Origin of the sequence: Enterobacter sp. EC_50, from assembly GCF_019584525.1 — a bacterium.
Classification (GTDB): Bacteria; Pseudomonadota; Gammaproteobacteria; order Enterobacterales; family Enterobacteriaceae; genus Enterobacter; species Enterobacter roggenkampii.
Genome location: NZ_VDAF01000009.1, coordinates 1 through 57,350 on the forward strand (window position 1 = coordinate 1; position 57,350 = coordinate 57,350).

Genomic DNA, 57,350 nt, shown 5'->3' on the forward strand with positions numbered 1-57,350 from the left:
GTACCTGCATGGCAGGCACGGATAAAATCAAGGCGTTGCATAGGTCGGGTCTCAGTCCAGGGCATAGCGAGTCTCCTCTTCTATGCCAGTTATAACTGTTACCCATGTATCCGGTCTAAAGTGTTACCCATGTTTCCGGTTCATACCCTGCGCTTACCCGGCCTACACTCCCTTTTACCCCCAAAAAAACTCCTCCCCCGTCCTCCTCCCCCAATAAATCCCATCATGGTGAGCTATCCTTAACCACCCTGTGGCAAGGTGACGTCAATTTCATCAGAGGGGATTCGTGATGTTAAACGCCTGGCACCTTCCGGTTGCCCCATTTGTTAAGCAAAACAAAGACAACCTTGTGATTACGCTCTGGCTGGCGGGGGAAAACCAGCCCGATCGCGTGACGCTCCGCGCCGAAATCGATAACGAAGAGACCGGGTTGAAAATGCACAAGCTGCGCAGCCAGCCGCAGCCGGGGATCACCGCCTGGCGGGCGAATATCGACCTGAACAGCGGACAGCCGCGCCGCCGCTACAGCTTTAAGCTTTTGTGGAACAACCGTCAGCTGTGGTTTACCCCGCAGGGGTTTAGCCGTTTCCCGCCTGCACGGCTGGAGCAGTTTGCGGTCGATTATCCGGATAACGGCCCGCAGTGGGTTAACGATCAGGTCTTTTACCAGATTTTCCCGGACCGTTTTGCGCGCAGCGAAAAGCGCACTGCCGACCAGGATAAGATCTATTACCACCATGCCGCGGGCCACGACATTATCCTGAAAGCGTGGGATGAGCCGTTAACCGCGCAGGCGGGCGGCTCGACCTTCTACGGCGGCGATCTCGACGGTATCAGCGAAAAGCTGCCGTACCTGAAAAAACTGGGCGTGACGGCGCTGTACCTCAACCCGGTGTTTAAAGCCCCGAGCGTACACAAATACGATACCGAAGATTATCGCCACGTTGATGAGCAGTTTGGCGGCGACGAGGCGCTGCTGCGCTTGCGTAAGAATACTCAAAAAGAGGGGATGCGCCTGATCCTGGACGGCGTGTTCAACCACAGCGGCGATTCGCATGCGTGGTTTGATCGGCATAACCAGTCGATGGGCGGGGCATGTCATAACCCGGATTCGCCGCAGCGCGACTGGTACAGCTTTAACGAGGAGGGCCGCGCGCTGGACTGGCTGGGCTACCCGAGCCTGCCGAAGCTGGATTTCCAGTCGCCAACGCTCGTTAATGAAATCTACGGCGGCGAAGACAGCATCGTCCGACATTGGCTGAAGGCGCCGTGGAATATGGACGGCTGGCGTCTGGACGTGGTGCATATGCTCGGCGAAGCGGGCGGGGCGCGGAACAATCTTCAGCACGTCGCCGGCATAACGCGCTCGGCAAAAGCCGCACAGCCGGAAGCGTTCGTTTTTGGCGAGCACTTTGGTGACGCGCGCCAGTGGCTGCAGAATGATGCGGAAGATGCGGCGATGAACTATCGCGGCTTTACCTTCCCGCTGTGGGGATTCCTCGCCAACACCGATATCTCCTACGATCCAAATCATATCGACGCGGAAACCTGCATGGCGTGGATGGAGAACTACCGCGCCGGGCTGTCGCATCAGCAGCAGCTGCGGATGTTTAACCAGCTCGATAGCCACGATACCGCGCGTTTTAAATCCCTGCTGGGCAAGGATGTCGCGCGTCTGCCGCTGGCGGTCACCTGGCTCTTCACCTGGCCGGGCGTGCCGTGCATCTACTACGGAGACGAGGTGGGGCTGGACGGCAACAACGATCCGTTCTGCCGCAAAACCTTCCCGTGGGCACCAGAGAAACAGGACAAAGTGCTGTTCAGCCTGTATCAGCGGCTGGCGAAGCTGCGTAAGCAGAGTCTTGCCCTGCGCTACGGCGGCTGCCAGGCGGTATACGCTCATGATAACGTCGTGGTCTTTGCCCGCGTTTATAACCAGCAGCGCGTGCTGGTGGCGATTAACCGGGGCGAGGCCTGCGAAGTGGTGTTGGATGATTCACCGCTGCTGAATGTCGCTGCGTGGAAGAGTAAAGAGGGCAAGGCGACAATACAGGACGGCGTGCTGGCGCTGCCTGCAATATCCGCGACGATCTGGTTCGGCAGCTAATACGCTATTGTTTCCACCTTTTAAGATGGCGCAAATGCAACGATTTGTGTCAATCTTAACGGATCGTTTACGGTGAAGGTGGAAACATGGACGAGCTTTACATCCTTGGCTGTTTATTCCTGGTTTTTGCGCTGCTGGTTGCGCCCGTGCTTGCGGTTATCGGGTTTAATCGCAGTACGGCGGCGCAGCAGGAGATCGCCCGGCTACGCCATCGCATAGAGGCGCTTGAGCAGCGCGGCGTGCCTGAGAACGCGTCGGAACCGGTGCAGACCGCCGCGCCGGAGGCAATTACCGCGCCAGTGGTGGAGGACGCTCCCGCGCCTGTCGACCCCTGGCGACCCGATATTCCCGCAGCGGTGGCAGAACCCGCTTCTTCCCAGGCCCCGACCCCTGCGGCAAAACAGCCTTCAGCCTTTGGCGGCATCCTGACGTCGCTGGCGCGCTGGTTCATGCAGGGCAATCCGCTGGCGAAGCTGGGCATTCTGCTGCTCTTCCTCGGCCTCTCTTTCCTGCTGCGCTATACCGTCGAACATTCCCTGTTCCCGCTTGAGCTGCGCCTCGTGGCAGCGGCGCTGTTTGCCGTTGTTCTGCTGGCGATTGGGTGGCGGCTGCGGCACAGGCAGCGGGTCTATGCGCTGATCCTCCAGGGCGGGGCGACCGGCGTGCTCTACCTGACGGTGTTTGGCGCCTTCCGGCTCTGGCAAATGCTGCCGATGACGCTGGCTTTTGCGCTGCTGGTGGTGATCTGCGCGGCGAGCGTCGGGCTGGCGGTGCTGCAGAAGGCCCTGAGCCTGGCCATGCTGGCGAGCCTCGGCGGGTATCTTGCGCCACTGCTGTTGTCTACCGGGGGCGGCAGCTTTGTCGCGCTGTTCTCTTTCTATCTCCTGTTGTCTATCGGCATTCTTGCTATCAGCATCTGGCAGCACTGGCGCGAGCTGAACCTGCTCGGGCTGCTGTTCACGTTCGGCGTGGGCGGCCTGTGGGGGCTGAGTGATTACCAGCCTGAAGACTATTGGATCTGCCAGCTGTTCCTGATTGCCAATACGCTGATCTTCGGCGTGCTGAGTGTGGCGCTGTCGCTGCGGGCGCAGGAAAAAGGGAAGCAGATCGTTGACGGCGTGCTGCTGTTTGCCCCGCCGCTGATCGGCTTCGGGATGCAGTATGGCATGACCCGACACTGGGAATATGGCCCGGCGCTGAGCGCGCTGGGATACGGCGCATTTTATCTCACCCTCGCGTACCTCGCGCTGCGGCGCTATCCCTCCCTCGGACGGCCGCTGGTCATGGCAGCGCTGGCGATCGGCGGCGGGTTCGCCACGCTCGCCATTCCGCTGGCGCTGTCGGCGCGCTGGACGGCAATGGCCTGGGCGCTGGAGGGACTGGGTATTCTCTGGCTGGGCGTGCAGCAGCACCAGCGGCGCATGAGCTATAGCGGGACGGCGCTGCTGGTGCTGGCCCTCGGCAGCGCGCTGTGGGCGCAAACGGACGGCGTTACGTCGCTGAGCCTGCTCCTTATCTTCGCCATCCTCAGCCTTTGCTGGCTGGCTGCGGCCTGGCTGTGGCGGACTCTTTTTCTGCCGGTCAGCTGGGCGCTGCTGGCAGGCGGGCTGCTGTTCTGGCTGGTAGCGCAGCTGGGTGCGTCGCAGCTTGTACTCACGAAAGAATTACCGGTTCTGGCGGGCGTGCTGGCGCTGACGGCGGCGTCGGCCTGGGGCTGGCGGCAGGTGGCCGCTCAACTGGCGTGGCGAGAGCTGGACGCCAGCAAATGGCTGCTGTGGCCGGTTATGCTGCTGATGGTGGGGTATCAGATCTGGCATCAGCAGATCGTTGCCGCCGGCTGGTCAAACCTGGCCTGGTGCGTTGCGCTTCCTGCCGCGCTGATGCTGTTGCGGCGCGATGGTGAAAGGGTTCTGCCGCGTATCGCGATGGGGCTACACCTGTCGCTGTGCTGGATAATTTTACTGGCGCTGGCCGCCGAGCTTTACTGGTTTGCCCGGTCTCTGCCGTGGGGCATGGCGGCCTGGGGCAGCGGATTAGCGATGGCCGCAGGCGGCGGGGTGATTATGGCGCTCTCTGCTGCGGTACGGCGTCGCGCGTGGCCGTTCCGGGAATGGCCTGCGCTCTATGCGTGTCTGGCTCCGATCCCTGCCGTCGTGGCGCTGCTGGTATTGCTGGTGGTGACCAATTTCCAGGACGGCGTGGTCTATCGCCAGACCTGGCTCCCGCTGGTAAACCCGCTTGAGGAAGGCGCAGCGTTCGCGTTGCTGGGGCTGGTGGTCTTTTATCGGGCGGTGGACCGCTACTACCCGGCATTGCTTGCGCAAGCGCGTCCGTGGCCGACCGTCGCGCTCATGGCGTTTGGCTTCTGGTGGCTGAACGGTGCGCTGATGCGCGCCCTGGCCTGGTACGGCGACGTGGCCTGGAATATGGCATCGCTGTGGGATTCGCGGCTTATCCAGACCAGCTTTGCCCTGTTCTGGATGCTGAGTGCGCTGGTGGTCATGATCCATGCCACCCGTCGGGCTTCCCGGCAGGAGTGGCTCTGCGGGGCCGCGCTGCTGGGTGTGGTGATGGTTAAGCTGATGCTGGTGGACAGCGCGGGCGGAGGCGGTCTGGCGCGCGCGGTGGCGTTTATCGGCGTGGCGATACTGGTGCTGATCGTGGGCTATTTCTCACCGCTACCGCCAAAAACAGGAGATGAAAAATGAAATGGATGAAAGCGGTAGCGAGTACCGCGCTGCTGGCGCTTTCCGGGCCGGCGTTCTGTAACGAAGTACCAACGGAATCGCCACGGGACTACGCCTTTGGTCGTTCACTCGACACGTCCGTTCCTTCCCGGTGGTATCGAGTGATGCTGCCGCTTGCCGTCTATGAGCAGAGCACATCCGCGGATCTGCATGATGTTCGCGTCTTTAACCAGTCGGGTGAGCCGGTTCCCTTTAGCCTGATCGCCGCGACGCGCCCGCAGGCCACAGCGCAATCCACGGCGCTGCGCCTCTTTCCGCTGGATGCCTCGCCGCTCGCGGCTGCCTCAGACGCCGGTGACAGCGATAAGATCCTGCTCCGTTCCCGAAACGGCGTTGAGATTGTGCTGGAGGGGCAAAAAGCCGCCGCAGCCGGGCAACATTACCTGCTGAGCTTGCCGGAGCAGACGACGGGTGAGCTGGCCATATCCCAGCTGCAGCTGCTCTGGAATACCCCGCAGACGCCGTGGCAGGGAACGGCGTCGGTCTATTACAGCGAGGATCTTAAGCGCTGGTATACCCTTCGCGAAGATATGCCGCTGCTGGACGTCGCCAGCGGCCAGGATCGCCTTAAGCTCGATCGGATCGATATCGACACGGTTTTATCTCCCGAGGCGAATCGCTATCTCATGGTGGTGCTGAATACGCAGAGCCAGGGGGTAACGTTGACCGGCGTAAGCGCAATCAGCGCACCTGCGCAGGCGGCCCCGGAAGAGATCAATCTTGAGGGGGAAGGGGAGCAGCTATCGACAACCGAAGCGCAGTGGCGCTGGACGCGTCCGCAGCCGCTGAGCGCTGTCAGCATCTCGCTGAACGGCGATGGCGTCCTTCCCGTGGAGATCGCCTGGCGGCGTACGGAAAAAGACACATGGCATCCCCTGAAAAAAGAGGTGATTTACCGCCTGGAGGGGAAAACATCCGGACCGGTTTCGCTAAACGGGGACCTGGTGCAGGCAGTGAAAATCACGACGCTGAATGCGCGTCTGCCAGAATACCTGCCGAGCGTCACGGGGCATCGCGACCGCTATGACCTGGTGTTCAACGCGCAGGGTAAAGCGCCGTACGTGCTCGCCTGGGGCAACGGCGCCGCAAAGCCTGCACAGGTGGAACCTGACATGCTGATCCCAGCCGATCTGCGCAAGACCTATGATATGGCGAACCTGCCGCAGGCCGATATTCTGGATGATGTCGCGTTGGGCGGTGAGGGGCGGCTAAACGCCACCTCTGCAGGCGAGCGGGCGAGCTGGATGAACGCCCTGCTGGTGTGGGGCGTGCTGATCGCGGGCGTGCTCCTGCTGGCGGGCATGGCCTGGCGCATCTGGCGGGAAACGCAGCGCAAGGCATAAAAAAAGGCCCGCATAAGCGGGCCTTTCTCGTAAACCGTGCCGATTACAGGCTGGATACGTTCTCAGACAGGTATTTAGCTACGCCGTCTGGGGAAGCAGCCATACCTTCTTTACCTTTTTCCCACTGAGCCGGGCACACTTCGCCGTGCTCTTCGTGGAACTGCAGCGCGTCAACCATGCGCAGCATTTCGTCGATGTTACGACCCAGCGGCAGATCGTTCACAACCTGGTGACGAACGATGCCGTTCGCGTCGATCAGGAAGGAACCGCGCAGCGCAACGCCAGCGTCCGGATGTTCGATACCGTAAGCCTGCTGGATTTCGCGTTTGATGTCCGCAACCATTGCGTATTTCACCGCACCGATGCCGCCTTTGTCGACAGGGGTGTTACGCCATGCGTTGTGTACAAACTCAGAGTCGAAGGAGACGCCAACCACTTCTACGCCACGCTTCTGGAATTCTTCATAACGTTTGTCGAACGCGATCAGCTCAGACGGGCAAACGAAAGTGAAGTCCATTGGCCAGAAGAACAGAACGGTCGCTTTACCGTTGGTGTGCTGTTTGAAGTTGAAGTTTTCAACGATTTCACCGTTGCCCAGAACTGCTGCAGCTGTAAAATCCGGAGCCGGACGAGTTACCAGAACCATATGATTCTCCTGTAGATACTAAGGTTATTTGGAACGCAACGCGAGCCAGTATAGAGAGTGTTCATGGATAAGACAAAGAGGTGGTGACAATCGTTCCGCCAGCTTTTACCTATCAATACGAATTCTGTCAGAGCTGTTTGTTTTTCGCCTGCGCCATCATGCGCGGGTAAAACTGCCAGAAGCGGGTCTCCAGCGCATCGTAATGTTCATCCAGGTCATACCAGGAATCCCGCAGCGCATCCAGGCGCGGGCGACGGCTCGCCATCCCATTCAACACGTTCTGAATGAAATCCATCTCGCGATAGCGCTCCAGCCAGCGCTCTGACCACAGGTAGTTATTCAGATTTACAAAGCGCGGCGGCGAGTCGGGCAGAATGATCGACACCTGCTGATGGGCATAACGCACAAATTCCGGCAGGGGAAGCTCCGGCGAGAGCTGTGCCCAGTGGCGCGACAGGAAATGGTCCCACATCACATCAAGCGTGATCGGTGCGACGCGGCGCGTTTCCGGCCGAAACCACGCTTTGGCTTCCGTCACTTCCGGCAGCTTATCCGTTAGCACGTCGATGCGGCGGTGCATAAAAATCCCGTCGACAACCTCAGGGGCGTACGCTTCCGCGGGGTTGCCGCGTACGAAATCGGCCAGCAAATTGCCCGAGAGGGAGCTGTCAGCGAGGTGCGCGAGATGCAGGTGAGCGAGAAAATTCATGCGTTTTATTTGTCCGGGGGCGGCTAGTTGTTGCAGCAAAAGGGTGTGAGCACTAGACTATGCCGCCTGTTTTTAAGTCACGAGTATACGTCATGCGCGTCGCCGATTTCTCCTTTGAACTACCTGAATCCCTGATTGCTCACTATCCCATGCCTGAGCGCAGCAGCTGTCGCTTACTGTCACTGGATGGGCCAACGGGCGAGCTGACGCACGGTACTTTCACCGATTTGCTCGACAAGCTCAACCCTGGCGATCTGCTGGTCTTTAACAATACCCGCGTGATCCCGGCGCGCCTGTTCGGCCGTAAGGCCAGCGGCGGCAAGATTGAAGTGCTGGTCGAACGTATGCTCGATGATAAACGTATTCTGGCACATATTCGCGCATCCAAAGCGCCAAAGCCGGGCGCGGAGCTGCTGCTGGGCGATGACGAGAGCATCAAGGCGACCATGACCGCGCGCCACGACGCGCTGTTCGAGGTGGAGTTCAACGACGAGCGCACGGTGCTCGATATTCTGAACGCCATCGGCCACATGCCGCTGCCGCCGTACATTGAGCGTCCTGACGAAGAGGCTGACCGCGAGCTGTACCAGACCGTCTACAGCCAGAAGCCTGGCGCGGTCGCGGCCCCGACGGCAGGCCTGCACTTTGATGAACCGCTGCTGGAAAAACTGCGCGCGAAAGGCATTGAGATGGCGTTTGTAACGCTGCACGTCGGGGCGGGAACCTTCCAGCCGGTGCGCGTGGACAGCATTGAAGACCACATCATGCACTCTGAGTATGCTGAAGTGCCGCAGGATGTCGTGGACGCGGTGCTGGCGGCGAAAGCGCGCGGCAGCCGCGTCGTGGCGGTCGGTACGACGTCTGTGCGCTCGCTGGAGAGCGCCGCGCAGGCCGCGAAAAGCGAGTTGATTGAGCCGTTCTTTGGCGATACGCAGATCTTTATCTACCCGGGTTACCAGTACAAAGTGATTGACGCGCTGGTGACCAACTTCCATCTGCCTGAGTCGACGCTGATTATGCTGGTCTCCGCGTTCGCGGGGTATCAGCATACGATGAATGCCTACAAGTCTGCGGTAGAACAAAAATATCGCTTTTTTAGCTACGGGGACGCGATGTTTATCACGTACAATCCGCAGGCTTTGAATGAGCGTGTCGGGGAATAAGTCCGCGGCACCGTTTTACAACGTTGGACTGTTTTTCTGACGTCGGAGAAAAAATGAAATTTGAACTCGATACCACCGACGGTCGCGCGCGCCGCGGTCGCCTGGTGTTTGATCGCGGCGTGGTGGAAACCCCCGCGTTTATGCCTGTGGGCACGTACGGCACCGTAAAAGGGATGACGCCGGAAGAAGTTGAAGCCACTGGCGCGCAGATTATCCTCGGCAATACCTTCCACCTGTGGCTGCGTCCGGGTCAGGAGATCATGAAGCTCCACGGCGACCTGCACGACTTCATGCAGTGGAAAGGCCCTATCCTGACCGACTCCGGCGGTTTCCAGGTCTTCAGCCTGGGCGATATCCGCAAGATCACCGAGCAGGGCGTTCACTTCCGTAACCCGATCAACGGCGATCCGATTTTCCTCGATCCCGAAAAATCAATGGAGATTCAGTACGATCTCGGCTCTGACATCGTGATGATCTTCGACGAATGCACGCCGTATCCGGCCGACTGGGACTACGCCAAGCGTTCCATGGAGATGTCTCTGCGCTGGGCGAAGCGTAGCCGTGACCGTTTTGACTCCCTGCAGAACAAAAATGCGCTGTTCGGCATTATCCAGGGCAGCGTTTACGAAGATTTACGCGATATCTCTGTTAAAGGTCTGGTAGAGATAGGTTTTGATGGCTACGCTGTCGGCGGTTTGGCTGTGGGTGAGCCGAAGGAAGACATGCACCGCATTCTGGAGCACGTCTGCCCGCAAATCCCGGCGGATAAACCACGATACCTGATGGGCGTGGGCAAACCGGAAGATCTGGTTGAAGGCGTACGCCGCGGCATTGATATGTTCGACTGCGTCATGCCAACCCGCAACGCGCGTAACGGCCATCTGTTCGTTACCGATGGCGTGGTGAAAATCCGTAACGCGAAGCATAAGAGTGACACCAGCCCGCTCGATTCCGAGTGCGATTGCTATACCTGTCGCAATTATTCTCGCGCGTACCTGCATCATCTCGATCGTTGCAACGAGATTTTGGGCGCGCGTCTCAATACCATTCATAATCTTCGTTATTATCAGCGCTTAATGGCTGGTTTACGTAAGGCTATCGAAGAGGGTAAATTAGAGAGCTTCGTGACCGATTTCTACCAACGTCAGGGGCGGGATGTTCCACCGTTGAACGTTGATTAATTTTAATAATGAGGGAATTTGAATGAGCTTTTTTATTTCTGATGCGGTAGCAGCAACAGGCGCTCCAGCGCAGGGCAGCCCAATGTCTCTGATTCTGATGCTGGTTGTGTTCGGTCTGATCTTCTATTTCATGATCCTGCGCCCACAGCAGAAGCGCACCAAAGAGCACAAAAAGCTGATGGACTCCATCGCGAAAGGCGATGAAGTGCTGACCAACGGTGGTCTGGTCGGTCGCGTAACCAAAGTGGCTGAAAGTGGCTACATTGCAATCGCCCTGAACGACACCACTGAAGTGGTCATCAAACGTGACTTCGTAGCTGCCGTTCTGCCGAAAGGCACCATGAAGGCGCTGTAATCCCAACTTTTCCCAAAGGGAACTGCCGTGTTAAACCGTTATCCTTTGTGGAAGTACATCATGCTGGTCGTCGTGATTCTCGTCGGCCTGCTGTACGCGCTTCCCAACCTGTATGGTGAGGATCCGGCTGTTCAAATCACTGGCGCGCGCGGTGTCGCCGCCAGTGAGCAAACGCTGATCCAGGTCCAGAAAACGTTACAAGAAGAAAAAATTACCGCTAAGTCTGTGGCACTGGAAGAGGGCGCAATTCTTGCTCGCTTCGACACCACCGACACGCAGCTCCGCGCACGTGAAGCGCTGATGGGCGTGCTGGGTGATAAATACGTCGTGGCGCTTAACCTTGCCCCTGCAACCCCGCGTTGGCTGGCTGCGATGAATGCAGAGCCAATGAAACTCGGTCTTGACCTGCGTGGTGGCGTTCACTTCCTGATGGAAGTGGATATGGATACCGCGCTCGGCAAGCTGCAGGAACAGAATATCGACAGCCTGCGCAGCGATCTGCGTGATAAAGGCATCGCTTACACCACCGTGCGTAAAGAAGATAACTACGGCATGAGCATCACGTTCCGCGACAGCGCGGCGCGCGATCAGGCTGTAGATTACCTGACCCAACGTCACCGTGACCTGGTGATCTCCTCGCAGGGCAGCAACCAGCTGCGCGCGGTGATGACCGATGCGCGCCTGAAAGAAGCGCGTGAATATGCCGTTCAGCAGAACATCAACATTCTGCGTAACCGTGTAAACCAACTGGGCGTGGCCGAGCCGCTGGTACAGCGTCAGGGGGCTGACCGTATCGTGGTTGAACTGCCGGGTATCCAGGACACCGCGCGTGCGAAAGAGATTCTCGGTGCGACCGCAACGCTGGAATTCCGTCTGGTGAATACCAACGTTGACCAGTCTGCTGCCGCTTCTGGCCGTATTCCGGGTGACTCCGAAGTGAAACAGACCCGCGAAGGTCAGCCGGTTGTGCTGTACAAACGCGTGATTCTGACCGGTGACCACATCACCGACTCCACGTCGAGCCAGGATGAATACAACCAGCCGCAGGTTAACATCTCGCTGGATAGCGCGGGTGGTAACATCATGTCTAACTTCACCAAGGACAACATCGGTAAACCGATGGCGACCCTGTTCGTGGAGTACAAAGACAGCGGTAAGAAAGATGCAAACGGCCGTGCTGTGCTGGTGAAAGAGGAAGAGGTGATTAACATCGCCAATATCCAGTCTCGTCTGGGTAACAGCTTCCGTATTACCGGTATTAACAACCCGAACGAAGCGCGTCAGCTCTCCCTGCTGCTGCGTGCCGGTGCGCTGATAGCGCCAATTCAGATTGTTGAAGAACGTACCATTGGTCCAACTCTGGGTATGCAAAACATCCAGCAGGGCCTGGAAGCGTGTCTGGCCGGTCTGGTGGTCTCTATCCTCTTCATGATCTTCTTCTATAAGAAGTTTGGTCTGATTGCGACCTCCGCGCTGATCGCGAACCTGGTGCTGATTATCGGCATCATGTCCCTGCTGCCGGGAGCGACGCTGACCATGCCGGGGATTGCGGGTATCGTTCTGACCCTTGCGGTGGCGGTCGACGCCAACGTACTGATTAACGAACGTATCAAAGAAGAGTTGAGCAACGGTCGCTCTGTTCAGCAGGCGATTGATGAAGGTTATAAAGGCGCGTTCAGCTCTATCTTCGATGCGAACGTAACAACACTGATTAAGGTTCTTATCCTGTATGCAGTGGGTACTGGCGCGATCAAAGGCTTTGCGATTACAACCGGTATCGGTGTCGCAACGTCAATGTTTACCGCTATTGTCGGCACCCGTGCCATCGTGAACCTGCTGTACGGCGGCAAGCGCGTCAAAAAGCTGTCTATCTGAGGAGTGCGTTGTGGCACAGGAATATACTGTTGAACAATTGAACCACGGCCGTAAAGTCTGGGACTTTATGCGCTGGGACTACTGGGCCTTCGGCATTTCAGGTTTCCTGCTGATTCTGTCCATCGTCATTATGGGCGTGAAAGGCTTTAACTGGGGTCTCGATTTTACCGGTGGTACGGTAATTGAAATCTCCCTGGAAAAACCGGTTGATATGGACCAGATGCGCGAATCGCTGCAGAAAGCGGGCTTTGAAGAGCCGCTGCTGCAGAACTTCGGCAGCAGCCGCGACATCATGGTGCGTATGCCGCCGGTGCACGATGCCAACGGCAGCCAGGAGCTGGGCAGTAAGGTTGTTAGCGTGATTAACGAAACAACCAGCCAGAACGCGGCGGTTAAGCGTATTGAGTTCGTCGGCCCAAGCGTGGGTGCTGACCTGGCGCAGACCGGTGCGATGGCGCTGCTGGTGGCGCTGATCTCCATCCTGGTGTACGTCGGTTTCCGCTTTGAGTGGCGACTGGCGGCCGGTGTGGTTATCGCTCTGGCGCACGACGTGGTGATCACCATGGGCATACTGTCGCTGTTCCACATTGAGATTGACCTGACGATTGTGGCATCCCTGATGTCCGTCATCGGTTACTCACTGAACGACAGTATCGTGGTATCTGACCGTATCCGTGAAAACTTCCGTAAGATCCGTCGCGGTACGCCGTACGAAATCTTTAACGTGTCGTTGACCCAGACGCTGCACCGTACCTTGATCACCTCCGGTACCACCCTGATGGTGATCCTGATGCTGTTCCTGTTCGGTGGTCCGGTTCTGGAAGGCTTCTCGCTGACCATGTTGATTGGTGTCACCATCGGTACGGCGTCGTCTATCTACGTTGCCTCCGCCCTGGCACTGAAACTCGGCATGAAGCGCGAGCACCTGCTCCAGCAGAAAGTCGAAAAAGAAGGGGCGGATCAGCCGTCCATTCTGCCGTAAGGCGACGTTTACTGCGTATCAAAATCCCGGTCGGTTGACCGGGATTTTTTTTATCTTCTCCTGACAAACACTCCTGACAGTATGCTGTCAGGAGCCCTGTCGTAGACTCCTTCTGAACCCAAACAACAGGCAGGAGGATGTATGAAAAGCGTCATTAACTGGTTTGAAATTCCGGTCTCGGATATGGATCGCGCCATCAAATTTTATGAGCCGGTGATGCAGCTTGCGCTGCGTCGCGAGAAAATGGACTGTGCGGAGCTGGCGGTTTTCCCGCATGAGGATCCCGCCACCGGAGGCGCACTGGCAAAATTTGACGGCGTTACACCGGCTTTGCAGGGCGCTATTATTTACCTGCATACGGACAATCTGGCGGCAACGCTCGATCGCATCGCCTCTGCGGGCGGCGAGTGCGTGTTTGGCCCGCTGGAACTGCCGCATGGCATTGGCACTATCGCCTTGTTTACCGACAGCGAGGGTAACCGCGTCGGCCTCCATCAACCTGCGTGAGAGCGAACTAAGAAATGACCCGACGCGCTGACCGTTTGTTTCAGATTGTGCAGATCCTGCGGGGCAGGCGTCTGACAACGGCAGCGCATCTGGCGGACCGGCTTGGCGTGTCCGAGCGCACGGTCTACCGCGATATCCGCGACCTGTCGCTTTCCGGCGTGCCGGTGGAAGGTGAGGCGGGGAGCGGATATCGGCTCATGTCGGGCTTTGACCTGCCGCCGCTGATGCTGACAAATAAGGAGTCCGAGGCGCTGATCGTCGCGATTCGCCTGCTCAAAACCTGGGGAGGGGAATCGCTGTCGCGCGAGCTGGAGTCGGCTCAGGAAAAGGTGCTGGCGATTCTGCCTGAGGAGAGCCGTCGAAAGGCGGAGCAGACGCGGATCTACGCCCCGGATTTTTGCATGCAAAGCCACTCCCGCAGCGATTTTGACAGGATCCATCAGGCAATTTCCGCCCAGCAGGTGCTGGCGCTGCATTACCGTGATGAAGCAGGACAGCTGTCTAAACGTGAGGTTCAGCCGCTGGGGCTGTTCTTCTGGGGAGAGCGCTGGCTGCTGGCGGCGTGGTGTGAACGGCGCGATGACTATCGCTGTTTCCGGCTCGACAGATGCCTCAATATTGTGGCTACGGAAAGGCGGTTTAGCGAAAGTGCGGACAGGTCTTTGGCGGATTTTTTGCGCAAGGTGAGGCAGTAAAAAGCCGGGTGGCGGCTACGCCTTACCCGGCCTACATTTGGGTCTTAGGCCCGGTAAGCGTAGCGCCACCGGGCGAAACCCGCACTGATTAGAAGTTGTAACCTACAACCAGGTAACCACCCCAACCGGTAGATCGGACGCTGAAGTCGCCGTTGCCGAAGTTCAGGCTGGCGTCGTCGTTCCACTGACCACCGTTGTGCCAGTAACGTGCCACAACAGAGTAGTGCCAGTGATCGTAGTTCAGCGCCAGAATGTGGCTGGAGGCGATGGAGTTATTGGTACGCGCTTTCTTACCGTTCAGGTCACGGAAATCGTTGTCACCCAGGTCTGAGCCCCAGTCAAAGTTGGTGAAGCCGATATAGCTCAGGTTACCGCCCCACAGCTGGGTAATTGGCACAAAGTATTTCACTTTGAAACGGTAGCCATCCCACTCGTTTTCGTTCGCGGCACCGTAGTTCTGCCACTGATACTTAGCGTACACGTTCAGAGACAGGCTCATTGGCAGACCGGTGTCGATGTCCGTACCCAGACCCATGTACCAGGTGCTTTGTTCCTGAGAATCGTTGCGGCCCATGTCGTAAATGTAGTTATTCGCGAAGTACCACTCTTTGAACGGCCCGAAGCTTAGGTCGGTGCCGGTCAGCTTATCGATAGAGAAGCGTGGTTCGATTTCCATAAACAGCGGAGAGCCGTTGTTCCAGATACCTTTCGCATCGGTGTTACCACCAAAGAATACTGGCAGATCGACGTAGCCGTAGAAATCAAACCAGTCTTTCTTGGCGAACGCTTCATATTCCAGGTAGGTATCGTTACGAATCTGAGGTCCGAAACGCGTGTGGTAGCTGCCGACCACGTTAACGCTCTGGTGCCACCAGTCGGAGAGGTATTGTGGTTTGTCGTTTTCCGCTGCGTTAACAGTGAAAGAAGAGGACAGTGCCAGCACGGCGCCAGCTGCGAGTAATGTTTTTTTCATAATCATGCCACTGATTGAAATTCCCTTCCGGGAGTGAAAAATGCGCGAATTGCGTTTCTAAATATTTCGTGTTTCTGCGGTGCCTATTATAGGAATCCCTGCTCACAAAAATATGTGTTGTTTCACATATCTCTCATACGCGTAATCGATTGCGTTCACGTTTGCGTACTTTAAACGGCCGGGATTGTAGCGGCAATCATTTATGTTGCCAATCCATACGAAATGTAAATGTTAGCGGAGTGACATTTCACTCCGCTAAAAAAAGAGGATTACTGCGCGGCGGGTTGAATGTCGTGAATGCGGATAAAGCCTAACTGTTCCGGCGTAAGGCCGCTTAACTGAAGCGGAATATCCACATCACTGGGTGCTAAAACACTGGCCGGGGCGGTGAAGAGCTGATTCTTCACGTTCACCTCCTGGTAGTTCTCCGTGGTGCCCTGGATCTGGCCCCACTCGACGGTGCCGCTGAAGGCCGGAAGCGGATCGTTGGACTCTCCCTTGATGCGTAATGTTGCGCGAGTACCATCGGCATTCGCCGCCACATTCACCAGAGACATTTTTAGCGTGCCAATCTGGCTGTTCAGCAGGGCAGGCGTATTCGCCCCCGGCAGCAGGTATACCCCGCTGGTAGATTTCGCGTTCAGCGCGTTTTGCTGGGTGATCTTCACCGTTTCTTTGTTTAGCTTGTCCATCGCCGTATTGAGCGTATTGACGCTCTGTTTCATCTGACGGACTTCGGTTTGCTGTGCACAGGCGCTAAGGGTGAAGAGGCTCCCCACCAGCAATATTTTCAGGTAACGTCTTGTCATTGCGTTTATTTCCTTGAAATAACGGATCGTCCTAATGGTAGCCAGCATCATTGTGTCAGACATAGATCCTTTTTCTCAAAAAGCTCTTCCTTTGTTGTCAGGCCAGTTCAGGGTAAAATGAAAATCAGTTAACCAGATAACAGGGATACCGTATGCATTGCCCATTCTGCTCCGCTGTGGATACCAAAGTCATCGACTCTCGCCTTGTGGGCGAAGGGTCTTCAGTGCGCCGTCGTCGGCAGTGTCTGGTGTGTAACGAGCGTTTCACGACCTTTGAGGTGGCAGAGCTGGTCATGCCGCGCGTGGTTAAAAGTAACGACGTGCGTGAGCCGTTTAACGAAGAGAAACTGCGCAGCGGAATGCTGAAGGCCCTTGAAAAGCGTCCCGTCAGCGCGGACGACGTGGAGATGGCGTTAAACCACATAAAATCTTACCTTCGTGGTTTGGGTGAGCGTGAAGTGCCCAGCAAGATGATTGGCAACCTGGTGATGGAGCAGCTGAAAAAGCTCGATAAGGTCGCCTATATCCGCTTCGCCTCGGTCTACCGCAGCTTCGAAGATATCAAAGAGTTTGGCGAAGAGATCGCCCGCTTACAGGATTAAGCTCATGCACGATGAGATGTACATGGCGCGAGCCATGAAGCAGGCGCAGCGCGGTCGTTTTACGACCCATCCCAACCCGAACGTCGGGTGCGTTATCGTGAAAGATGGCGAGATCGTGGGGGAGGGCTTTCACTATCGTGCAGGCGAGCCGCATGCTGAGGTTCATGCTCTGCGCATGGCCGGCGAGAAGGCGCGCGGTGCGACGGCCTACGTTACGCTGGAGCCCTGCAGCCATCACGGGCGTACGCCACCGTGCTGCGACGCGCTGATTGCCGCGGGGGTGTCGCGCGTGGTTGCATCGATGCAGGACCCGAATCCGCAGGTGGCGGGACGAGGTCTGTATCGTCTGCAGCAGGAAGGCATTGACGTCAGCCATGGCCTGATGATGCAGGACGCGGAAGCGCTCAACAAAGGTTTCCTGAAGCGCATGCGTACCGGGTTCCCGTATATCCAGCTTAAGCTGGGTGCCTCGCTGGACGGTCGTACGGCGATGGCAAACGGCGAGAGCCAGTGGATCACGTCGCCGCAGGCAAGGCGCGATGTGCAACGTCTGCGTGCGCAAAGCCATGCTATTCTCACCAGCAGTGAAACCGTTCTGGCTGACGATCCGGCCATGACCGTGCGCTGGGACGAGCTGAATGCCGATACCCAGGCTCTGTATCCGCAGGAGAACCTGCGTCAGCCGCTGCGTATTGTCATTGATAGCCAGAACCGCGTGACGCCGGAGCACCGCATCGTCCAGCAGCCAGGGGAAACCTGGATTGCGCGCACCAAAGAAGATACGCGCGCATGGCCGGAAGGCGTACGCAGCATTACGGTGCCGGAACATAACGGGCATCTGGATCTGGTGGTGCTGATGATGCTGCTCGGCAAGCAGCAGGTGAACAGCATCTGGGTGGAAGCGGGCCCGACGCTTGCCGGCGCGCTGCTTCAGGCGGGGCTGGTGGATGAGCTGCTTGTTTACGTTGCGCCTAAACTGTTGGGCAGTGACGCGCGCGGCCTGTTTGTGCTGCCCGGCCTTGAAAAACTGGCCGATGCACCACAACTCAAATTTAGCGAGATTCGTCCGGTGGGTCCGGATGTCTGCCTCCACTTAACGACAGCGTAATTGCTCCCGAAATAGGGAAGCAGTGCGCAAAGTATTATGATAAAATCCGCCCCCCTGCGGGGCCAAATGAACCCGTAAAGGAAGAGTATGAACATTATTGAAGCTGCTGTAGCTACCCCGGACGCTCGCGTCGCCATCACCATTGCGCGTTTCAACAACTTCATCAACGATAGCCTGCTGGAAGGTGCGGTTGACGCCCTGAAACGTATCGGCCAGGTTAAAGATGACAACATTACCGTTGTTTGGGTTCCAGGCGCTTACGAACTGCCACTGGCGGCGGGCGCGCTGGCGAAAACCGGTAAATATGACGCGGTGATTGCGCTGGGTACCGTTATTCGTGGCGGCACTGCGCACTTCGAATACGTTGCGGGCGGTGCAAGCAACGGTCTGGCACACGTTGCGCAGGATGCTGAAATTCCTGTCGCGTTCGGCGTGCTGACCACCGAAAGTATTGAACAAGCCATCGAGCGTGCTGGCACCAAAGCCGGTAACAAAGGTGCAGAAGCTGCACTGACCGCGCTTGAAATGATCAATGTATTGAAAGCCATCAAGGCCTGATTTTTTGTAAGGGGAATTCCGTGAAACCTGCTGCTCGTCGCCGCGCCCGTGAATGTGCCGTCCAGGCACTTTACTCCTGGCAGTTGTCCCAGAACGACATCGCTGATGTTGAATACCAGTTCCTGTCAGAACAGGACGTGAAAGACGTTGACGTTCTGTACTTCCGTGAACTGCTGTCGGGAGTGGCGACTAATAGCGCGTATCTCGATGGTCTGATGAAACCTTACCTGTCCCGTCTGCTCGAAGAGCTGGGTCAGGTAGAAAAAGCAGTGTTGCGCATTGCGCTGTTTGAGCTGTCTAAACGTGATGATGTGCCGTACAAAGTGGCCATCAACGAAGCGATCGAACTGGCGAAAACCTTCGGCGCTGAAGACAGCCACAAGTTTGTAAACGGCGTACTTGATAAAGCAGCACCTGCGATCCGTCCCCACAAAAAGTGATCCGCAAACCGGAGTTCTGCATTGCCTGACGGGCAGTGCGGCTCCGGTTTTTTCTTTTATTTGCTGAGGCATAACGTATGGCATGCGGCGAATTTTCCCTGATTGCCCGTTATTTCGACCGTGTCAGAACCTCTCGTCTTGATGTTGAAACCGGCATCGGCGATGACTGTGCACTTCTCAATATTCCCGAAAAACAGACGCTGGCAATCAGCACCGACACCTTAGTGTGCGGACGTCATTTTTTACCGGATATCGATCCTGCCGATCTGGCGTATAAGGCGCTGGCGGTTAACGTCAGCGATCTGGCGGCGATGGGGGCCGATCCCGCGTGGTTAACCCTGGCGCTGACGCTGCCTGAGGTAGACGAAGCCTGGCTTGAAGCATTCAGCGATGCGCTGTTTGAGCAGCTTAACTACTACGATATGCAGCTGATTGGCGGTGATACCACTGCCGGGCCGCTGTCGATGACGCTGGCGATCCACGGCTATGTACCGCTTGGTCGCGCGCTGAAGCGTTCGGGTGCAAAACCCGGTGACTGGATCTACGTGACCGGTACACCGGGCGACAGCGCCGCGGGCCTGGCGATTCTTCAGGATCGCTTAACCGTGAAGAACGCTGACGATGCGGCGTATCTGGTGAAACGCCATCTGCGCCCGACGCCGCGTATTCTGCACGGTCAGGCGCTGCGCGAGCGCGCAAGCTCGGCTATCGATCTCTCTGACGGGCTGATCTCAGATCTTGGCCATATTCTGAAGGCCAGCGGTGTCGGCGCGCGCGTTGACCTGGATCTGTTCCCGCTGTCAGAGGAACTGCTTCGTCATGTTGAACCTGAGCAGGCGCTGCGCTGGGCGCTGTCCGGTGGTGAAGATTATGAACTGTGCTTTACCGTTCCGGAGCTGAACCGTGGAACGCTCGACGTGGCGTTAGCGCATCTTGGCGCGAAATTCACCTGTATCGGGCAGATCATGCCGGAGAGTGAAGGGCTGAAGTTTGTGAAAGACGGTGCGCCGGTTACGCTGGACTGGAAAGGGTACGATCACTTCGCGTGAGTTTGTACGCTCTGTATTGCCGGGTGGCGGCTCCGCCTTACCCGGCCTACAAAAGATGGGGCTTATTTAAACCCCACCACCGGATGCTGCTGATACGGCGTCTCCAGCTCGGCAACCTGTTCGGGCGTCAGCGTGATATCCACCGCGTTTAACAGTTCGTCCAACTGCTCTTCCCGGGACGTGCCGATAATGGGAGCCGCGACGCCGCGTTTACCCAGCAGCCATGCCAGCGCTACCTGGGCGCGGGTTGCGCCGGTATCGTCGGCAATGCCGGCCAGGCGTTCGGCAATCAGTGCATCGCTGGCCTCTGTTCCTTCATAAAGATTTTTTCCCACTTCATCCGAGACCAGACGGGCCGTAGTTTCGCCCCACGGACGGGTCAGGCGACCGCGCGCGAGCGGGCTCCACGGGATGACCGCCACGCCCTCCTGATGGCACAGCGGCAACATCTCACGCTCTTCTTCACGATAGATCAGATTGTAGTGATCCTGCATGGTGACAAAGCGCGCCCAGCCGTGCTGCGCCTGCAGATCCAGCGCCTGAGCGAACTGCGACGCGTGCATCGACGATGCGCCGATGTAGCGTGCTTTACCGGCTTTGACGACGTCGTTGAGCGCCTCAAGCGTCTCCTCGATCGGCGTGTTGTAATCCCAGCGGTGAATTTGCAGCAGGTCGACGTAATCCATGTTCAGGCGCCTGAGGCTGTCGTCAATGGAACGCAGGATCTGCGCGCGAGAAAGGCCCTGCGGCAGGTCGCCCACCGGGTAGTACACCTTGGTGGCAACGACGATGTCATCCCGACGGGCAAAATCGCGCAGGGCGCGGCCGACAATCTCCTCGCTGCTGCCGTCGGAGTAGCTGTTGGCGGTGTCAAAGAAGTTAATGCCGCCCTCGATGGCGCGTTTGATGATCGGACGGCTGCTCTCTTCCGGCAGCGTCCAGGCGTGGTTCCCCCGATCGGGCTCGCCAAAGGTCATGCATCCCAGACAAAGTCGGGAAACCTTAAGGTCCGTTTTTCCTAATGTTGTGTATTGCACGGTTCCGCTCCTGCTGTTTAAACAATACGTTTAAGCATAGCAGGAGCGGAAAAGGGGGGAGGGATCAGTCCAGCCAGGCGCGGATTTTAGCTTCGATACCGGCAGCGTCCAGGCCAATCGCCGCGCGGGCTTCGTCCTGGGTACCTTGCGGGATGAAGTAGTCCGGCAGGCCGAGGTTCAGTACCGGAACGGCTTTACGGTTTGCCATCAGCACCTCGTTCACGCCGCTGCCCGCACCGCCCATAATCGCGTTCTCTTCCAGCGTGACCAGCACGTCGTGCGCCTCAGCCATACTCAGGATCAGGGATTCGTCGAGCGGCTTCACAAAGCGCATATCCACGAGGGTAGCATTCAGCGTTTCAGCTACTTTCGCCGCCTCTGGCATCAGCGTGCCGAAGTTCAGGATCGCCACTTTCTCACCGCGACGTTTAACCAGACCTTTACCGATCGCCAGCTTCTCCAGCGGCTGCAGCTCAACGCCCACCGCATTGCCGCGCGGATAGCGAACGGCGCTTGGTCCATCCTGATAATGGTAGCCGGTAAACAGCATCTGCCGACATTCGTTCTCGTCGCTTGGCGTCATGATCACCATATCCGGAACGCAGCGCAGGAACGACAGGTCAAACGCGCCCTGGTGCGTCTGGCCGTCGGCACCGACGATGCCCGCACGATCGATAGCAAACAGCACCGGCAGCTTCTGGATCGCCACGTCGTGGATCACCTGATCGTAGGCGCGCTGCAGGAAAGTGGAATAGATAGCGACAACCGGTTTGTAGCCGCCGATCGCCAGACCCGCTGCAAATGTCACCGCGTGCTGCTCGGCAATGGCCACGTCGAAATACTGGTCAGGGTATTTTTTAGAGAACTCTACCATGCCGGAGCCTTCGCGCATGGCCGGGGTGATCGCCATCAGCTTGTTGTCTTTTGCGGCGGTTTCGCACAGCCAGTCGCCGAAGATTTTTGAATAGCTCGGCATGCCGCCGCTGCTTTTCGGCAGACAGCCGCTGGACGGGTCAAATTTCGGTACCGCGTGGAAGGTAATCGGATCTTTTTCCGCTGGTTCGTAGCCACGCCCTTTTTTGGTCATGATGTGCAGGAACTGCGGGCCTTTCAGGTCGCGCATGTTCTTGAGCGTGGTGACCAGCCCCAGTACGTCGTGGCCGTCAACCGGGCCAATATAGTTAAAGCCCAGCTCCTCAAACAGGGTACCCGGCACGACCATGCCTTTGATGTGCTCTTCGGTACGCTTAAGCAGCTCTTTGATCGGCGGTACGCCGGAGAAGACTTTTTTACCGCCTTCACGCAGCGAGGAGTAAAGCTTGCCGGAAAGCAGCTGCGCCAGATGGTTGTTCAGCGCGCCAACGTTCTCGGAAATCGACATTTCGTTATCGTTGAGGATAACCAGCATGTCCGGCTTGATGTCGCCCGCATGGTTCATGGCTTCGAAGGCCATACCCGCGGTGAGGGCACCGTCGCCAATCACGCAGACGGTGCGGCGCTGCTTGTTCTCTTTCTCGGCGGCGACGGCAATACCGATGCCCGCAGAAATGGAAGTGGAGGAATGGCCGACGCTCAGCACGTCATACTCGCTCTCACCGCGCCACGGGAACGGATGCAGGCCACCTTTCTGACGAATAGTGCCAATTTTATCGCGACGTCCGGTCAGAATTTTGTGCGGATAGGCCTGGTGGCCCACGTCCCAGATGAGCTGATCGAACGGCGTGTTATAGACGTAGTGCAGCGCCACGGTCAGCTCTACCGTGCCAAGCCCGGAGGCGAAATGGCCGCTGGAGCGGCTTACGCTGTCGAGCAGGTAGCGACGCAGCTCGTCGCACAGCTTCGGCAGGCTCTCTTTCGGCAACAGACGTAACTCCTGGGTGGAGTCAACTAACGCCAGTGTCGGGTATTTGGCAATATCAAAACTCATCAAAGGCTCATCGAGATATATAGTTTATTTATCACGCTGGATTATATAGTCCGCTAGCGCTTCCAGTGCCGAGGTATCCAGCGATTGCGCAGCCAGTTCATTCAGCGACTGGCGGGCATCGTCAATCAGATCCCGGGCTTTACGTTGGGCTTGCTCAAGACCCAGCAGGGCGGGGTAGGTACTTTTGCCAAGCTGCTGGTCCGCACCCTGACGTTTACCCAATGTTGCAGTATCGCCCACCACATCCAGAATGTCATCCTGAACCTGGAATGCCAGACCGATACTTTCTGCGTATCTGTCCAGAATCGGCAGGGCTTTGCGCCCTTGCTCACCCGCGCTCAGCGCGCCCAGGCGAACGGCGGAACGAATCAATGCCCCGGTTTTATGGCGATGAATACGCTCCAGCTGTTCCAGATTAACCTGACGTCCTTCCGCTTCAAGATCCAGCGCCTGACCGCCGCACATGCCGGCCACGCCGCTGGCCATGGCCAGTTCGGAAATCATAGCCAGACGGTCACGGTCAGCCACTTCGGCCATTGGCGCGTCGCTCAGAATCGAGAACGCCAGCGTCTGCAGGGCATCACCCGCCAGAATGGCATTCGCCTCGCCAAACTTGATGTGGCAGGTGGGTTGACCCCGACGCAAATCGTCGTCGTCCATCGCCGGGAGATCGTCGTGGATCAGCGAGTAGGCATGGATGCACTCAACGGCGGCTGCCGGGGCGTCCAGCGTGTTATCGCTGATGCCAAACATGTTGCCGGTGGCGTACACCAGGAACGGGCGCAGGCGCTTTCCACCCAAGAGTGCGCCATAGTGCATGGCTTCAACCAGAGGAGTGTTCTGAAAAGGCTGTGGCGCAATAAATCGGCGCAGGGCGTCGTTGGCACGCACGACGCGCGCCTGAAGCTCGTTGGCAAAATCCATTTACTCGGCGTCCGGTGTGAAAGGCGTAGTTTTCGCGTCTTCGCTGTCGGAAAGCAGGATCTGCACGCGCTGCTCGGCCTGCTGCAGTTTGACCTGCCCCTGGCGCGCCAGCTGCACGCCGCGCTCGAATTCGTTGAGCGCCTCTTCCAGCGGGAGATCGCCGCTCTCAAGACGGGTAACGATTTGCTCCAGTTCACTCAGCGCAGTTTCGAAACTGGCCGGTGCGTCGTTCTTCTTCGGCATAGTGAATTGACTCTTATATTCTCAGCCCCGACATGGTAACGGACTCAGGGCAATTATCAAATAACGCGCAATGTGCACAGGAGCGGCGCGATGGTGGTATACTTGCGCGCCTGGATGCAGCCACGGGTGTGGGCTGCTGTACTCTTTTCCATTACAAGCCTTAATACGCTTGCCTAAGAAACATTGCCGCCATGAAGTTTATCATTAAATTGTTCCCTGAAATCACCATCAAAAGCCAATCTGTGCGTTTGCGCTTTATTAAAATTCTCACCGGGAACATTCGTAACGTTTTAAAGCACTACGACGAAACCCTCGCCGTGGTGCGCCACTGGGACCACGTTGAGGTCCGTGCAAAAGACGAAAACAAACGTCAGGATATTCGCGACGCGCTGACCCGTATTCCAGGTATCCACCATATCCTGGAAGTGGAAGATGTCCCGTTCAGCGATATGCACGACATCTTCGAGAAAGCGCTGGTCCAGTACCGCGACCAGATCGAAGGCAAAACCTTCTGCGTGCGCGTGAAGCGTCGCGGTAAGCACGAATTCAGCTCCATTGAAGTGGAACGTTACGTTGGCGGCGGTTTGAACCAGCACGTTGAGACGGCGCGCGTGCGTCTGACCAACCCGGACGTGACCGTTAATCTGGAGATCGAAAACGATCGCCTGCTGTTGGTGAAAGGCCGCTATGAAGGTATTGGCGGCTTCCCAATCGGGACTCAGGAAGATGTTCTGTCCCTGATCTCCGGCGGCTTCGACTCCGGCGTCTCCAGCTATATGCTGATGCGCCGCGGCTGCCGCGTACACTACTGCTTCTTCAACCTGGGCGGCGCGGCGCACGAAATCGGCGTTCGTCAGGTGGCGCATTACCTGTGGAACCGCTTCGGCAGCTCCCACCGCGTGCGTTTCGTGGCAATCAATTTCGAACCGGTGGTCGGCGAGATTCTGGAGAAAGTGGACGACGGCCAGATGGGCGTCATCCTGAAGCGCATGATGGTGCGTGCGGCATCCAAAGTGGCTGAACGCTACGGCGTGCAGGCGCTGGTCACCGGTGAAGCGCTGGGGCAGGTCTCCAGCCAGACGCTGACCAACCTGCGCCTGATCGACAACGTGTCTGATACCCTGATCCTGCGTCCGCTGATCTCCCATGATAAAGAGCACATCATCGATCTGGCGCGCGAAATCGGTACCGAAGATTTTGCCCGTACCATGCCGGAATACTGTGGCGTGATCTCAAAAAGCCCGACCGTCAAAGCGGTGAAGGCGAAGATCGAAGCGGAAGAAGAGAACTTCGATTTCAGCATTCTGGATAAAGTGGTGGAAGAAGCGTCCAACATTGATATCCGCGAGATCGCCCAGCAGACCGAGCAGGAAGTGGTAGAAGTGGAGACCGTGAGCGGTTTCGGCGCGAACGACGCGATTCTGGATATCCGCTCCATTGACGAGCAGGATGACAAGCCGCTGCAGGTGGATGGCGTCGAAGTGGTTTCTCTGCCGTTCTATAAGCTGAGCACGAAGTTTGGCGACCTCGACCAGAGCAAAACGTACCTGCTGTGGTGTGAGCGCGGGGTGATGAGCCGCCTGCAGGCGCTGTATCTGCGCGAGCAGGGCTTTGCCAATGTGAAGGTGTATCGTCCGTAGTTTCTCGCCCGGTGGCGCTTCGCTTACCGGGCCTACGGTACCGTGCATTTGTAGGCCGGGTAAGGCGTAGCCGCCACCCGGCTTTTTTTATGCACTACTCTTCATAGTAATTATAAATCCCCGCCGGCATCACCAGTGACGATGCCACTTCGTACGCCTTCTCGCGCCCGACCAGCAGGTCGATAATCTTTAAGCCAAAATCAATCGCGGTGCCTGGGCCCTGGCTGGTCAGCAGGTTGACGCGGGGATCCCAGACGACGCGCTTGTCCACCCATTGATCTTCCGGAATGGTGTCTTTCAGCCCCGGGAAGCCGGTCATATTGCCGATGAGGAAGATGTCATGGGGAACCAGAACCGTTCCGGCGGCGGCACAAATGGCGGCGACGATGCGGCCGGATAAATGGAACTGACGCACGGTCTCAACCAGCAGCGGGCTGTCACGAAAACATTCCGTGCCCTTCAGCCCACCGGGCAGCACGATGATGTCGTAATCTCCGTCAGCCACCTGTACCAACGGTGCATCTGCAAGGATTTTCACCCCGCGTGAACAGGTGATTGCCAGATTACCGTCGCTGGCGACGCTGGCGGTGGTGACCTTAATGCCGCCGCGCACCATCAGATCAATGGTGGTGACCGCTTCCATCTCTTCGCTACCAGGGGCGAGGCAGATCAGTGCCGACGCGCTCATATTCACTCTCCTTACGTTTAACCAGGTCATACAGACGGGCGTTTTCCGGCACCGCGATGCCGTGCGCGCGGGCGCGTTTTAGCAGATAGCCCGTAATGTAGTCGATCTCCGTGTGGCGTAATGCCCGAACATCCTGCAGCATCGAGGAGATGTTCTCAGCTGTACTCTCAATAACCTGCTCGACATAACAGCGTAAATCGTCTGCCGAGGTATGCAGCCCTTCCCGCTCAACGACCGCCGCGACTTCTGCACAGAGGGACGCCACCTCCTGCGGATGGTTTTTCAGTTCACCGTTCGGGCAGTTCCACAGCGCCGTCAGCGGGTTGATCACACAGTTAACGGCCAGCTTGCGCCAGAGTTGAGGGCGAATGTGGTTATGCCAGGCCACGTCCGGGAGCACCTTCTGCAGCACATCGGCAAGATAGCTGTAGTCCCCATCCTGCGTTCTGGCAGGCCCGATGTGCGTCACGCCGCTGGCGACATGCACGATGATGTTGCCGTCGCGGCGCGCAGCGTGGGTGGTCGTTGCCATCAGCAGGGGCTGCGGAACGCTTTTCAGCTCATCCAGGGTTCCCATGCCGTTATGCAGCAGCAGTATGGGCGAAGTGGGGGGGAGCTGCGCGGCCAGCGTTTTTACCGCGTCTGAGACCTGCCAGGCTTTAAGCGTCACCAGTAAAAGGTCGCTTTGCGCCAGGAAATCAGGATCGTTCGCGGTGAGGGATTCGTTAAAGATGCTTCCGTCTTCACCAATCAGGTTTACACTGCAATAAGGCTGGGGCACGCGCAGCCAGCCCTGAACCTCATGTCCGTGCTTGCACAGTGCGGTCAGCCACAGCTGACCAAGCGCTCCGCATCCGAGCACCGTAATTTTCATTGTTCCTCCTCACCTGCAACTGCGCCAGGTGTTACAGCTTAATTATACAGCTAAGCTTCTGTTGAGTTATGCCTCGTAGCGGGTATTATGCAACGCAACAAAAGTGAAGGGAGAAGAAAAGATGCCATCTTTCGATATTGTTTCCGAAGTTGATATCCAGGAAGTTCGCAACGGCGTTGAGAACGCAACCCGCGAAGTTGAGTCACGTTTCGATTTTCGTGGCGTTGAGGCGTCGTTTGAGCTGAACGACGCAAATAAGACCATTAAGGTGCTGAGCGAGTCTGATTTCCAGGTGAATCAGCTGCTCGACATTCTGCGCGCCAAGCTGTTGAAGCGCGGCATCGAAGGGACCTCCCTGGACGTGCCGGAAGAGTTCGTCCACAGCGGCAAAACGTGGTTTGTTGAAGCGAAGCTGAAGCAGGGCATCGAGAGCGCGGTGCAGAAGAAGATCGTGAAGCTCATCAAAGACAGCAAGCTGAAGGTGCAGGCGCAGATCCAGGGCGAGGAAATTCGCGTGACCGGTAAGTCCCGCGACGATCTGCAGTCCGTGATGGCGCTGGTGCGCGGCGGCGATCTGGGACAACCGTTCCAGTTTAAAAACTTCCGCGACTAATATAAAAAGCCCGGTTTACCCGGGCTTTTTTTCACGCTTTCAGCGCCTGCTCGACCTCAAAGCGGTTGGTCACCTTGCTGTCAATTTTGACGTAAGCGCTGCGCTCTTCGGGAACAATCAGCACCTCCGTGACCCCTTCTTTTGCTTCCAGACGCTGTTTCAGCGCGTCGCTAATCTCCACATCATCCGGGATTTCTACGCGCAGGCTGCTCACGTAGCGCGGCTCTTTCATGGTGCCGGCAACCAGCAGCCAGACTGTCGCCAGCAGCGCGCCCGCGAGAAACACGGTTTGTGAATCAAACAGGCCGTCGACCCAGCCGCCAAGCGAGCCGCCGATCGCCACGCCGAGGAACTGGCTGGTGGAGTAAATGCCCATTGCCGTGCCTTTGTAACCGGCGGGGGACTCTTTGCTGATCAGCGACGGCAGCAGGGCCTCCATCAGGTTAAACGCCAGGAAGAACAGCTGTACCCCGGCGATCAGTTCCCAGAAGTGCGGGCCGGCGCCCCAGAGCACGATCTCGGCAATCAGCAGGAGCGCCACGCAGCCCACGAAGACGCGCTTCATTTTGCGCTTCACTTCGGCGTAGATGATGAACGGCACGACGGAGACAAACGAAATCAACATCGTGACCAGATAGATTTTCCAGTGCTCAGCCGCCGGAAAACCCGCTGCGGCAAGCTGGCCTGGCAGGGCAACAAAGGTCGACATCAGCAGGATGTGCAGGCACATAATGCCAAAATTCAGCTTAAGCAGGCGCGGCTCGACAATCACCTTGCTGAAGCAGCCTTTAACCATCCCCGACTCACGGTTGAGGACGTGGTTTTTGCTGTCCGGCACCACCCACAGGGTTAAGGCAATGCCGAGGGTCGCCAGCACGGCAATCATCCAGAACAGGGCGTGCAGGCCGAGCGCATGGGTGATTATCGGGCCCAGCACCATCGCAATCGCAAACGTCACGCCAAAGCTGACGCCGATAAAGGCCATGGCTTTGGTGCGGTTCTGCTCGCGGGTTAAGTCTGACAGCAGCGCCATCACCGCGGCGGCAATCGCGCCGGAGCCCTGCAGGGCGCGGCCAAGAATAATCCCCCAGATGGAGTGGGAGAGGGCGGCAATGACGCTTCCGAGCACAAAGACCAGCAGCCCGCCGACAATCAGCGGTTTGCGGCCCACCCGGTCAGAGAGCAGGCCAAACGGGATCTGGAACACCGCCTGCGCCAGACCATAAATGCCAATGGCGAGGCCAATCAGCGCCTCGCTGGCCCCCTGCAGCGCCATACCGTACGTGGTCAGAACAGGCAGGACCATAAACATGCCAAGCATCCGTAGCGAGAAGACAGTCCCTAAGCCCCAGGTCGCGCGCAGCTCGCCTGGCGTCATTTTATAATCGTTCATTACCACCTCAGTTCAAAAGCAGGCCATAGTGTAGTGCGGGGAAGGGGCGGGGTAAATAAAGGGTTATTTAACAAATATTACATGCGTTATTAATGGATTTTATGAATAAAAAAGGGTGCCGAAGCACCCCTTTATTTACCTGTCGTGGCTTACCAGACGTAAGTCAGCAGGTTATGTGAATCTGGCACCATGAAGTCCACGGACATCATCACGGACAGCGAGGTGATGGCCACAATCGAGAACACAAACAGCTTGCGCGCCCAGACTTTGTCATCTTCCACTTTGTAACCGCGCAGCGCCATGCCGAGCCACCAGACGCTCACCGCAGCCGCTACCGCCAGATATTTGTATCCGGCGTAACCACCCAGAGAGAGCATCAGCGTTGCCACGGCAAAGGCGATGATGTACAGCGTGATGTGGTTCTTGGCAACGGAGATGCCCTTCACGACCGGCAGAACCGGGATGTTCGCTGCCTGATAATCCTTAAAGCGGAAAATCGCGATGGCATAGGAGTGCGGCATCTGCCACAGGCTAAAGATAGCCAGCAGGATCAGCGCACCGCTGTCGAACTCGTTCGTGACCGCGCAGTAGCCAATCACCGGCGGCGCAGCGCCGGAGAGAGAACCAATCAGCGTGCCGTAGACGGAGTGACGTTTCATATACAGGCTATAGATGCCCACATACACCACGAACCCCATCACCCCCAGCCAGCAGGCCAGCGGGTTAGCACCAAACCACAGCAGCATAAAGCCAGCAATACCCAGCAAGGTGGCGTACACCAGCGAGACAGAAGGGGCGATCAGGCCTTTCACCAGCACCCGATTTTTGGTCCTTTCCATCTTCTTGTCGATATCCATGTCGATGTAGTTGTTAAATACACAACCGGACGCAACAACCAGTGACACACCGACCAGCGTGTAGATAAAGAGGGCGTAATCAATGCTGCCCTTAGAGGCCAGCAGGAACCCTCCGATCACGGAGATCAGGTTGCCAAAGATGATGCCTGGTTTCGTTACTTGCAGGTATTGCTTAAACATACTCGCCGCTCTTAGTGAACCATCATGTTGTAGTTGAGGTTCCACATAATCCAGATGGAACCGACTACCAGGATAGCGATGATAATCACGGTAAAGATAAAGGCGGTCATGTTCCAGCCTTCATCGGACTTGGTGTTCATGTGCAGGAAGCAAACCAGATGCACCAGAATCTGAATCACCGCGGTCACCAGGATTGCACCCAGGATAACCGGCTTAGACGCAGAACCGCTCATCACCATCCAGAACGGGATCACCGTCAGGATGATCGACAGGATGAAACCTGTCATGTAGGTTTTTACGCTGCCGTGGGAAGCGCCATGATCGTTAGAATGACTCATTACATCGCCCCCATCAGATAGACAACAGAGAACACACAGATCCACACCACGTCCAGGAAGTGCCAGAACAGGCTCAGGCACAGGATACGGGTACGGTTAGTACTGGTCAGGCCGCGACGGGAGATCTGGAACATCAGGACTGCCATCCAGATCAGACCGGAGGTCACGTGCAGACCGTGGGTGCCAACCAGCGCGAAGAACGCGGACAGGAAGCCACTGCGATCCGGGCCGAAGCCTTCCATGATCAGGTGATGGAATTCATAGATTTCCATCCCGATAAATCCAGCACCAAACAGCCAGGTCAACGCCAGCCAGGAGACAACCTGGCTCTTGTTGTTTTTGTACATGGCGATAGCCGCCATGCCGTAGGTGATGGAGCTGAATAACAGCAGTGCGGTTTCAACCAGAACGAACGGCAGTTCAAAGATGTCCTTGCCGGTCGGGCCGCCCGCTGTGCCGTTCACCAGAACGGCATAGGTCGCGAACAGACAGCAGAACAGAATGCAGTCGCTCATCAGGTAGATCCAGAAACCGAAGACTTTGGTCGGTCCTGTATCGTGGTGCGCATGTTCATGCGCGTGGGCAGTTGAGTGCGCCAGAGTATCAGTTGCCATTTTTCAGCCCCGCTTTAGAAATCTCGTCGAAATGCTGATTTTCCAGCTTTTCAACTTCACGGACTGGTACGTAGTAGTCCACGTCCTCGTCAAAGCTCTTCACAATCCAGCTGATTACGATGCCGGCGAAGCCAACAATCGCCATCCACCAGATGTGCCAGATCATTGCGAAACCAAATACCGTTGCGAAGGCGGCAATGACAATGCCCGCACCGCTGTTTTTCGGCATATGGATCTCTTCGTAATGAGCAGGTTGCTTGTACGCTTCACCTTTTTCTTTCATTTCCCAGAATGCGTCACGTTCATGAACCTGAGGCACGATGGCAAAGTTATAGAAAGGCGGTGGAGAAGAGGTCGCCCACTCCAGCGTACGGCCACCCCATGGGTCACCGGTCAGGTCACGGTTCTGGTCGCGGTCGCGAATAGACACGTAGAACTGAATCAGCTGAGACGCGATACCACAGGCAATCAGCACGGCACCGCCCGCTGCAACCATCAGCATTGGGTGGAACTGCGGATCGATCTGCTGGCTCAGACGACGGGTCATACCCATGAAGCCCAGCACGTACAGCGGCATAAAGGCGACGAAGAAGCCGATGATCCAGAACCAGAACGCGCGTTTACCCCATTTTTCGTTCAGCGTGAAGCCGAACGCTTTTGGCCACCAGTAGGTTACGCCAGCGAAGCAGCCGAAGACCACGCCACCGATGATAACGTTATGGAAGTGCGCAATCAGGAACAGACTGTTGTGCAGAACGAAGTCAGCACCCGGTACCGCCAGCAGTACGCCGGTCATCCCACCTACGGAGAAGGTCACGATGAAGCCGATGGTCCACAGCATTGCTGAGTGGAACACGATACGGCCCTGATACATGGTGAACAGCCAGTTGAAGATCTTCACCCCGGTCGGGATGGCGATAATCATGGTGGTAATACCGAAGAAGGCGTTTACGTTCGCGCCCGCACCCATGGTGAAGAAGTGGTGCAGCCAAACGATGAACGACAGAACGGTAATACACACGGTTGCCCACACCAGAGAGGTGTAACCAAACAGACGTTTACGCGAGAAGGTTGCCGCGATTTCGGAGAACACACCGAAGACAGGCAGAACCAGGATGTAAACTTCCGGGTGACCCCATGCCCAAATCAGGTTGATGTACATCATCATGTTGCCACCCATATCGTTCGTGAAGAAATGGGTGCCCAGGTAGCGGTCCAGGGTCAGCAGCGCGATGGTAACAGTCAGAATTGGGAAGGACGCAATAATCAGGATGTTGGCGCACAGAGATGCCCAGGTAAATACCGGCATCTTGAACATGGTCATGCCAGGGGCACGCATCTTGATAATGGTCACGAAGAAGTTGATACCGGTCAGGGTCGTACCGACACCGGAGAGCTGAAGCGCCCAAATCCAGTAGTCGACGCCAACGCCCGGGCTGTACTCAATTCCTGACAGCGGTGGGTAAGCCAGCCAGCCGGTCTGCGCGAATTCGCCCACACCCAGTGACAGGTTAACCAGAATAACGCCGACAACGGTGAACCAGAAGCTCAGGTTGTTCAGGAACGGGAACGCAACGTCGCGCGCGCCGATTTGCAGCGGAACGACCACGTTCATCAGACCGATAACCAGCGGCATCGCCACGAAGAAGATCATGATAACGCCGTGGGCGGTAAAGATCTGATCGTAGTGGTGCGGTGGCAGGAAGCCGGCTTCACCCGCAGACGCGAGCGCCTGCTGGCTACGCATCATGATCGCATCCGCAAAGCCACGAATTAACATGACGATACCGACGATGCAGTACATGATACCGAGTTTTTTGTGGTCAACCGAAGTCAGCCACTCATTCCACAGGTAGCTCCACTTACCGAAGTAAGTGATCAGGCCAACTAAGGCCGCGCCACCGATGATAATTGCAGCCACCGTAACCATGATAATCGGTTCATGGTAGGGCACTGCATCCAGTGTCAATTTTCCGAACATTTTCTTCCTCGGCCCCTTAGTGAGCGGTTTCCGCGTGGCTCATGTCCATGCCTTCCATACCTTCGTGCGCGCTGTGCTCGCCTTCTGGCTGGGTCATGTCCATGCTCTTGCCGTGATCCATAAATTTGCCAATAACGTCTTTGAACAAATCAGGCTTCACGTTAGAGAAGTACTCCACCTTGTTGTATTCGCTAGGTGCAGCCACTTTTTCGAACGCCGCCATGTCAGACATGGTGTTTGGAGACTGTTTCGCTTTTTCAACCCACTGGTCGAAAGCGGCACGGTCTGGCGTTGCAATAGCTTTGAACTTCATACCTGAGAAGCCCGGGCCGCTATAGCTGGCGGAGATACCATCGTAGGTGCCTGCTTCATTCGCGATCAGATGCAGGTTAGTCTGCATACCGGCCATCGCGTAAATCTGGCTACCCAGACGCGGGATGAAGAAGGAGTTCATTACGGAGTTGGAGGTCACTTTGAACTGAACCGGAGTGTTCGCCGGGAAGGCGATTTCATTCACGGTAGCAATGCCCTGCTCTGGATAGATGAAGAACCATTTCCAGTCCATGGAGACCACTTCAATGGTAATCGGTTTTTCATCGTGAACCAGCGGCTTGCTTGGCTCAAGTGCGTGAGTGGTTTTCCAGGTCAGTACGGCAAGGAACAGGATGATCAGGATAGGTACCGTCCAGACCACAGCTTCCACTTTGTTGGAGTGTGACCAGTTCGGGCTATACTTCGCATCTTTATTGCTCGCACGATACTTCCAGGCGAAACCAACAGCCATCAAAATGGCTGGAATAACCACAATCAACATCAGGCCAAAAGCCGTCAATATCAGTGAACGTTGTTCCAGTCCAATCTGTCCTTTGGGGTCTAGTAGTGCAGAATCACAGCCACTGAGTAATACAGTGCCTGCGAATAATGACAACCATCCCAAACTTTTATTGTATTTCCTGAGTCTCATTTAACGACCTCAATTCCACGGGAGTCTGGTGGCGTTTAAAGTGTGCGGGCATTTTACGGGAAGGTTACATTACTGTAAACATCATTAGGCCTGTGTCAGGAAGGTGTTACCGGGTTCTGCCGCACGTGTCACAAGTGTTGCAAATTATGTCGGTTTTTATGACCGAAGCCGCATGAGATGGGCTTTATAACGAAAGGACCCCCAAGCATACCCTAAAAGGGACAATTGGTATAACCATTGTTAAAAATAAACAAAAAATTAACAATTAATTATCAATAAAAAGACATCTAAAAAACGAAAAATCAAACTATCGCATGCTGAATCGTTTAATGAAAAATAGCGTTTTGGAACCAGAGCCAATAATTTCCAAATCCTATCCCGCACAAAACAACAAATATTTTTTTTAGTCGATGGTGGCTATTTCACCGTTATAATTTCGGTTGGTGATTACAACGGGAAATAACCTTTCGCATTTTTCTTCAGGTCAGCTGCGTTTTCCGCAACGCCATGAAATCGAGCAGACCGCCCGTCAGGATCCCAACGATGGCCAGCAGGGCTCCGGCGTCCAGCAGAAGGGTCTCAAAGGGGAGCGCCAGTGATGTGCTGGCATTAATAATGAGCACGATAAGCCAGAGTGCCAGCGCAACGCAGCCCATCATTAACAGACGTAACGCAAAACGGTAGGCGCGGTGATATTCCGTTCGTGGCATAAAGTGTTCGGTCCGCTGGGTATATTCCAGCGTCTGGCGACAGACCAGCAACAATAAAATCCCCGGCACGGCAGCCACCACGGAGAAAAGATAAAACGTTGGCCAACCGTGGGCTTCCACAAACCAGCCGGCAATCGGACCTACGTAAACGCGGCCAACGGCAGAGAGCGCCGAGAGCAGCGCGAACTGCGTGGCGGAAAATGACTTGTTGCACAGGGTCATCAGCAGGGCGACAAAGGCTGCTGTCCCCATACCGCCGCAGAGATTTTCGAAGAACACCGCAGCGGCCATGCTGATCATATGTTTGTCGGTTATCGACAGCAGCCAGTAGCCCGCGTTAGAGGCGCCCTGAAGAATGCCGAAGATCAGCAGTGCGCGGAACAGCGTCAGGCGCTGCATCAGCACGCCACCGTAAAGTGCCCCGACAATGGTCGCAAACAGCCCCAGCGTTTTATTCACTACCCCCACTTCACCGGCATCAAAACCGACACCGCGGATCAGGAAGGTGGTGGTCAGGCTCATGGCAAAGGCGTCGCCAAGCTTATAAAGGACGATCAGCAGCAGGATCAGCCAGGCGTTGTTGCGGCCAAAGAAGTCGCGCAGCGGTTCCGCCACGGCCTGCTCCAGCGAGCGGGGAACCGGAATAACGTCGCTCGGTTCGGGGGCAAAGAGCGTGGCGATAATGCAGGGGATAAGCAGGGCGGCCATCAGCCAGTACATGCCCTGCCAGCCGAGGTAACGGTCGGCCAGCCACAGCGCCAGCCCGCCAGAGACCAGCATCCCGAGGCGATAGCCCAGCACGCTGATGGCCGCACCGGCACCGCGTTCTTCCGCTGGTAACACGTCCGTCTTCCAGGCGTCGAACACGATATCCTGAGAGGCGGAACAGAAGGCAATCACCACCGCAAGCGCGGCCATCCAGCGCAGCTGCGTGGTGGGCTCAAGAAACCCCATCGCCGCGATGGCCAGCAGCAGCAGGACCTGCGTCATCACCAGCCAGCCGCGGCGACGCCCGAGGAACGGCGGCGTATAGCGATCCATCACCGGCGACCACAGGAACTTGAAGACATAGGCCTGACCGACAAGCGAGAAGAAACCAATGGTTTTGAGATCGATGTTCTCGACCGTCATCCACGCCTGAAGCGTGCCGGAGGTGAGCGCGAGGGGTAAACCCGAGGCAAAGCCGAGGATCAGCAGAATCGCTGATTTCGGTTGCTGGAAAATGCGTAAGTAATGGCTGGACATGTTCTTATAAGACTGACCCGGTGTTACACCGGGTCAGTGAGCAGGATTAACGTGCGTTCTGCTTGATAAAGTCGTGGATGCTGGTGTCCTGCGCCATATCGGCGATGGTATCGGTCAGCACGCTGTTAACGGCGTTAGCAATGTTCTGGTTGGATGCCTGGAACGCACCTTCCACAGAGTAGCTCGCGCGGTAGTTTTTGGTCATCTTGTTGCCATTCTTCGCGGTGGCAATGATGGCGATATCCGCTTTGGTGGCGATGTTGTAGCGCACGTTGCCCTGTGACACGTCAGCGTACAGGTTGTTGACGATGATCTGCAGATCAACCGCACCGCTTGGGCCGATCATATAGCCGCGAGCAGTCATTTGTTTCTCCAGCACTTCCTGCAGCAGGAAGCGCAGGTCACGGGACGCGGTGAGCGTCACCTGCTGGTTATCGCGGGTCACTTTTGCCAGCGCCTGATCCTGACGCTGATCGGCACCGTTAATGCTCACGGTGACGCCCATCAGGCTTGGGTCCTGCTGAGGCAGGGTGATTTTTGGTGAGACATCAATGGTGGTAGGCGGGGTAGCACAGCCTGCCAGCATAAAAAGGGCTACCAATGGAAAGAAGAGTTTTTTTAACATTTTTAAGTTCTCACGAATCGTAAGCATAATAGAGAGAAAAATTGCCGCCATCATAACATCGCCAACGGTCAGGGGAAGTGGTCAACGCATGTAAATTCATCGTCTTGTCTGAAAACTGACCAGCTCACTCATTTTCTCCTTTCACGGATGATAAAAGGTATGAGCCTCACAGTTAACTTCATTCGTTTGAATGAGAAAATCGGACGAAAGCTAAATATTTGTTGTCAATGTGTAATGGAAACGGTAAAAGCGGCTAATATTTAAAGGGATGGGTGACATCCTGGCGTTGTCGGAGGAGTAATTTCATGATGATACGTGAGCATATAGAAGATAAATTAAGGGCAGCGTTCAACCCTGTGTTCCTCGAAGTCGTCGACGAAAGCTATCGTCATAACGTACCGGCAGGTTCTGAAAGCCACTTTAAAGTGGTTCTGGTTAGCGATCGCTTCACGGGAGAACGTTTCCTGAACCGACATCGCTTGATCTACAGCACCTTGACGGAAGAGCTCTCCACGACCGTGCATGCGCTGGCACTGCATACCTATACCATTAAGGAATGGGAAGGCTTGCAGGATACGGTTTTCGCATCGCCGCCCTGTCGCGGTGCAGGCACTATTGCCTGATAAATCGGATTTGCAACGGCTGGAGCTTTTCCAGTATGTTGCTTACAGATTTCCTCAAAACGGCCTTCGGGCCGTTTTGTTTTGTCTGAGTTTTGAGCGGATGGTGCGATTTTAAGGCTAAAAATAGCCTTAAAGTGTGAAAAAAGCCGCAGCAACATGCCCCAACCGTTCTCGACTCACCTAAGTGATGCCGCTATAATGCCGCGTCTTATTGAATGTCTTCGGGATGATTCTGGCGACAGGGAATGTGAATCTGCACTAAGAGAGCATCCCGGTATAACAGACAGATTCAGAGTTGACCGAGCACTGTGATTTTTTTGAGGTAACAAGATGCAAGTTTCAGTTGAAACCACTCAAGGCCTTGGCCGCCGTGTAACGATTACTATCGCTGCTGACAGCATCGAAACTGCTGTGAAAAGCGAGCTGGTCAACGTAGCAAAAAAAGTACGTATTGACGGCTTCCGTAAGGGCAAAGTACCAATGAATGTTGTTGCTCAGCGTTATGGCGCTTCCGTGCGTCAGGATGTGCTGGGTGAACTGATGAGCCGCAACTTTATCGATGCGATCATCAAAGAAAAAATCAATCCGGCCGGTGCGCCAAACTACGTTCCAGGCGAATACAAACTGGGCGAAGACTTCACCTACTCCGTAGAGTTTGAAGTGTATCCGGAAGTTGAGCTGAAAGGTCTGGAATCTATCGAAGTTGAAAAACCGATTGTCTCCGTGACTGACGAAGACGTTGACGGCATGCTGGACACCCTGCGTAAGCAGCAGGCGAACTGGAAAGAGAAAGAAGGCGCTGTTGACGCGGAAGACCGCGTAACCATCGACTTCACCGGTTCTGTAGACGGCGAAGAGTTCGAAGGCGGCAAAGCGTCTGACTTCGTACTGGCAATGGGCCAGGGTCGTATGATCCCAGGCTTCGAAGACGGTATCAAAGGCCACAAGGCTGGCGAAGAGTTCACCATCGACGTGACCTTCCCGGAAGAGTACCACGCTGAAAACCTGAAAGGTAAAGCAGCGAAGTTCGTCATCAACCTGAAGAAAGTGGAAGAGCGCGAACTGCCAGAACTGACTGAAGAGTTCATCAAACGTTTCGGCGTGGAAGACGGTTCTGTTGCTGGCCTGCGTACCGAAGTGCGTAAAAACATGGAGCGCGAGCTGAACGGTGCTGTGCGTAACCGCGTGAAGTCTCAGGCGATCGAAGGCCTGGTGAAAGCCAACGAAATCGACGTTCCTGCTGCACTGATCGACAGCGAAATCGACGTTCTGCGCCGTCAGGCTGCACAGCGTTTCGGTGGCAACCAGCAGCAAGCGATGGAACTGCCGCGCGAGCTGTTCGAAGAGCAGGCAAAACGCCGCGTTGTGGTTGGCCTGCTGCTGGGCGAAGTGATTCGTACCCACGAGCTGAAAGCTGACGAAGAGCGTGTGAAAGGCCTGATCGAAGAGATGGCTTCTGCGTACGAAGATCCATCAGAAGTGATCGAGTTCTACGGTAAGAACAAAGAGCTGATGGACAACATGCGCAACGTTGCCCTGGAAGAGCAGGCTGTTGAAGCGGTACTGGCGAAAGCGAAAGTGACCGAAAAAGCGACCTCTTTCAACGAACTGATGAACCAGCAGGCGTAATTTCGCCCCAACGGTTTAAAGTTTGAACAGAAAACCCGTTGCCTTGCGGCAGCGGGTTTTTTTTATCGCAGCCAGAGCCCAGGAAGAGTGCTAAAACGCCCTTTCGGTGTTAGCGTAACAACAAAAGGTTGTTATGCTTGAAATAGGGCACTGTGAACCCCATAAGTACGTAATCATGATGAATGAGACTGGCTGATAATCCGTCCGTAAGGTTACAATCAGTACAGCAGGTGTTTTCAATTTTGATCCAGGAGACGGAAATGTCATACAGTGGCGAACGAGATAACTTTGCACCCCATATGGCTCTGGTGCCAATGGTTATTGAACAGACCTCACGTGGTGAGCGTTCTTTTGATATCTATTCCCGTCTGCTCAAGGAACGCGTTATCTTTCTGACCGGCCAGGTGGAAGACCACATGGCTAACCTGATCGTGGCGCAGATGCTGTTTCTGGAAGCGGAAAACCCGGAAAAAGACATTTACCTGTACATTAACTCCCCGGGTGGCGTGATTACCGCAGGGATGTCCATTTATGACACCATGCAATTCATCAAACCGGATGTCAGCACGATCTGTATGGGTCAGGCAGCATCTATGGGCGCGTTCCTGTTAACCGCAGGGGCGAAGGGTAAGCGTTTCTGCTTGCCGAATTCCCGCGTGATGATTCACCAGCCGCTGGGCGGTTACCAGGGGCAGGCGACGGATATCGAAATCCACGCCCGCGAAATCCTGAAAGTAAAAGCGCGCATGAATGAACTTATGGCGCAGCATACGGGTCAACCTCTCGAGCAGATCGAGCGCGATACCGAGCGCGATCGCTTCCTCTCTGCTTCAGAGGCAGTTGAGTACGGCTTAGTCGACTCCGTGTTGACCCATCGTAATTGATGCCCGCGACGCGAGTGTGCCGCTATACTAAGGTAGGGCGGCACGCTGCTTGATGCAGCTTGCGTCTTAGAATGGCATTTGCGTCGTCATGTGCGGCACAAAGAACTTAAAAAGAGGTTTGGACTCATGACAGATAAACGCAAAGATGGTTCGGGCAAACTGCTGTACTGCTCTTTTTGCGGCAAAAGCCAGCATGAAGTGCGTAAACTGATTGCCGGGCCGTCCGTGTATATCTGCGACGAATGCGTCGATTTATGTAACGACATCATTCGCGAAGAGATTAAAGAAGTCGCACCGCACCGTGAGCGCAGCGCGCTGCCAACGCCGCATGAAATTCGTCATCACCTTGACGACTACGTCATCGGCCAGGAGCAGGCCAAGAAAGTGCTGGCGGTAGCGGTCTATAACCACTACAAACGCCTGCGTAACGGCGATACCAGCAATGGCGTGGAACTGGGTAAAAGTAACATTCTGCTGATCGGCCCAACCGGTTCCGGTAAAACGCTGCTGGCTGAAACCCTGGCGCGTCTGCTTGATGTTCCGTTCACCATGGCGGATGCCACCACCCTGACCGAAGCCGGTTACGTGGGTGAGGACGTCGAAAACATCATCCAGAAACTGCTGCAGAAGTGCGATTACGACGTACAGAAAGCCCAGCGCGGGATTGTTTACATCGATGAGATCGACAAGATCTCCCGTAAATCCGACAACCCGTCCATCACTCGTGACGTATCGGGTGAAGGCGTACAGCAGGCACTGCTGAAGCTGATCGAAGGTACGGTTGCTGCCGTTCCGCCACAGGGTGGTCGTAAACATCCGCAGCAGGAGTTCCTGCAGGTTGATACCTCCAAGATCCTGTTCATCTGTGGCGGTGCCTTTGCTGGTCTGGATAAAGTTATCTCCCACCGTGTTGAAACCGGCTCCGGCATTGGTTTTGGCGCAACGGTGAAATCCACATCCGAAAAACTGAACGAAGGCGAGCTCCTGGCACAGGTTGAACCAGAAGATCTGATCAAATTCGGTCTGATCCCTGAATTCATCGGTCGTCTGCCGGTTGTGGCTACGCTGAATGAGCTGAGTGAAGAGGCGCTGATCCAGATCCTGAAAGAGCCGAAAAATGCGCTGACCAAGCAGTATCAGGCGCTGTTCAATCTGGAAGGGGTTGATCTGGAATTCCGCGACGAAGCGCTGGATGCGATTGCCAAAAAAGCAATGAGCCGCAAAACCGGCGCGCGTGGCCTGCGTTCTATCGTTGAAGCGGCACTGCTCGACACCATGTACGATCTGCCGTCGATGGAAGACGTTGAGAAAGTGGTGATTGACGAGTCGGTTATCAGCGGTCAAACCAAACCGCTGCTGATTTACGGCAAACCGGAAGCCCAGCAGGCATCTGGCGAATAATTCACCAAATCATACAAGCAGTTAATCAAAAAGGGGGGATTTTATCTCCCCTTTACTTTTTCCGTATTCATAGCGTTGAATGTGTGGGAAACATCCCCATATACTGGATACATGTTAATGGTTATGTGAAGCACAGTGACATGACCAGCTTACCTGGCGGACACTAACTAAGAGAGAGCTCTATGAATCCTGAGCGTTCTGAACGCATTGAAATCCCCGTATTGCCGTTGCGCGATGTGGTGGTTTATCCGCACATGGTCATACCCTTATTTGTAGGGCGGGAAAAATCTATCCGTTGCCTCGAAGCCGCTATGGATCATGATAAAAAAATCATGCTGGTGGCGCAGAAAGAAGCATCAACGGATGAGCCGGGTGTAAACGATCTTTTCACCGTCGGGACCGTGGCCTCTATTTTGCAGATGCTGAAGCTGCCTGACGGCACCGTGAAGGTGCTGGTAGAAGGCCTGCAGCGTGCGCGTATTACCACTCTGTCAGACGACGGCGAACACTTCTCTGCGAAGGCAGAGTACCTTGATTCGCCTGAACTTGATGAGCGCGAACAGGAAGTGCTGGTTCGCACCGCGATTAGCCAGTTTGAAGGCTATATCAAGCTGAACAAGAAAATCCCACCAGAAGTGCTGACGTCGCTGAACAGCATCGACGATCCTGCACGTCTGGCGGACACCATCGCTGCACACATGCCGCTGAAGCTGGCTGACAAACAGTCCGTGCTGGAAATGTCCGACGTTAACGAACGTCTGGAATACCTGATGGCGATGATGGAGTCTGAAATCGATCTGCTGCAGGTTGAGAAGCGCATTCGCAACCGCGTCAAAAAGCAGATGGAGAAATCTCAGCGTGAGTACTATCTGAATGAGCAAATGAAGGCTATTCAGAAAGAGCTGGGCGAGATGGACGACGCGCCGGACGAAAACGAAGCGCTGAAGCGTAAGATCGACGCGGCGAAGATGCCGAAAGAGGCGAAAGAGAAAGCCGAAGCAGAACTGCAGAAGCTGAAAATGATGTCTCCGATGTCGGCTGAAGCGACCGTCGTACGCGGCTACATTGAGTGGATGGTGCAGGTTCCGTGGAACGCCCGCAGCAAGGTCAAAAAAGACCTGCGTCAGGCGCAGGAGATCCTGGATACTGACCATTATGGCCTGGAACGCGTGAAAGACCGCATTCTTGAGTACCTCGCGGTACAGAGCCGTGTAAACAAAATTAAAGGCCCGATTCTGTGCCTGGTAGGACCGCCGGGGGTGGGTAAAACCTCTCTGGGCCAGTCCATCGCTAAAGCGACCGGACGTAAGTATATCCGTATGGCGCTGGGCGGCGTACGCGATGAAGCGGAAATCCGCGGTCACCGCCGTACCTACATCGGTTCTATGCCGGGTAAACTGATCCAGAAGATGGCGAAAGTGGGCGTTAAAAACCCGCTGTTCCTGCTCGATGAGATCGACAAAATGTCGTCGGACATGCGTGGTGACCCTGCGTCTGCGCTGCTGGAAGTACTTGATCCAGAACAGAACGTGGCGTTCAGCGATCACTACCTGGAAGTGGACTACGACCTGAGCGACGTGATGTTCGTGGCGACGTCGAACTCCATGAATATTCCAGCGCCGCTGCTGGACCGTATGGAAGTGATCCGTCTCTCCGGCTATACCGAAGACGAGAAGCTGAACATCGCGAAACAGCACCTGCTGCCGAAACAGATTGAGCGTAACGCGCTGAAAGCCAACGAGCTGACCGTCGAGGACAGCGCGATTATTGGCATCATCCGCTACTATACCCGTGAAGCGGGCGTGCGTAGCCTTGAGCGTGAAATCTCTAAACTGTGCCGTAAGGCGGTGAAACAGCTGTTGCTGGATAAGAGCCTGAAACACATCACGATTAATGGTGATAACCTGCATGCCTATCTCGGCGTTCAGCGCTTCGACTATGGTCGCGCGGATAACGAAAACCGCGTTGGCCAGGTCACCGGTCTGGCATGGACGGAAGTGGGCGGCGATCTGCTGACCATCGAAACCGCCTGTGTACCGGGTAAAGGCAAGCTGACCTATACCGGCTCGCTGGGTGAAGTGATGCAGGAGTCCATTCAGGCGGCGCTGACCGTGGTGCGCGCGCGCGCGGAGAAACTGGGTATCAACCCGGATTTCTACGAAAAACGCGACATCCACGTACATGTACCTGAAGGGGCGACGCCGAAAGATGGTCCAAGCGCGGGTATTGCCATGTGTACCGCTCTGGTTTCTTGCCTGACAGGCAACCCGGTGCGTGCTGATGTGGCAATGACCGGTGAAATTACCCTGCGCGGTCAGGTTCTGCCAATCGGTGGCTTAAAAGAAAAACTGCTGGCGGCGCATCGTGGTGGGATCAAAACCGTATTGATCCCTTACGAAAACAAACGCGATCTGGAAGAGATTCCGGACAACGTGATTGCCGACCTGCAGATCCATCCTGTTAAGCGAATTGAGGAAGTACTTAGTCTCGCATTGCAGAATGAACCGTCCGGAATGCAGATTGTAACCGCAAAATAGTGACCTCGCGCAAAGAGCGTCAATAAAAACAAGGCTGGTAAGTCATTTCGCACTTGCCAGCCTTTTTTTGTATAGCTAATTTAGATTGCTGATTAGGTCAGCCATCAACAACGGGTGTTGTAAGGTCATGGCAGGCCTGATATAACTGCTGCGCGGTCGCGTTGTGAAGGATTCAGGCGCGATATAAATTATAAAGAGAGGAAGAGAACAGTGAATAAATCTCAACTGATTGACAAAATTGCTGCTGGTGCTGATATTTCTAAAGCTGCAGCTGGACGTGCGTTAGATGCATTAATTGCTTCTGTTACTGAATCTCTGCAGGCTGGGGACGACGTTGCACTGGTAGGCTTCGGTACTTTTGCTGTTAAAGAGCGTGCTGCCCGTACTGGCCGCAACCCTCAGACCGGTAAAGAGATCACCATTGCTGCCGCTAAAGTGCCGGGTTTCCGTGCAGGTAAAGCGCTGAAAGACGCAGTAAACTGATTGCTTTCCCGTTTCAGGGAAGCCGGATAGTACAAGGGCGCATCTTTTGATGTGCCTTTTTTGTTTGTCCAGACCTGATTTGTGCGAGTTTATGCGAGTTGTGGGCTGACAATCGCCCCGTTTTCTTGTCACAATACGACTTTACGCGCGACGGGCAGGATTTTCCGTCAGCGTCAGGTAACCAGTCACCTACAGCGGAGTGTTGTTACACCATGATGGACAGCTTACGCACGGCTGCTAACAGTCTCGTGCTCAAGATTATTTTCGGTATCATTATCGTGTCGTTCATATTGACCGGCGTGAGCAGTTACCTTATTGGCGGTGGCGCGAACTATGCCGCAAAAGTGAATGGCCAGGAGATCAGCCGCGGCCAGTTCGAGAATGCTTTTGCCGGTGAACGTAACCGTATGCAGCAACAGCTGGGCGACCAATTCTCTGAACTGGCAGCAAACGAAGGGTATATGAAGACCCTGCGTCAGCAGACGCTGAACCGTCTTATCGACGAAGCGCTGCTGGATCAGTATGCCAAAAAACTCGGCCTTGGCATTAGCGATGAGCAGGTGAAAAAAGCCATCTTCTCTACGCAAGCCTTCCAGTCTAACGGTAAATTCGACAACGCGCGTTACAACAGCATCGTCAACCAGATGGGGATGACGGCCGATCAGTACGCGCAGGCGCTGCGTAACCAACTGACCACCCAGCAGCTCATCAATGCCGTTGTTGGCACCGATTTCATGCTCAAAGGCGAAACGGATGAACTGGCTGCGCTGGTGGCGCAGCAGCGCGTTGTACGTGAAGCGACCATTGATGTTAACGCCCTGGCGGCGAAACAGCAGGTGAGCGACGCTGACATTAACGCCTGGTACGAGCAGAACAAGAATACCTTTGTTTCTCCTGAACAGTTCCGCGTGAGCTACATCAAGCTGGATGCGGCTGCGCTGCAGGAAAGCGCGTCTGACGCGGAAATCCAGTCTTACTACGACCAGCATCAGGATCAGTTCACACAGCCGCAGCGTAACCGCTACAGCGTGATTCAGACCAAAACCGAGGCGGATGCCAAAGCGGCACTGGATGAGCTGAACAAAGGCGCTGATTTTGCGACCGTCGCGAAAGCGAAATCCACCGACATTATCTCTGCGAAAAACGGCGGCGATATGGGCTGGCTGGAAGACGCGACCACGCCGGACGAGCTGAAAAATGCGGGTCTGAAAGAGAAAGGCCAACTGTCTGGCGTCATTAAATCATCCGTAGGTTTCCTGGTCGTGCGTCTGGACGACATCACCGCGGCGAAAACCAAGCCGCTGGCTGAGGTTCGTGACGATATCGCGGCAAAAGTGAAGCAGGAAAAAGCGCTGGATGCCTACTATGCGCTGCAGCAGAAAGTGAGTGATGCTGCCAGCAACGACAACGAATCTCTGGCGGGTGCCGAGCAGGCGGCTGGGGTGAAAGCGGTTGAGACGGGCTGGTTTGGTCGTGACAACCTGCCGGAAGAGCTGAACTTCAAACCGGTTTCTGATGCCATCTTCAACGGTGGTCTGGTTGGTGAGAACGGCACGCCGGGCAGTAACTCAGACATCATTACCGTCGATGGCGATCGTGCGTTTGTGTTGCGCGTCAGCGAGCACAAGCCGGAAGCGGTCAAACCGCTGGCGGACGTGAAGGATCAGGTCGTCGCTCAGGTTAAGCACAACAAAGCGGAACAGCAGGCGAAACTGGATGCTGAGAAGATTCTGGCCGATCTGAAAGCGGGTAAACAGGACGCGCTGAAAGCGGCTGGCCTGAGCTTCGGTGAAGCGAAAACGCTGAGCCGTACCGGTCAGGACCCTATCAGCCAGGCCGCGTTTGGCCTGACTCTGCCGGCGAAAGACAAGCCAAGCTTCGGCACCACTACCGATATGCAGGGTAACGTCGTTCTGCTGGCGCTGGATGAAGTGAAAGCCGGCACTCTGCCAGACGCGCAGAAGAAGGCGATGGTCCAGGGGATTACCCAGAACAATGCCCAGATTGCCTTCGAAGCCATGATGAGCAACCTGCGTAAAGAGGCCAAAATTAAGCTGGGCGATATCATTACTCAGCAGCAATAATTACGTATCTGCTCGCAGATTTTCGCAACGCTCTGCAATAACTAAAGGCCGCTTTCGCGGCCTTTTCCATTTCTGCACTCTGCTGTTTGTGCCTCTTTTATCGGGCGGCTATCGTGACGTGGCTGTCTACAAACAAGGAGATAACAGCATGAAATGTGGAATAAAAGCACTGTTAATTACGCTGGCTATTGCCACCACCGGTATGAGCGCGGGCGCACTGGCGGCGGCACCTGCCGCTAAACCACAGGCGGTACAGAGTAAGACCGACGCCGCAGCGCCGGGGCAGGGGCAAACCAAAGCGACTGACGTTGGTAAAAACGTGGATGATGACGGTACGCGAGTCAGCATCAATTCGGCCTCTGCGGAAGAGCTGGCCCGCGTGATGAATGGCGTCGGGCTGAAAAAAGCGCAGGCCATCGTAAGCTATCGTGAAGAGTATGGTCCTTTCAAAACGGTCGACGATCTCAAGCAGGTTCCCGGCATGGGGAGCGCGCTGGTTGAGCGCAACCTCGCACACCTGACGTTGTAATCTCACAATTACTTGCACAGCGGCAAAATTTTGCCAGGATAAAGAGGTCATACCAGTTATGACCTCTTATCCTACAATAACAGTAAAGGCTATTGCGCTATGCAGACAAAAATAAAAGTACGCGGTTTTCACCTCGACGTTTACCAGCATGTGAACAATGCCCGCTACCTGGAGTTTCTTGAGGAAGCGCGCTGGGACGGGCTGGAAAACAGCGAAAGCTTTCAGTGGATGACCGCGCACAACATCGCGTTCGTGGTCGTCAATATCAATATCAACTACCGTCGCCCTGCCGTGTTGGGCGATGTGCTCACGGTGACCAGCCAGGTGCAGCAGATCAATGGTAAAAGCGGCGTGTTAAGCCAGGTGGTTACGCTCGATCCGGAAGGGCAGGTGGTGGCTGATGCGTTGATCACCTTTGTCTGTATCGATCTGAAAACGCAGAAAGCGCTGCCGCTGGAAGGGGAATTGCGCGAAAAGCTGGAACTGATGATCGTGTAACACAGGTTCAGGCTTACCCGTGCTGTCGACACCTGTTATGCGACAGCACGGTCAGGTCGCCCTATTTAAGCCCGGTTTTTTTCTGCATTGCGGCCATCACGCCGGCTTTATCGGCAAGATAGTGGTTCAGCCCGTTAGCGCGCAGATTACAGGCGGCGCACTGGCCGCAACCGTCGCCTTTAATGCCGTTGTAGCAGGTGAGGGTTTCGCTGCGAACCAGGTCCAGCTTGCCCCAGTAGTCGGCCAGCGCCCAGGTTTCGGCTTTATCCAGCCACATCAGCGGGGTTTCAAAGCGCGTCTCTTTCGCCATCCCCAGATTGACGGCGTGATTTAACGCCTTCACGAACTCATCACGACAGTCCGGGTAGCCGGAGAAGTCTGTTTCACACACGCCCGTGATCACCGCTTCGGCTTTTACCTGGTAGGCATAAATTGCCGTCAGGGTGAGGAACAGAATATTGCGGCCCGGCACGAAGGTATTCGGAATGCCGCTGGCATCGGGTTCGTAGTCCGGGACGGGAATACTGTCCCGGGTGAGGCTACTCACGGCCAGTTCATTTAACAGCGTAACGTCCAGCACCTTATGCGCGCGTGCCCCCAGTTTCAGGGCCAGTTCACGGGCAACGTCGATCTCAGCGCGATGTCGCTGACCATAATCGAAAGTGACACAGTGAACCTCATCGTACTGATGAAGAGCCTGGACCTGGCAGGTAGTAGAGTCTTGTCCTCCGCTGAACACGACGACGGCACGTTTCATAAATCATCTCGACTGTTACGGTAAAAACGTTATGTTACCGTCTGCCTGTGGCGGCGACCAGCTTCTTCACGATTTGGGGGCGGGCAGCCAGGCTTCGGTAAAATCAAACCAGCCGCGGGTGTTGAGGCGAATCCCATTCACGCCCGGCGGCGCGCTGATCTGATACTGATAATTAAAGAGCGGCGTCAGCACTGCATTTTCCATTAATCGGCTAAAAATGGCCTTCAGGCCCGCGTGCCGATCCCGAGCTTCGGCCTGAGTCTGTACCGCATCCAGCGTGGCTTGCAAATGGGCGTACGCCGGTGCGCTTAACACGTGTGGCCAAAGCGTATCGCAGCGCAGCCACTGCTCAAGCGTATACGCTGGCGCTTCGCCAATCAGCCTGTCGCCCATCATGATGTCTGCTTCGGCAAGCTGCTGGCATCCGTCCCACGTCTTGGCGTCATGAAAGATGACGGTCAGCTCACAACCCTGTAGCGCCAGGTACGTCTTCAACTGGCTGGCCATGGTGTGAAGCTCAACGGGAAGATGGTAAACCAGCGTCAGTGCTTCAGGCAGGGCAACATCGGTTAAATCAGTCCATTCGGGGATTGTCCAGCCGGGAAGCAGTTCCCCGGTGGGGGTGATGAGCCCTTCGTTTAGCGGAAGCGTGTGGAGAAGCCTGGAGTGATGAATGATATTAATCAGCCGCTTTGCCTGGTTCTCACTCAGGCGTGCGCTCTGTTTTAGCGTGAGGTAACAGAACCCCAGGCTGGTGCTGCTGCTTACCAGCCGCAGACTTTCCAGCTCGTCGGCCTCACCAATCGCGATTTGCACCGGGTGACGGCAGCTGGTACCCAACCTGTGATCAAAAAGCTGGGGTGTGATCCAGTATTCGATGGCTTTGAGCAGCGGATGGCTCAGGTGGTACTGCTCATGGCTTTCCAGACGAACCAGGTCGGGTTCAAAGGCGACCAGCCGAAAGGGGCCGCTGCCAATCGTCGAATGGTCGGGATGCGCCAGACGGCTACAGTAGGTCGCCAGCCTGTGCGGCAGCCAGTAATCCGGATGATGTAGCGTAAACGTCAGGCACTGCGGATGCGTTGTTTCGATACAGAGGACGCTCTGGAACAGGGTGCGCAGGGCGGGAAGCGTCAACAGCGCGGTCAGGCTCCGCTGGAGATGCGTCGTTTCAATTTTATCGCCGTTATGCCAGTGCAGCGTGGAGCGAATGTAGAAATGCCAGCGCAGTCCATCATCCGACACATCCCAGTGATGCGCCAGATCGCCCGTCGGCTCACTGCTGTTGCCGTGAAATCGCGTCAAACCTGAGAAGACTTGCCTTGCTAGATGCTGCTCTGCCCGACCCGGTAAAAAGCCCGGCTGAAGTGGCTCCAGTGAGCGGTAGTAGGGAATGCGCAGCGTCGGCGTGTCGTTTTGCCACTGCCCACCCAAAAACGGGTGCAGCAGCGCACGCAAATCTTCGGGAGCAAGCTGCGCCAGCTCGAGGGCGTTATGCTGCTGCCCGCTTTTTAGCGCTTCTTCCATCATCGTGTTGCGCAGTGATTCCGGAGTGACGTGAAACGTCAGCGCACCGCGCCTTCCACGCCCGGACTGCGCGCGCCAGGTCAGCCAGCCCGCCTCCTGGGCCTGACGCAGCAGAGTACGGACATGTCGCTCGCTACAAAAGCAGCGGCTGGCAAGTTCATTTACGGTTACCTGCTGCGGCGCGCCAGCGGAAGGTTGCCACAGGCGTTGATACTGGTTAAGACGGTTAAGCTGGCGCATAAGAAACCCGGAACAATAATTCTCATCTATTCACTATTACTTCCGTATAACTCACACGATACTGATGTACAAGTTAACCGCATCACATTTCGGGAGTAATCATGGCTCGGCTCGCTGCATTTGATATGGACGGTACGCTGTTAATGCCGGATCACCGTTTAGGGGAGAAAACCCTGAACACGCTGAAGCGCCTGCACGAGCGTAATGTCACCCTGACGTTTGCCACCGGGCGTCATGTTCTGGAAATGCGCCATTTGCTGGGCGCGTTTGCCCTCGATGCCTTTCTGATCACCGGCAACGGGACGCGAATTCACTCTGTAGAAGGCGATGTGCTGTACCGACAGGATCTCAACCCGGAAGTGGCGGATATCGTGCTGCACAGTACCTGGGACACGCAGGCCAGCATCCACGTTTTTAACGATCGGGGCTGGTTTACCGGAAGCGACATCCCGGAATTATTGCACGCGCATGTGTATAGCGGTTTTAAATACCAGCTTATCGATCTGCGTCGGATCCCCGCCCATGCGGTGACCAAGATCTGCTTCTGCGGCGATCACGACGATCTCTGTCGCTTACGGATCCAACTGAATGAGGCGCTGGGCGACCGGGCGCACCTGACCTTCTCGGCGGTGGATTGCCTGGAAGTGCTGCCGGTGGGCTGCAACAAAGGTTCCGCTCTGGCGGTGCTGAGCGACCACCTGGGATTAACGCTGCAGGAGTGTATGGCGTTCGGTGACGCCATGAACGACCGCGAAATGCTGGGTAGCGTAGGTCGCGGTCTGATCATGGGGAATGCGATGGCGCAGCTGAAAGCAGAACTTCCCCATCTGCCGGTTATCGGTCACTGCCGTAATGAAGCAGTGTCCCATTTTTTGACGCATTGGCTGGACAATAACAACCTCCCATATTCCCCCGAATAGTGAGACCCTTCCAGCAAGCCAGACTTCGGTCTGGCTTTTTTTATTTCAGCAGTTGAGCAATCTGCGCCTTCCAGGGGGCGATATCACCGATGTTGGCCTGCACCCACTCCGCATTGTAGTAGGTCTCGAGATAACGCTCGCCGCTGTCGCACAGCAGCGTGACGATGGAACCGGTGCGTCCCGCTTCGCGCATACGTGCGGCAAGCTGCAGCGCGCCCCACATATTGGTGCCCGTCGAGGCGCCCACTTTGCGGCCCAGCTGCGTTTCCAGCCAGTGCGCCGTTGCCACGCTGGCGGCATCCGGCACGCGCATCATCTCGTCCACAACGTCGGGGATGAAAGAGGGCTCAACGCGCGGACGGCCAATCCCTTCAATCTTACTCCCCACCGGGCTGCGCAGACCGGCATCGCGGTTTTGCCAGTAGTCGAGGAACACGGAGTTCTGCGGGTCAACGACCATCAGCTGGGTATCGTAACCCTGACAGCGGATATAGCGTCCGATCGTGGCTGACGTACCGCCGGTACCGGCGCTCATCACAATGTAGGACGGAACCGGATGCGGTTCGTGGGTCATCTGGCGGAAGATACTGTCGGCAATGTTGTTATTCCCGCGCCAGTCCGTCGCGCGCTCGGCGAAGGTGAACTGGTCCATATAGTGGCCGTTCAGCTCACGAGCCAGCATTTCAGAGGCGGCGTAGATTTCGCAGGCGCTTTCCACAAAGTGGCAGCGACCGCCGTAAAATTCGATCTGTTCGATTTTGCGTTTTGCGGTGCAGGAGGGCATCACCGCAATAAACGGCAGACCCAGCAGGCGGGCGAAATAGGCTTCGGACACCGCCGTTGAACCGGAAGAGGATTCAATGATGGTGGTGCCTTCTTTAATCCAGCCGTTACATAAACCGTATAAAAACAGCGAGCGCGCCAGGCGATGCTTCAGTCTGCCGGTAGGATGGGTGCTTTCATCTTTCAGATAGAGCTGAATGCCGTCAAATCCCGGCAGGGAAAGGCGAATCAGGTGCGTATCCGCCGAGCGCTGATAGTCGGCATTGATTTCGCTGATCGCATGTTTAACCCAGGTGCTATTCATCGTCGTTATCCGTTTGTCATTTTGTGCCTAGCATAGCGAAAAGCACAGAAAAAATTGTTGCTATCTGGCCTTTAAAATAGAATTAAGGGAGAAAAATTTTCTCTGTGAGGTGGGTATGCTAGATAAAATTGACCGCAAGCTCCTTTCATTGCTGCAAAGTGACTGTACCCTCTCTTTGCAGGCGCTGGCAGATGCCGTTAATCTGACCACCACCCCGTGCTGGAAGCGGCTTAAGAAGCTGGAAGATGACGGTATTCTGCTGGGGCGCGTCGCGCTGTTAGATCCTGAAAAACTGGGGCTTGGGTTGACGGCATTTGTGCTGATAAAAACCCAGCATCACAGCAGCGAGTGGTATTGCCGCTTCGTTACCCAGGTGTCTGAGATGCCCGAAGTGCTCGGTTTCTGGCGTATGGCCGGCGAGTACGATTACCTGATGCGCGTCCAGGTGGCCGACATGAAGCGTTATGATGACTTCTACAAGCGGCTGGTGAACAGCGTGCCGGGGTTATCGGACGTCACCTCAAGCTTCGCCATGGAACAGATTAAATACACCACAGCATTACCCATTGAATAACTTCGTAAAATACCTTCAGGAACAAACCGCGTGCGACTATTTGCCCAATTAAGCTGGTACTTTCGTCGGGAGTGGCAACGCTACCTCGGTGCAGTCGCCCTGCTTATTATCATTGCTATCCTGCAGCTGATCCCGCCGAAAGTGGTGGGCTACGTCGTGGATGGCGTCACCGAACAGCATTACACCACCGCACGGGTGTTGATGTGGGTTGGCACGCTGGTGCTGACGGCGGTCATTGTTTATCTGCTGCGCTACGTCTGGCGCGTGCTGCTGTTTGGTGCGTCCTATCAGCTGGCCGTTGAGCTGCGTGAAGATTTTTATCGCCAGCTGAGTCGACAGCATCCCGAATTTTATCTGCGCCATCGCACCGGGGATCTTATCGCGCGCGCGACTAACGACGTCGATCGCGTGGTCTTTGCCGCCGGGGAAGGGGTGCTGACGCTGGTGGACTCGCTGGTAATGGGCTGCGCGGTGCTGATCGTCATGTCCACGCAGATCAGCTGGCAGCTGACCCTGCTGGCGCTGCTGCCGATGCCGCTCATGGCGCTGGCGATCAATCGCTACGGCGAACAGTTGCACGAGCGCTTCAAGCTGGCGCAGGCGGCGTTTTCGTCGCTGAACGATCGCACCCAGGAGAGCATGACCAGCATCCGCATGATCAAAGCGTTTGGTCTGGAAGACCGGCAGTCCGCGCTGTTTGCCGCCGATGCGGCCGACACGGGGGCGAAAAACATGCGCGTCGCGCGTATTGACGCGCGATTTGATCCAACGATTTATATCGCAATTGGCATGGCAAATATGCTGGCGATTGGCGGCGGTAGCTGGATGGTGGTGCAGGGCACGCTCACCCTGGGCCAGTTGACCAGCTTTGCCATGTATCTGGGGCTGATGATCTGGCCGATGCTGGCGCTGGCCTGGATGTTTAACATCGTGGAGCGCGGCAGCGCCGCCTACAGCCGTATTCGCGCCATGCTGGCCGAAGCGCCGGTGGTCAATGACGGCAGCGAAGCGTTGCCGGAAGGACGCGGCGTCATGAAAGTCGACGTCCGCAAGTTTATCTATCCGCAAACGGAACATCCGGTACTGGAGAACGTCAGTTTTACCCTTCAGCCGGGCCAGATGCTCGGCATCTGCGGCCCGACGGGCTCCGGTAAAAGTACCGTACTCTCGCTGCTCCAGCGCCACTTTGACGTCACGCAGGGCGATATTCGCTTCCATGATATTCCGCTCACCAGCCTGCTGCTGGATGAGTGGCGTGGTCGCCTGGCGGTTGTCAGCCAGACGCCGTTTCTTTTTTCTGACACCGTGGCGAACAACATCGCGCTTGGGTGCCCTGCGGCAACGCAGGAAGAGATCGAGCATGTGGCACGTTTGGCCAGCGTGCATGATGACATTTTGCGCCTGCCGCAGGGCTACGAAACGGAAGTCGGGGAACGCGGCGTCATGCTGTCCGGCGGGCAAAAACAGCGTATCTCTATTGCCCGCGCCCTGCTGCTCAATGCGGAAATCCTGATTCTGGACGATGCGCTCTCCGCCGTGGACGGCCGTACCGAGCATCAGATCCTGCATAACCTGCGCCAGTGGGGCGACGGACGCACGATAATTATCAGTGCCCACCGTTTGTCAGCGCTCACCGAAGCCAGCGAAATTCTGGTCTTGCAGCACGGCCATATTGCCCAGCGCGGGCAGCATGACGCGCTGGCAGAGCAACCGGGTTGGTATCGCGATATGTACCGTTATCAGCAGCTTGAGGCGGCGCTGGACGATGCGCCGGAGCAGGATGAGGAGGCCGCCAATGCGTAAGCTCGGAACGATGTGGCCGACGCTCAAACGTCTGCTGGCCTACGGCTCGCCGTGGCGTAAACCGCTCTCCGTTGCCGTGCTTTTACTCTGGATTGCGGCGATTGCCGAAGTGAGCGGACCGCTGCTCATCAGCTATTTCATCGACAATATGGTCGCCAAAAGCTACCTGCCGCTCGGGCTGGTGGCGGGGTTAGGCGTGGCCTACGTTGGCTTACAGCTGACGGCGGCAGGATTGCACTATGCGCAGTCGCTGCTGTTTAACCGTGCAGCCGTGGGCGTGGTTCAGCAGTTGCGTACCGATGTGATGGACGCGGCGCTTCGCCAGCCGCTCAGCGAGTTTGATATCCAGCCGGTTGGGCAGGTGATTTCGCGCGTGACCAACGATACCGAGGTGATCCGCGATCTGTACGTCACCGTGGTGGCAACCGTGCTGCGCAGCGCGGCGCTGATTGGCGCGATGCTGGTGGCGATGTTCAGCCTCGACTGGCGCATGGCGCTGGTGGCGATCACCATCTTCCCGGCGGTGCTGATCGTCATGGTGATTTACCAGCGTTACAGCACGCCGATTGTGCGCCGGGTGCGCGCCTATCTGGCCGATATCAACGATGGCTTCAACGAAGTGATCAACGGCATGAGCGTCATCCAGCAGTTCCGCCAGCAGGCGCGCTTTGGCGAGCGCATGGGCGAAGCCAGCCGTTCGCACTATATGGCGCGTATGCAGACGCTGCGCCTGGACGGTTTCCTGCTGCGACCGCTGCTGAGCCTGTTCTCGGCGCTGGTGCTTTGCGGGCTGCTGATGCTCTTTGGCCTGAGCGCAAACGGTACGATTGAAGTGGGCGTGCTGTACGCTTTCATTAGCTATCTTGGACGCCTTAACGAGCCGCTGATCGAACTCACTACGCAGCAATCGATGCTGCAACAGGCGGTTGTCGCTGGTGAGCGCGTCTTTGAGCTGATGGACAGGCCGCGCCAGGCCTACGGCAATGACGAGCGACCTCTGCAAAGCGGGGCTATCACCTTTGATAACGTCTCGTTTGCCTATCGCGAAGACCGTCTGGTGCTGCAGGACATTACGCTCGATGTGCCGTCACGCGGTTTCGTCGCGCTGGTGGGCCACACCGGCAGCGGTAAAAGCACGCTCGCCAGCCTGCTGATGGGCTACTATCCGGTCACGCAAGGCGAAATCCGCCTCGACGGACGTCCGCTCGCGTCACTTAGCCACACGGTGTTACGCAAAGGCGTTGCGATGGTGCAGCAGGATCCGGTCGTGCTGGCCGATACCTTCTACGCCAACGTAACCCTGGGACGGGACTATTCGGAGGCGCAGGTTTGGGCGGTACTGGAAACGGTGCAGTTGGCAGACCTGGCGCGCGGGTTTAGCGACGGGATCAACACGAAGCTGGGCGAGCAGGGCAACAATCTCTCCGTGGGGCAAAAACAGCTCCTGGCGCTGGCGCGCGTCCTGATTGAAACGCCGCAGGTGCTGATTCTGGACGAAGCCACGGCCAGCATAGATTCTGGAACCGAGCAGGCGATTCAGCAGGCGCTGGCCGCCGTACGCGACCACACGACGCTGGTGGTGATTGCCCACCGTCTTTCCACCATCGTCGACGCGGACACGATTCTGGTGCTGCATCGCGGACAGGCCGTGGAGCGCGGTACGCACCGCGAGCTGCTGGAAGCACAAGGGCGCTACTGGCAGATGTACCAGCTGCAGCTGGCGGGCGAAGAGCTGGCCGCCAGCGTGCGTGATGAAGAGTCCCTTAGCGCCTGATGCACTAAAATGAGGCGTCGCGCTAACAGTCATTCCTGTTGGTGCAAAACTGAAACGCACCCTGCACCGGCATGGTGCGTTTTTTTTCACCGGTTCATTTATCAGAACCGTGTAACGCACATCGCACCGCGATTCCCTCACGTTTTCATTTCTGGCACATCCCTTGCAATACCTTCCGCGTAAGCTGCGGCCATTACCGAATTCTGACTGGAGGGGATCTATGAAGCTGGTTACGGTTGTAATCAAACCATTCAAACTCGAAGACGTGCGTGAAGCATTGTCTTCAATGGGTATTCAGGGACTGACTGTCACCGAAGTGAAAGGCTTTGGTCGTCAGAAGGGTCATGCCGAGCTTTATCGCGGGGCGGAATACAGCGTTAACTTTCTGCCAAAAGTAAAAATTGATGTCGCGATTGCTGACGATCAGCTTGATGAAGTCATTGATGTCATTAGCAAAGCGGCCTACACCGGCAAAATTGGCGACGGCAAAATTTTCGTTGCCGAACTGCAGCGCGTCATTCGCATCCGTACCGGCGAATCTGACGAAGCGGCACTGTAATTAACGCCTGGCACACAGTGATAGGGATCGAGAAAATGAAGATAGCAACACTTAAAACGGGTCTGGGTTCGCTGGCGCTGCTGCCGGGCCTGGCGCTGGCTGCTGCCCCTGCGGTGGCCGACAAAGCCGATAACGCCTTTATGATGATCAGCACCGCGCTGGTGCTGTTTATGTCCATTCCGGGCATTGCGCTGTTCTACGGCGGTCTGATCCGTGGCAAAAACGTTCTCTCCATGCTGACGCAGGTTGCCGTGACGTTTGCACTGGTCTGCGTGCTTTGGGTGGTTTACGGTTACTCTCTGGCGTTCGGCACGGGTAACGCGTTCTTTGGTAACTTCGACTGGGTGATGCTGAAAAACATTGAACTGACCGCGCTGATGGGCAGCTTCTATCAGTATATTCACGTGGCGTTCCAGGGCTCGTTCGCCTGCATTACCGTCGGGCTGATTGTGGGCGCGCTCGCCGAGCGCATTCGTTTCTCTGCGGTCCTGATCTTCGTGGTGGTCTGGCTGACGCTCTCCTATGTGCCGATTGCGCACATGGTCTGGGGCGGTGGTCTGCTGGCCACGCACGGAGCGCTGGACTTCGCGGGCGGTACCGTTGTCCACATTAACGCCGCGGTCGCGGGTCTGGTGGGCGCTTATCTGATTGGCAAACGCGTGGGCTTCGGTAAAGAGGCGTTCAAACCGCACAACCTGCCGATGGTCTTTACCGGTACTGCGATCCTCTACTTTGGCTG

Annotated in this window: 53 protein-coding genes (1 of these 53 running past the window's edge); 32 read left to right on the top strand and 21 right to left on the bottom strand. The window is 56.1% G+C overall.

The features are described 5' to 3' along the window. The first annotated feature begins 289 nt into the window (after positions 1–289). The 3 genes from malZ to FHC48_RS09135 all read left to right on the top strand — a co-directional run bounded on the left by malZ (position 290) and on the right by FHC48_RS09135 (position 6,197). On the top strand, positions 290–2,107 hold the full coding sequence (malZ, locus tag FHC48_RS09125) for a maltodextrin glucosidase (RefSeq protein ID WP_094944474.1): 1,818 nt from the start codon (positions 290–292) through the stop codon (positions 2,105–2,107). A gap of 86 nt (positions 2,108–2,193) precedes the next feature. Then, positions 2,194–4,815: a DUF2339 domain-containing protein gene (locus tag FHC48_RS09130; protein ID WP_059363265.1), complete on the top strand. Its 2,622-nt coding sequence runs from the start codon at positions 2,194–2,196 to the stop codon at positions 4,813–4,815. After that, positions 4,812–6,197, top strand: coding sequence for a DUF3999 domain-containing protein (locus FHC48_RS09135; RefSeq protein ID WP_059363266.1), 1,386 nt, complete (start codon positions 4,812–4,814; stop codon positions 6,195–6,197). Before FHC48_RS09130 ends, FHC48_RS09135 begins: the two co-directional genes overlap by 4 nt. 43 nt (positions 6,198–6,240) lie before the next feature. On the opposite strand, the gene FHC48_RS09140 is transcribed toward FHC48_RS09135, so the two are convergent. Together FHC48_RS09140 and acpH are read right to left on the bottom strand one after the other, a co-directional pair. Next, a complete protein-coding gene (locus tag FHC48_RS09140; protein ID WP_008503347.1) occupies positions 6,241–6,843 on the bottom strand; it encodes a peroxiredoxin in 603 nt (200 codons plus the stop codon). A 127-nt stretch (positions 6,844–6,970) separates the two neighbouring features. Continuing rightward, positions 6,971–7,552, bottom strand: a complete 582-nt coding sequence (gene acpH / locus FHC48_RS09145; protein WP_021241667.1) for an ACP phosphodiesterase — start codon at positions 7,550–7,552, stop codon at positions 6,971–6,973. A gap of 92 nt (positions 7,553–7,644) precedes the next feature. Here acpH and queA point away from each other — a divergent pair, with 92 nt between their 5' ends. The 7 genes from queA (at position 7,645) to FHC48_RS09180 (ending at position 14,310) form a co-directional block, all read left to right on the top strand. Continuing rightward, positions 7,645–8,715: a tRNA preQ1(34) S-adenosylmethionine ribosyltransferase-isomerase QueA gene (gene queA / locus FHC48_RS09150; protein WP_008503345.1), complete on the top strand. Its 1,071-nt coding sequence runs from the start codon at positions 7,645–7,647 to the stop codon at positions 8,713–8,715. Positions 8,716–8,768: 53 nt separating this feature from the next. Beyond that, positions 8,769–9,896, top strand: coding sequence for a tRNA guanosine(34) transglycosylase Tgt (tgt, locus tag FHC48_RS09155; protein ID WP_003859110.1), 1,128 nt, complete (start codon positions 8,769–8,771; stop codon positions 9,894–9,896). Between the two features lie 22 nt (positions 9,897–9,918). Further along, positions 9,919–10,251, top strand: a complete 333-nt coding sequence (gene yajC, locus FHC48_RS09160) for a preprotein translocase subunit YajC (protein WP_000007630.1) — start codon at positions 9,919–9,921, stop codon at positions 10,249–10,251. Between the two features lie 27 nt (positions 10,252–10,278). Next, entirely contained in the window at positions 10,279–12,126 is a 1,848-nt protein-coding gene (secD, locus tag FHC48_RS09165) for a protein translocase subunit SecD (RefSeq protein ID WP_021241665.1), read from the top strand. Positions 12,127–12,136: 10 nt separating this feature from the next. After that, the gene (secF, locus tag FHC48_RS09170; protein WP_008503342.1) at positions 12,137–13,108 is read left to right on the top strand and encodes a protein translocase subunit SecF; all 972 of its coding nucleotides are present in this window, start codon (positions 12,137–12,139) and stop codon (positions 13,106–13,108) included. Between the two features lie 141 nt (positions 13,109–13,249). Next, entirely contained in the window at positions 13,250–13,615 is a 366-nt protein-coding gene (locus FHC48_RS09175; RefSeq protein WP_055321816.1) for a VOC family protein, read from the top strand. A gap of 14 nt (positions 13,616–13,629) precedes the next feature. Continuing rightward, entirely contained in the window at positions 13,630–14,310 is a 681-nt protein-coding gene (locus tag FHC48_RS09180) for a YafY family protein (RefSeq protein ID WP_008503340.1), read from the top strand. Between the two features lie 88 nt (positions 14,311–14,398). Here the strand turns inward: FHC48_RS09180 and FHC48_RS09185 are convergent, their stop codons facing one another. Together FHC48_RS09185 and FHC48_RS09190 are read right to left on the bottom strand one after the other, a co-directional pair. Next, positions 14,399–15,283 carry a nucleoside-specific channel-forming protein Tsx gene (locus tag FHC48_RS09185; protein WP_031275068.1) on the bottom strand — a complete coding sequence of 295 codons (885 nt, stop codon included), beginning with the start codon at positions 15,281–15,283 and terminating at the stop codon, positions 14,399–14,401. Positions 15,284–15,552: 269 nt separating this feature from the next. Continuing rightward, entirely contained in the window at positions 15,553–16,092 is a 540-nt protein-coding gene (locus FHC48_RS09190; protein ID WP_008503338.1) for a DUF3251 domain-containing protein, read from the bottom strand. 152 nt (positions 16,093–16,244) lie between these two features. Between FHC48_RS09190 and nrdR the strand changes: the two genes are divergently transcribed. From nrdR to thiL, 5 genes are all read left to right on the top strand, one after another. Further along, positions 16,245–16,694, top strand: coding sequence for a transcriptional regulator NrdR (gene nrdR, locus FHC48_RS09195; protein ID WP_008503337.1), 450 nt, complete (start codon positions 16,245–16,247; stop codon positions 16,692–16,694). Between the two features lie 4 nt (positions 16,695–16,698). Continuing rightward, positions 16,699–17,802: a bifunctional diaminohydroxyphosphoribosylaminopyrimidine deaminase/5-amino-6-(5-phosphoribosylamino)uracil reductase RibD gene (ribD, locus tag FHC48_RS09200; RefSeq protein WP_059363267.1), complete on the top strand. Its 1,104-nt coding sequence runs from the start codon at positions 16,699–16,701 to the stop codon at positions 17,800–17,802. A gap of 87 nt (positions 17,803–17,889) precedes the next feature. After that, positions 17,890–18,360, top strand: a complete 471-nt coding sequence (gene ribE, locus FHC48_RS09205) for a 6,7-dimethyl-8-ribityllumazine synthase (protein WP_003859098.1) — start codon at positions 17,890–17,892, stop codon at positions 18,358–18,360. 20 nt (positions 18,361–18,380) lie between these two features. Next, positions 18,381–18,800, top strand: a complete 420-nt coding sequence (gene nusB, locus FHC48_RS09210; protein ID WP_006809908.1) for a transcription antitermination factor NusB — start codon at positions 18,381–18,383, stop codon at positions 18,798–18,800. A gap of 77 nt (positions 18,801–18,877) precedes the next feature. Beyond that, positions 18,878–19,849 carry a thiamine-phosphate kinase gene (gene thiL / locus FHC48_RS09215; RefSeq protein ID WP_021241664.1) on the top strand — a complete coding sequence of 324 codons (972 nt, stop codon included), beginning with the start codon at positions 18,878–18,880 and terminating at the stop codon, positions 19,847–19,849. A gap of 62 nt (positions 19,850–19,911) precedes the next feature. Here thiL and FHC48_RS09220 read toward each other — a convergent pair whose 3' ends face one another. The 4 genes from FHC48_RS09220 to xseB all read right to left on the bottom strand — a co-directional run bounded on the left by FHC48_RS09220 (position 19,912) and on the right by xseB (position 23,980). After that, positions 19,912–20,886: an aldo/keto reductase gene (locus FHC48_RS09220; protein WP_023343484.1), complete on the bottom strand. Its 975-nt coding sequence runs from the start codon at positions 20,884–20,886 to the stop codon at positions 19,912–19,914. 64 nt (positions 20,887–20,950) lie between these two features. Then, the gene (dxs, locus tag FHC48_RS09225) at positions 20,951–22,813 is read right to left on the bottom strand and encodes a 1-deoxy-D-xylulose-5-phosphate synthase (RefSeq protein ID WP_059363270.1); all 1,863 of its coding nucleotides are present in this window, start codon (positions 22,811–22,813) and stop codon (positions 20,951–20,953) included. 24 nt (positions 22,814–22,837) lie between these two features. Beyond that, positions 22,838–23,737 (bottom strand): (2E,6E)-farnesyl diphosphate synthase, encoded by a 900-nt coding sequence (gene ispA / locus FHC48_RS09230; RefSeq protein ID WP_008503332.1) that lies wholly within the window; start codon positions 23,735–23,737, stop codon positions 22,838–22,840. After that, on the bottom strand, positions 23,738–23,980 hold the full coding sequence (xseB, locus tag FHC48_RS09235) for an exodeoxyribonuclease VII small subunit (protein ID WP_008503331.1): 243 nt from the start codon (positions 23,978–23,980) through the stop codon (positions 23,738–23,740). A 191-nt stretch (positions 23,981–24,171) separates the two neighbouring features. Here xseB and thiI point away from each other — a divergent pair, with 191 nt between their 5' ends. Continuing rightward, a complete protein-coding gene (gene thiI, locus FHC48_RS09240; protein ID WP_021241661.1) occupies positions 24,172–25,620 on the top strand; it encodes a tRNA uracil 4-sulfurtransferase ThiI in 1,449 nt (482 codons plus the stop codon). A 94-nt stretch (positions 25,621–25,714) separates the two neighbouring features. On the opposite strand, the gene yajL is transcribed toward thiI, so the two are convergent. Together yajL and panE are read right to left on the bottom strand one after the other, a co-directional pair. After that, positions 25,715–26,308, bottom strand: coding sequence for a protein deglycase YajL (gene yajL / locus FHC48_RS09245; RefSeq protein ID WP_220418775.1), 594 nt, complete (start codon positions 26,306–26,308; stop codon positions 25,715–25,717). Further along, positions 26,271–27,182, bottom strand: coding sequence for a 2-dehydropantoate 2-reductase (gene panE / locus FHC48_RS09250; protein ID WP_008503328.1), 912 nt, complete (start codon positions 27,180–27,182; stop codon positions 26,271–26,273). The genes yajL and panE overlap by 38 nt, the downstream gene beginning before the upstream one ends. 121 nt (positions 27,183–27,303) lie before the next feature. On the opposite strand from panE, the gene FHC48_RS09255 reads away from it, so the two are divergent. Further along, a complete protein-coding gene (locus tag FHC48_RS09255; RefSeq protein WP_008503327.1) occupies positions 27,304–27,795 on the top strand; it encodes a YajQ family cyclic di-GMP-binding protein in 492 nt (163 codons plus the stop codon). A 31-nt stretch (positions 27,796–27,826) separates the two neighbouring features. Here the strand turns inward: FHC48_RS09255 and FHC48_RS09260 are convergent, their stop codons facing one another. The 8 genes from FHC48_RS09260 to FHC48_RS09295 all read right to left on the bottom strand — a co-directional run bounded on the left by FHC48_RS09260 (position 27,827) and on the right by FHC48_RS09295 (position 36,702). Beyond that, on the bottom strand, positions 27,827–29,188 hold the full coding sequence (locus FHC48_RS09260) for an MFS transporter (RefSeq protein WP_008503326.1): 1,362 nt from the start codon (positions 29,186–29,188) through the stop codon (positions 27,827–27,829). Positions 29,189–29,337: 149 nt separating this feature from the next. Then, a complete protein-coding gene (gene cyoE / locus FHC48_RS09265; protein ID WP_008503325.1) occupies positions 29,338–30,225 on the bottom strand; it encodes a heme o synthase in 888 nt (295 codons plus the stop codon). Between the two features lie 11 nt (positions 30,226–30,236). Then, entirely contained in the window at positions 30,237–30,563 is a 327-nt protein-coding gene (locus FHC48_RS09270; RefSeq protein WP_006176899.1) for a cytochrome o ubiquinol oxidase subunit IV, read from the bottom strand. Continuing rightward, a complete protein-coding gene (locus tag FHC48_RS09275) occupies positions 30,563–31,177 on the bottom strand; it encodes a cytochrome o ubiquinol oxidase subunit III (RefSeq protein ID WP_008503324.1) in 615 nt (204 codons plus the stop codon). The genes FHC48_RS09270 and FHC48_RS09275 overlap by 1 nt, the downstream gene beginning before the upstream one ends. Further along, complete coding sequence (cyoB, locus tag FHC48_RS09280; RefSeq protein WP_008503323.1) at positions 31,167–33,158, bottom strand: cytochrome o ubiquinol oxidase subunit I; 1,992 nt, start codon at positions 33,156–33,158, stop codon at positions 31,167–31,169. Before cyoB ends, FHC48_RS09275 begins: the two co-directional genes overlap by 11 nt. A gap of 16 nt (positions 33,159–33,174) precedes the next feature. Continuing rightward, positions 33,175–34,122, bottom strand: a complete 948-nt coding sequence (gene cyoA / locus FHC48_RS09285) for a cytochrome o ubiquinol oxidase subunit II (RefSeq protein WP_008503322.1) — start codon at positions 34,120–34,122, stop codon at positions 33,175–33,177. Between the two features lie 479 nt (positions 34,123–34,601). After that, positions 34,602–36,077, bottom strand: a complete 1,476-nt coding sequence (gene ampG, locus FHC48_RS09290; protein WP_059363274.1) for a muropeptide MFS transporter AmpG — start codon at positions 36,075–36,077, stop codon at positions 34,602–34,604. A 46-nt stretch (positions 36,078–36,123) separates the two neighbouring features. After that, complete coding sequence (locus FHC48_RS09295; RefSeq protein ID WP_023310568.1) at positions 36,124–36,702, bottom strand: lipoprotein; 579 nt, start codon at positions 36,700–36,702, stop codon at positions 36,124–36,126. A 305-nt stretch (positions 36,703–37,007) separates the two neighbouring features. On the opposite strand from FHC48_RS09295, the gene bolA reads away from it, so the two are divergent. From bolA to FHC48_RS09340, 9 genes are all read left to right on the top strand, one after another. Beyond that, positions 37,008–37,325 carry a transcriptional regulator BolA gene (bolA, locus tag FHC48_RS09300; protein WP_021241655.1) on the top strand — a complete coding sequence of 106 codons (318 nt, stop codon included), beginning with the start codon at positions 37,008–37,010 and terminating at the stop codon, positions 37,323–37,325. 330 nt (positions 37,326–37,655) lie between these two features. Next, complete coding sequence (gene tig, locus FHC48_RS09305; RefSeq protein WP_008503318.1) at positions 37,656–38,954, top strand: trigger factor; 1,299 nt, start codon at positions 37,656–37,658, stop codon at positions 38,952–38,954. 260 nt (positions 38,955–39,214) lie between these two features. After that, positions 39,215–39,838: an ATP-dependent Clp endopeptidase proteolytic subunit ClpP gene (gene clpP / locus FHC48_RS09310; protein ID WP_008503317.1), complete on the top strand. Its 624-nt coding sequence runs from the start codon at positions 39,215–39,217 to the stop codon at positions 39,836–39,838. A gap of 126 nt (positions 39,839–39,964) precedes the next feature. Then, positions 39,965–41,239, top strand: a complete 1,275-nt coding sequence (clpX, locus tag FHC48_RS09315) for an ATP-dependent protease ATP-binding subunit ClpX (protein WP_059363276.1) — start codon at positions 39,965–39,967, stop codon at positions 41,237–41,239. 182 nt (positions 41,240–41,421) lie between these two features. Then, on the top strand, positions 41,422–43,776 hold the full coding sequence (gene lon, locus FHC48_RS09320) for an endopeptidase La (RefSeq protein ID WP_059363278.1): 2,355 nt from the start codon (positions 41,422–41,424) through the stop codon (positions 43,774–43,776). Between the two features lie 210 nt (positions 43,777–43,986). Continuing rightward, a complete protein-coding gene (gene hupB, locus FHC48_RS09325) occupies positions 43,987–44,259 on the top strand; it encodes a nucleoid-associated protein HU-beta (protein ID WP_002444653.1) in 273 nt (90 codons plus the stop codon). A gap of 212 nt (positions 44,260–44,471) precedes the next feature. Further along, complete coding sequence (gene ppiD / locus FHC48_RS09330) at positions 44,472–46,343, top strand: peptidylprolyl isomerase (protein ID WP_045335396.1); 1,872 nt, start codon at positions 44,472–44,474, stop codon at positions 46,341–46,343. A gap of 148 nt (positions 46,344–46,491) precedes the next feature. Then, positions 46,492–46,872, top strand: a complete 381-nt coding sequence (locus tag FHC48_RS09335; protein ID WP_023343490.1) for a helix-hairpin-helix domain-containing protein — start codon at positions 46,492–46,494, stop codon at positions 46,870–46,872. 99 nt (positions 46,873–46,971) lie between these two features. Beyond that, positions 46,972–47,370 carry a YbgC/FadM family acyl-CoA thioesterase gene (locus FHC48_RS09340; RefSeq protein ID WP_021241651.1) on the top strand — a complete coding sequence of 133 codons (399 nt, stop codon included), beginning with the start codon at positions 46,972–46,974 and terminating at the stop codon, positions 47,368–47,370. A gap of 61 nt (positions 47,371–47,431) precedes the next feature. On the opposite strand, the gene queC is transcribed toward FHC48_RS09340, so the two are convergent. Further along, the gene (gene queC, locus FHC48_RS09345; RefSeq protein ID WP_059363280.1) at positions 47,432–48,127 is read right to left on the bottom strand and encodes a 7-cyano-7-deazaguanine synthase QueC; all 696 of its coding nucleotides are present in this window, start codon (positions 48,125–48,127) and stop codon (positions 47,432–47,434) included. A gap of 66 nt (positions 48,128–48,193) precedes the next feature. Beyond that, entirely contained in the window at positions 48,194–49,894 is a 1,701-nt protein-coding gene (locus FHC48_RS09350; protein WP_059363283.1) for an SgrR family transcriptional regulator, read from the bottom strand. A gap of 101 nt (positions 49,895–49,995) precedes the next feature. On the opposite strand from FHC48_RS09350, the gene cof reads away from it, so the two are divergent. Further along, positions 49,996–50,814 carry an HMP-PP phosphatase gene (gene cof / locus FHC48_RS09355; protein ID WP_008503309.1) on the top strand — a complete coding sequence of 273 codons (819 nt, stop codon included), beginning with the start codon at positions 49,996–49,998 and terminating at the stop codon, positions 50,812–50,814. 40 nt (positions 50,815–50,854) lie between these two features. On the opposite strand, the gene FHC48_RS09360 is transcribed toward cof, so the two are convergent. Further along, entirely contained in the window at positions 50,855–51,901 is a 1,047-nt protein-coding gene (locus FHC48_RS09360; RefSeq protein ID WP_220420526.1) for a PLP-dependent cysteine synthase family protein, read from the bottom strand. A gap of 115 nt (positions 51,902–52,016) precedes the next feature. Between FHC48_RS09360 and FHC48_RS09365 the strand changes: the two genes are divergently transcribed. The 5 genes from FHC48_RS09365 to amtB form a co-directional block, all read left to right on the top strand. Next, positions 52,017–52,475 carry an Lrp/AsnC family transcriptional regulator gene (locus tag FHC48_RS09365; RefSeq protein WP_008503307.1) on the top strand — a complete coding sequence of 153 codons (459 nt, stop codon included), beginning with the start codon at positions 52,017–52,019 and terminating at the stop codon, positions 52,473–52,475. 30 nt (positions 52,476–52,505) lie between these two features. Further along, positions 52,506–54,278 carry a SmdA family multidrug ABC transporter permease/ATP-binding protein gene (locus FHC48_RS09370; RefSeq protein WP_059363284.1) on the top strand — a complete coding sequence of 591 codons (1,773 nt, stop codon included), beginning with the start codon at positions 52,506–52,508 and terminating at the stop codon, positions 54,276–54,278. Next, the gene (locus FHC48_RS09375) at positions 54,271–56,052 is read left to right on the top strand and encodes a SmdB family multidrug efflux ABC transporter permease/ATP-binding protein (protein WP_059363287.1); all 1,782 of its coding nucleotides are present in this window, start codon (positions 54,271–54,273) and stop codon (positions 56,050–56,052) included. Before FHC48_RS09370 ends, FHC48_RS09375 begins: the two co-directional genes overlap by 8 nt. Before the next feature lie 220 nt (positions 56,053–56,272). Beyond that, positions 56,273–56,611 carry a P-II family nitrogen regulator gene (glnK, locus tag FHC48_RS09380; protein ID WP_008503304.1) on the top strand — a complete coding sequence of 113 codons (339 nt, stop codon included), beginning with the start codon at positions 56,273–56,275 and terminating at the stop codon, positions 56,609–56,611. A 35-nt stretch (positions 56,612–56,646) separates the two neighbouring features. Then, positions 56,647–57,350, top strand: the 5' portion of a protein-coding gene (gene amtB / locus FHC48_RS09385) for an ammonium transporter AmtB (RefSeq protein ID WP_008503303.1). 586 nt of this gene lie beyond the right edge of the window; 704 of the gene's 1,290 nt are visible here — the first part of the coding sequence; its start codon is at positions 56,647–56,649; its stop codon lies beyond the right edge, outside the window.

What these genes read in the sequence shown, in the direction of transcription:
- FHC48_RS09135 (WP_059363266.1), top strand. Translation starts at nt 4,812, where the DNA reads ATGAAATGGATGAAAGCGGTAGCGAGTACCGCGCTGCTGGCGCTTTCC.
- glnK (WP_008503304.1), top strand. Translation starts at nt 56,273, where the DNA reads ATGAAGCTGGTTACGGTTGTAATCAAACCATTCAAACTCGAAGACGTG.
- clpP (WP_008503317.1), top strand. Translation starts at nt 39,215, where the DNA reads ATGTCATACAGTGGCGAACGAGATAACTTTGCACCCCATATGGCTCTG.
- cyoE (WP_008503325.1), bottom strand. Translation starts at nt 30,225, where the DNA reads ATGTTTAAGCAATACCTGCAAGTAACGAAACCAGGCATCATCTTTGGC.
- queA (WP_008503345.1), top strand. Translation starts at nt 7,645, where the DNA reads ATGCGCGTCGCCGATTTCTCCTTTGAACTACCTGAATCCCTGATTGCT.
- cyoA (WP_008503322.1), bottom strand. Translation starts at nt 34,122, where the DNA reads ATGAGACTCAGGAAATACAATAAAAGTTTGGGATGGTTGTCATTATTC.
- FHC48_RS09180 (WP_008503340.1), top strand. Translation starts at nt 13,630, where the DNA reads ATGACCCGACGCGCTGACCGTTTGTTTCAGATTGTGCAGATCCTGCGG.
- FHC48_RS09175 (WP_055321816.1), top strand. Translation starts at nt 13,250, where the DNA reads ATGAAAAGCGTCATTAACTGGTTTGAAATTCCGGTCTCGGATATGGAT.
- ispA (WP_008503332.1), bottom strand. Translation starts at nt 23,737, where the DNA reads ATGGATTTTGCCAACGAGCTTCAGGCGCGCGTCGTGCGTGCCAACGAC.
- FHC48_RS09270 (WP_006176899.1), bottom strand. Translation starts at nt 30,563, where the DNA reads ATGAGTCATTCTAACGATCATGGCGCTTCCCACGGCAGCGTAAAAACC.
- FHC48_RS09190 (WP_008503338.1), bottom strand. Translation starts at nt 16,092, where the DNA reads ATGACAAGACGTTACCTGAAAATATTGCTGGTGGGGAGCCTCTTCACC.
- FHC48_RS09360 (WP_220420526.1), bottom strand. Translation starts at nt 51,901, where the DNA reads ATGAATAGCACCTGGGTTAAACATGCGATCAGCGAAATCAATGCCGAC.
- FHC48_RS09350 (WP_059363283.1), bottom strand. Translation starts at nt 49,894, where the DNA reads ATGCGCCAGCTTAACCGTCTTAACCAGTATCAACGCCTGTGGCAACCT.
- malZ (WP_094944474.1), top strand. Translation starts at nt 290, where the DNA reads ATGTTAAACGCCTGGCACCTTCCGGTTGCCCCATTTGTTAAGCAAAAC.
- acpH (WP_021241667.1), bottom strand. Translation starts at nt 7,552, where the DNA reads ATGAATTTTCTCGCTCACCTGCATCTCGCGCACCTCGCTGACAGCTCC.
- tig (WP_008503318.1), top strand. Translation starts at nt 37,656, where the DNA reads ATGCAAGTTTCAGTTGAAACCACTCAAGGCCTTGGCCGCCGTGTAACG.
- yajL (WP_220418775.1), bottom strand. Translation starts at nt 26,308, where the DNA reads ATGAGCGCGTCGGCACTGATCTGCCTCGCCCCTGGTAGCGAAGAGATG.
- FHC48_RS09185 (WP_031275068.1), bottom strand. Translation starts at nt 15,283, where the DNA reads ATGAAAAAAACATTACTCGCAGCTGGCGCCGTGCTGGCACTGTCCTCT.
- FHC48_RS09255 (WP_008503327.1), top strand. Translation starts at nt 27,304, where the DNA reads ATGCCATCTTTCGATATTGTTTCCGAAGTTGATATCCAGGAAGTTCGC.
- FHC48_RS09365 (WP_008503307.1), top strand. Translation starts at nt 52,017, where the DNA reads ATGCTAGATAAAATTGACCGCAAGCTCCTTTCATTGCTGCAAAGTGAC.
- panE (WP_008503328.1), bottom strand. Translation starts at nt 27,182, where the DNA reads ATGAAAATTACGGTGCTCGGATGCGGAGCGCTTGGTCAGCTGTGGCTG.
- thiL (WP_021241664.1), top strand. Translation starts at nt 18,878, where the DNA reads ATGGCATGCGGCGAATTTTCCCTGATTGCCCGTTATTTCGACCGTGTC.
- dxs (WP_059363270.1), bottom strand. Translation starts at nt 22,813, where the DNA reads ATGAGTTTTGATATTGCCAAATACCCGACACTGGCGTTAGTTGACTCC.
- xseB (WP_008503331.1), bottom strand. Translation starts at nt 23,980, where the DNA reads ATGCCGAAGAAGAACGACGCACCGGCCAGTTTCGAAACTGCGCTGAGT.
- FHC48_RS09140 (WP_008503347.1), bottom strand. Translation starts at nt 6,843, where the DNA reads ATGGTTCTGGTAACTCGTCCGGCTCCGGATTTTACAGCTGCAGCAGTT.
- ribE (WP_003859098.1), top strand. Translation starts at nt 17,890, where the DNA reads ATGAACATTATTGAAGCTGCTGTAGCTACCCCGGACGCTCGCGTCGCC.
- bolA (WP_021241655.1), top strand. Translation starts at nt 37,008, where the DNA reads ATGATGATACGTGAGCATATAGAAGATAAATTAAGGGCAGCGTTCAAC.
- ribD (WP_059363267.1), top strand. Translation starts at nt 16,699, where the DNA reads ATGCACGATGAGATGTACATGGCGCGAGCCATGAAGCAGGCGCAGCGC.
- FHC48_RS09260 (WP_008503326.1), bottom strand. Translation starts at nt 29,188, where the DNA reads ATGAACGATTATAAAATGACGCCAGGCGAGCTGCGCGCGACCTGGGGC.
- nrdR (WP_008503337.1), top strand. Translation starts at nt 16,245, where the DNA reads ATGCATTGCCCATTCTGCTCCGCTGTGGATACCAAAGTCATCGACTCT.
- FHC48_RS09130 (WP_059363265.1), top strand. Translation starts at nt 2,194, where the DNA reads ATGGACGAGCTTTACATCCTTGGCTGTTTATTCCTGGTTTTTGCGCTG.
- queC (WP_059363280.1), bottom strand. Translation starts at nt 48,127, where the DNA reads ATGAAACGTGCCGTCGTCGTGTTCAGCGGAGGACAAGACTCTACTACC.
- FHC48_RS09375 (WP_059363287.1), top strand. Translation starts at nt 54,271, where the DNA reads ATGCGTAAGCTCGGAACGATGTGGCCGACGCTCAAACGTCTGCTGGCC.
- FHC48_RS09275 (WP_008503324.1), bottom strand. Translation starts at nt 31,177, where the DNA reads ATGGCAACTGATACTCTGGCGCACTCAACTGCCCACGCGCATGAACAT.
- FHC48_RS09340 (WP_021241651.1), top strand. Translation starts at nt 46,972, where the DNA reads ATGCAGACAAAAATAAAAGTACGCGGTTTTCACCTCGACGTTTACCAG.
- cyoB (WP_008503323.1), bottom strand. Translation starts at nt 33,158, where the DNA reads ATGTTCGGAAAATTGACACTGGATGCAGTGCCCTACCATGAACCGATT.
- cof (WP_008503309.1), top strand. Translation starts at nt 49,996, where the DNA reads ATGGCTCGGCTCGCTGCATTTGATATGGACGGTACGCTGTTAATGCCG.
- lon (WP_059363278.1), top strand. Translation starts at nt 41,422, where the DNA reads ATGAATCCTGAGCGTTCTGAACGCATTGAAATCCCCGTATTGCCGTTG.
- tgt (WP_003859110.1), top strand. Translation starts at nt 8,769, where the DNA reads ATGAAATTTGAACTCGATACCACCGACGGTCGCGCGCGCCGCGGTCGC.
- FHC48_RS09335 (WP_023343490.1), top strand. Translation starts at nt 46,492, where the DNA reads ATGAAATGTGGAATAAAAGCACTGTTAATTACGCTGGCTATTGCCACC.
- FHC48_RS09295 (WP_023310568.1), bottom strand. Translation starts at nt 36,702, where the DNA reads ATGTTAAAAAAACTCTTCTTTCCATTGGTAGCCCTTTTTATGCTGGCA.
- yajC (WP_000007630.1), top strand. Translation starts at nt 9,919, where the DNA reads ATGAGCTTTTTTATTTCTGATGCGGTAGCAGCAACAGGCGCTCCAGCG.
- thiI (WP_021241661.1), top strand. Translation starts at nt 24,172, where the DNA reads ATGAAGTTTATCATTAAATTGTTCCCTGAAATCACCATCAAAAGCCAA.
- ppiD (WP_045335396.1), top strand. Translation starts at nt 44,472, where the DNA reads ATGATGGACAGCTTACGCACGGCTGCTAACAGTCTCGTGCTCAAGATT.
- clpX (WP_059363276.1), top strand. Translation starts at nt 39,965, where the DNA reads ATGACAGATAAACGCAAAGATGGTTCGGGCAAACTGCTGTACTGCTCT.
- ampG (WP_059363274.1), bottom strand. Translation starts at nt 36,077, where the DNA reads ATGTCCAGCCATTACTTACGCATTTTCCAGCAACCGAAATCAGCGATT.